At 65.0% G+C, this 57671-nt stretch carries 22 protein-coding genes and 3 pseudogenes (1 of these 25 running past the window's edge); 12 read left to right on the top strand and 13 right to left on the bottom strand.

Annotation, left to right across the window (positions count from 1 at the left end):
- The 3 genes from ON44_RS43535 to ON44_RS43525 all read left to right on the top strand — a co-directional run.
- Positions 1-24016, top strand: partial view of a helix-turn-helix domain-containing protein gene (locus ON44_RS43535; protein WP_157187623.1) — the 3' portion only. 5549 nt of this gene lie to the left of the window's left edge; only the last 24016 of its 29565 coding nucleotides appear in the window; its start codon lies off the left edge, out of view; it ends in the stop codon at positions 24014-24016.
- 238 nt (positions 24017-24254) lie between these two features.
- Positions 24255-25298 carry an L-glyceraldehyde 3-phosphate reductase gene (mgrA, locus tag ON44_RS43530; protein ID WP_040701075.1) on the top strand — a complete coding sequence of 348 codons (1044 nt, stop codon included), beginning with the start codon at positions 24255-24257 and terminating at the stop codon, positions 25296-25298.
- A gap of 147 nt (positions 25299-25445) precedes the next feature.
- Entirely contained in the window at positions 25446-27728 is a 2283-nt protein-coding gene (locus ON44_RS43525; protein ID WP_051183340.1) for a glycosyl hydrolase family 65 domain-containing protein, read from the top strand.
- A 66-nt stretch (positions 27729-27794) separates the two neighbouring features.
- On the opposite strand, the gene ON44_RS43520 is transcribed toward ON44_RS43525, so the two are convergent.
- From ON44_RS43520 to ON44_RS43510, 3 genes are read right to left on the bottom strand one after another with little or no spacing between them, the layout of a single operon-like run.
- Positions 27795-33029, bottom strand: a complete 5235-nt coding sequence (locus tag ON44_RS43520) for a PLL family lectin (protein WP_040701073.1) — start codon at positions 33027-33029, stop codon at positions 27795-27797.
- Between the two features lie 16 nt (positions 33030-33045).
- Positions 33046-35919, bottom strand: a complete 2874-nt coding sequence (locus tag ON44_RS43515; protein ID WP_040701071.1) for a serine/threonine-protein kinase — start codon at positions 35917-35919, stop codon at positions 33046-33048.
- Between the two features lie 29 nt (positions 35920-35948).
- Positions 35949-36770, bottom strand: a complete 822-nt coding sequence (locus tag ON44_RS43510; RefSeq protein WP_040701069.1) for a hypothetical protein — start codon at positions 36768-36770, stop codon at positions 35949-35951.
- A gap of 596 nt (positions 36771-37366) precedes the next feature.
- Between ON44_RS43510 and ON44_RS43505 the strand changes: the two genes are divergently transcribed.
- A complete protein-coding gene (locus ON44_RS43505) occupies positions 37367-38407 on the top strand; it encodes an NAD(P)H-dependent amine dehydrogenase family protein (protein WP_040701067.1) in 1041 nt (346 codons plus the stop codon).
- A gap of 15 nt (positions 38408-38422) precedes the next feature.
- Here the strand turns inward: ON44_RS43505 and ON44_RS43500 are convergent, their stop codons facing one another.
- The 3 genes and pseudogenes from ON44_RS43500 to ON44_RS53275 all read right to left on the bottom strand — a co-directional run.
- On the bottom strand, positions 38423-39244 hold the full coding sequence (locus tag ON44_RS43500; protein WP_040701065.1) for a YceI family protein: 822 nt from the start codon (positions 39242-39244) through the stop codon (positions 38423-38425).
- Positions 39241-40032: an MSCRAMM family protein gene (locus ON44_RS53280; protein WP_373283306.1), complete on the bottom strand. Its 792-nt coding sequence runs from the start codon at positions 40030-40032 to the stop codon at positions 39241-39243. The genes ON44_RS43500 and ON44_RS53280 overlap by 4 nt, the downstream gene beginning before the upstream one ends.
- A 111-nt stretch (positions 40033-40143) precedes the next feature.
- Positions 40144-41502: pseudogene (locus ON44_RS53275) on the bottom strand (MFS transporter); the annotation flags it as partial.
- 130 nt (positions 41503-41632) lie between these two features.
- On the opposite strand from ON44_RS53275, the gene ON44_RS43490 reads away from it, so the two are divergent.
- The 6 genes and pseudogenes from ON44_RS43490 to ON44_RS47585 all read left to right on the top strand — a co-directional run bounded on the left by ON44_RS43490 (position 41633) and on the right by ON44_RS47585 (position 47655).
- Entirely contained in the window at positions 41633-41821 is a 189-nt protein-coding gene (locus ON44_RS43490; RefSeq protein WP_040701063.1) for a hypothetical protein, read from the top strand.
- A gap of 580 nt (positions 41822-42401) precedes the next feature.
- Entirely contained in the window at positions 42402-43331 is a 930-nt protein-coding gene (locus ON44_RS43485; RefSeq protein ID WP_040701061.1) for a hypothetical protein, read from the top strand.
- A gap of 402 nt (positions 43332-43733) precedes the next feature.
- Positions 43734-45137, top strand: coding sequence for a nucleobase:cation symporter-2 family protein (locus tag ON44_RS43480; protein WP_306306543.1), 1404 nt, complete (start codon positions 43734-43736; stop codon positions 45135-45137).
- 256 nt (positions 45138-45393) lie between these two features.
- Positions 45394-45704, top strand: a pseudogene (locus ON44_RS53270) (SRPBCC family protein); the annotation flags it as partial.
- Positions 45705-45819: 115 nt separating this feature from the next.
- The gene (locus tag ON44_RS43470) at positions 45820-46311 is read left to right on the top strand and encodes a tetratricopeptide repeat protein (protein WP_157187622.1); all 492 of its coding nucleotides are present in this window, start codon (positions 45820-45822) and stop codon (positions 46309-46311) included.
- A 717-nt stretch (positions 46312-47028) separates the two neighbouring features.
- Positions 47029-47655, top strand: a complete 627-nt coding sequence (locus tag ON44_RS47585; protein ID WP_157187621.1) for a hypothetical protein — start codon at positions 47029-47031, stop codon at positions 47653-47655.
- Between the two features lie 17 nt (positions 47656-47672).
- Here the strand turns inward: ON44_RS47585 and ON44_RS43460 are convergent, their stop codons facing one another.
- Entirely contained in the window at positions 47673-48287 is a 615-nt protein-coding gene (locus ON44_RS43460) for an alpha/beta hydrolase family protein (RefSeq protein WP_040701053.1), read from the bottom strand.
- 585 nt (positions 48288-48872) lie between these two features.
- Positions 48873-50108 (bottom strand): NAD(P)/FAD-dependent oxidoreductase, encoded by a 1236-nt coding sequence (locus ON44_RS43455; RefSeq protein ID WP_040701096.1) that lies wholly within the window; start codon positions 50106-50108, stop codon positions 48873-48875.
- Between the two features lie 326 nt (positions 50109-50434).
- On the opposite strand from ON44_RS43455, the gene ON44_RS43450 reads away from it, so the two are divergent.
- Positions 50435-50842 (top strand): hypothetical protein, encoded by a 408-nt coding sequence (locus ON44_RS43450; RefSeq protein WP_157187620.1) that lies wholly within the window; start codon positions 50435-50437, stop codon positions 50840-50842.
- A 325-nt stretch (positions 50843-51167) separates the two neighbouring features.
- Here ON44_RS43450 and ON44_RS43445 read toward each other — a convergent pair whose 3' ends face one another.
- The 3 genes and pseudogenes from ON44_RS43445 to mdlC form a co-directional block, all read right to left on the bottom strand.
- Entirely contained in the window at positions 51168-51632 is a 465-nt protein-coding gene (locus ON44_RS43445) for a DinB family protein (RefSeq protein WP_218007773.1), read from the bottom strand.
- A gap of 131 nt (positions 51633-51763) precedes the next feature.
- On the bottom strand, positions 51764-51973 hold the full coding sequence (locus tag ON44_RS43440; RefSeq protein WP_051183337.1) for a hypothetical protein: 210 nt from the start codon (positions 51971-51973) through the stop codon (positions 51764-51766).
- A 742-nt stretch (positions 51974-52715) separates the two neighbouring features.
- Positions 52716-54322, bottom strand: a pseudogene (gene mdlC, locus ON44_RS53635) (benzoylformate decarboxylase).
- A gap of 861 nt (positions 54323-55183) precedes the next feature.
- On the opposite strand from mdlC, the gene ON44_RS43430 reads away from it, so the two are divergent.
- Positions 55184-56692, top strand: coding sequence for a catalase (locus ON44_RS43430; RefSeq protein WP_040701047.1), 1509 nt, complete (start codon positions 55184-55186; stop codon positions 56690-56692).
- Between the two features lie 187 nt (positions 56693-56879).
- Here the strand turns inward: ON44_RS43430 and ON44_RS43425 are convergent, their stop codons facing one another.
- A complete protein-coding gene (locus ON44_RS43425) occupies positions 56880-57227 on the bottom strand; it encodes an NAD(P)-binding domain-containing protein (RefSeq protein ID WP_051183335.1) in 348 nt (115 codons plus the stop codon).
- Between the two features lie 84 nt (positions 57228-57311).
- Entirely contained in the window at positions 57312-57440 is a 129-nt protein-coding gene (locus tag ON44_RS53630) for a hypothetical protein (RefSeq protein WP_281006026.1), read from the bottom strand.
- Positions 57441-57671: the final 231 nt, after the last annotated feature.

The following is a 57671-nucleotide window of genomic DNA, read 5'->3' as shown; positions in this document are numbered from 1 at the left end:
CACCACGCTGCGTCCGGTCGTCTCCGCCCAGGATCCTGGTTCGCCCCCGCCATCGCTGTGGTCGAGCCGCGCTCCACCGCCTCGGCGGGACGAGTTCGCGCTCGCCGGCCATCGGCCGCCCGGCGATGGCTTGTCACCGGAAGGCTCCGTCCCGGCCGAGTCCAGCGATGCGGCTGAATTCACCCATGGCGGTCGGCCCGAACTGTGGCAGATGAGCGAGGCCGAGCAGTCCCTGCAAGGCCTCCCGCAGAGCGTCGAACAGCGCATTCCCGAGGGGATGAACGAGTCTTTCCTGGTGGACCTCGGCGCGGGCGCTGTCGGGGTCTATCGCCCCGGTTCCGGCGAGTATCGCGGCATGGTCGAGGATGATTACGAGGAAGTATTCCTCGTGCCACATTCCGGGCTTGCGGTCCGCGCGGTGGCCACCTCCCGGCTCGATGAACAGATAGCCGACATTGCGTCGAAGTTCGATTCGACGTTGAGAGCAGGCCAGGTTCCGACCACTACCTTGTGGTCCGGCAGCCGTGGTAACGGTTCATTGTGTATGAATGTGCCCGACTTCGACACGAGTCGGCCGTTTGCCGAGTTGGATCGGGTGCAGCGCGATCTCATGATAGTCCGCGGGTACATCCTGGGAGAGTGCGCTGCCGCGGGTGAGAATTATGGAACTGCCGCGGATGGAAACACTCTCGTCGTAGTGCCGGAAGGGTACTGCCTACCCGACGGCCGCCATTCTTTTTCGACGGCGCAGCGTGAGCTTCCGAACGGGACTTTTACGCTCTATCCTCCGAATGTTCCGGAATTTATGACGCACGCGATGGAGCGCGAGGATCCTCGGCTGCATCCAGTGGCGCTCGCCGTCGTCGAAGCATTGCACCCGGCGTGGCTGGAGAACATGTTGGCTATGCTCGGAATCGAGCGGCTCGCGGTCGACGGGGCACTGGATCGTCTCCGGGAACTGAAAGACAACGGTCGCGTCCTCGGGACGGCTCAGCCGTATTCGGCCGAGTCGATGGATAACTTCGAGTTACCGCCCGAGTATCGGCTGAGAAGGCCGTTGGCCATCGATGGGTACCGACGAGCCGAGCGAGTGGTGCCGACTCGCGATGTGTACGAGATGGTGCCGTTGGATACCGATGCTCGCGCAGTTGTGCATATACCCCGCGGATCCAAGAGATCATTCCTCCTCCGCGTTGTGGACGGCAAATTTGTCGGAGCCGACGGAAAGCCTTACACGTCCCGGTTCCTGGAGAGTCTCGATATGCGAGACTTCGAAAGCATCGTGATGGGTCCGGCCGTCGGAGACGATTTTCGTGCAGGTTCGAATCATCTGGTTTTGTACGATGATCACCCCCGCTCGGAGCTCGGGGTACCGGGCTACGCGGTGTGCACGTTCATCGACGGTCTACCGGAGGAAATAGAACCCTTCGCCAATGCCTTTGGGCATTCGGTCGACGGACGGCCCGAGGGGCGGCGCGAGCTGAGCAAGCGGAAGCTGATGCAGGCTGCGGCACAGCTCAGATATGAACTCCGGAGTCGAGGTGTCGATCTTTCGGGCGGCCGCTTCCGGGATATGTATCGAGGAAAGCTGTGGAGCTCGTCGACAGCCGATACGACCGTCGACGACCTGACTGTCGACGAGCTGATCGGCCGGGGCGCTGACGCGGCCGAAGAGTTGCTGCCCGGATACGGTGCGGACGACTTCTGGGTGGCGATCGAAAGAGTCGAGTCGGAATCCGATCGCCTGGTGACGACATTGTCGGTGAATCCGGTACTTTTCGAATCCGGCGAAATAGATGTGGAATGGCTGCGCGCGGAAGGGAAGGTGACCGCCCGAATTACTCGGGTGAATTTGGGGCCGGACTCGGTGCGGGTTGCCGAAGCGCTGCGCGAGCTGGACGAGGTATTGCGTCGATGGTTGGCGAAGTCGGGTGTTCAGCTGGTCGGTGGTGTGGGACCGCTGGCCGAATTGACGGTGGGTGAGTCGAGTTCCACTGGTCGTTCGGTATCCGGTGACGGGGCGGCTGCCTGGGCAGTAGAGCGCCTGCAAGCCTCCGGCTGGCACAAAGCGGGCCAGATCGAGCACGTCGCCGCCGCATTCTCGGAGTTGGCCACAGGTCGGCCGGGAGGCAATGATCTCAGGTTCGAACTGCAGACCTTCGGTGCGCCGGGCAAGCGGGTACTTCTCGGTCGTTCGGTCGAAATCAATATCGAAAGCCCCGAGTCGGCTCGATCGGCCGCGCTGCCGGTGTCTCTGCAGAATCTCCGGGGAACGGCCCACAGCTTCGGTGTCTCCGAGCTGGCGGCGGGACAGTCGGTGTGGTTCATCCACGAAGAATCTGCACCGGATTTCATCGGCAGCCGCCCGGGGGTAAGCGGTCGTGATCGGCGCGACGACATCGACTACAACGGGGCAACTCCGTGGTCACCGCAGCCGGAGAGCCCGTCTCCGGAGCAGATGCAACCGGCCGAGTGGCCGGACCCTGGCGAGGTCAAGCCGTTCGGTCAATGGCTCGAAGCTGCCCGCAATTCCCGGGGCATGTCTCGCAGTGAATTGGCCGCCCGCATGGGTGTGCCCGGTTCGGCCACATATATCGGTTCATTCGAGCGCGGTGTCAAGCCGACCCGCGAAATGATTGTGCGCATCCTCGATGCCTTGGATACCCCGGCCGACGTAGCCGAGGCGGTGCTCCGGGAAACGTTCACAGCGGAAATCGACAACCTGCCCGATCCCGCAGATCCGAAATTCCCTCACCCCAACGCTTGGCTCGTGGCCGCGCGTAAGCGTCGGAAAATGTCGCAAAAGGAATTAGCCGCTCATGTCGGCCTGAGCGTGACCCAATGGGCACCGAGAGAACGTGCCGCGAACCCCCGGACCAGGGCGTATCAGATCACTCGGGAGCAGGCGCAGCGCGCGCTCGAAGCCCTGGCAGCCACGGCGGAGGTCGCCGGCGGGTTCATGCGGCGATTCTATCCGGATGCCACATCGGAGACCGCGCCGCCGAACAGCGGTCGCGGTAATCCTCCCGATCTCATCGGCAGTCGTCCGCGGGACGACGAAACTCCGCTTCCGACCTGGCATGGCGTCGATCCGGTTCCGCCGCACGATGGGGACGGACCGCCCGGTCGGCCGTCCACGATCCCAGCGGACACGCCCGAGCAGCCGGAGCGTCCCTTCCGGATCCTCGACGACCCCGGGATGTCCGGTGACCGCGAAGTCGAGCCCGGGTACTGGGGCCATTATGGGGCGGCGGGTGTTCTGGTCCGGCACGTGAACGAGCTCGGTGCGGAGCTGTTCCTGGTTTGCAGATCGAAAGCCGGTTTCTCCCAGGGGAATTGGCAGCTTCCCGGCGGGGCGCTGTGTTCGCGGGAAACACCGGCCCAGGGCGCGGCCCGCGAGATGAGCGAGGAACTCGGCGCGAGCGCGGAGTACCTGGCTGGCCTGGCCTATGTGGGGACGCATGTCATCCATGGGCCACGCGGGTGGAAATACCACGTCCTCGTCGCCGATGCGCCGCAGCGGCTCGATCCGGTGGTGGACGACAAGGAAATCGCGGAGGCCCGGTGGGTGAGCCGCGACGAGCTGATCGCGATGGCCAACCGCAGCGAGTTGCACTCGGCGCTGGCCAGGAACCTGCCCCGAGCGCTCGGCCTGTTCGAGCCGGGCGCGGACGACCCGGGCGAAGCACCGCCGGTCCCCGACTCGACGTCTGTCGTGCCCGCCGAACCGGTGCGCGCTCGGCGGCAACCGGCCTTGCGCGCCTTGGACCGCGCGATGCTCTACGACTACACACAGCTGTACGAATTCGGGCGAGCGTCTTTCGGTGATCCGTCACGCACGCCCGAGGTAGCACGACGCAATGAGGAGTTCTTCGCCCGATATCCACAGGCACGTGAGCCGGCCGTACACGGCCAGCTGGGGCAGTACCACGCCCTGCTTCGGGAGATCAGTGATCTGGCAGACGAACTCGGCCTGAGTGTCACCGAACTCCGCGCGCAGATGACCGGCGAACTCACCGATCTGGTCGAGGGCAAGCCGCTGGCGCTCCGGATGAGACAAGAGGCCCTGTTCGGCCTGCTCGCCGACGGCCGGTTCAAGACACAGTTCGAGGGCACGGTCGGCGGTGGTCGCCAGACCGATGTGGCGCAGATGGAGAACCGGTGGTTCGGCAACCCCGAAGACATGGATCCGCGGCTGCGGCCGGTCTACGGGCATGTGCTCATCGACGGCGAGCGCCCGGCCGGGCTGTCCGACGCCAGCGTCTCGGCGGGGCTGCCCGACCTCCACATCAGGCTGCACACCGAAAAACTGGCGATGTACGGCCGAATCGATCTGGTGTTGAAAGACGATGTCCGCGAACGGGCCACGTTCTGCGTCGGTGATTCGCTCGTCTACTCCGGCTCGGTGTGGGGGGGTAAACCGACACGAACCGTACCCTCGCCGCTGCTCGACCCGCAGCCGGAATCTTTCGGCGCTACCCCGTTGTCCGCGAACGCCACCGTGGAGGATCAACCCCTACGCGGAACGAATCGCGACTACTCCGGCCAACGCTTTCGGCGGCATCAGTTCGTCGAATGCCATATCCACGGCGGAATCACCCTCGCCGACATCGATCACATCAACCTTCCCGAACCACCCGATCCGGAGTTGCGCGCAGCACTCGAAAACGCAGGCATACCGTGGCGCGTCCTCGACAGCCACGCCATTGCCCGCAGCGGTGACCCCGAAGCGATCGCGAGAGAAAAGCGGCGACTCGAGGAAGACCTCGCCATGGTCGAGGCCAGGGTCGCCGACATCCGCCGAGAGCTCGACGCTACCGAACGACCGGATGCCCCGCGTCGGCTGCGGGAACTGTCCGAACGCGTGCGAGTCGAGCTGCGCAACGCCGATGCGATGCGGACCCGGATCATCGAAATGCTCGCCCCCCTCGACGCCGTTCGCATCGGCAGCAGTCCTGACACCGAACCGGACGGACCGACAAGCTTCATCGGCAACCGTCCCTCGGACCGCCCGTCCGGCCGACCACCAAACGTGTTTTCGCCCGACATGTCTGTGGCGGACGTTCGTACGGCGGTAGCGCAGGCGCTGAGCGATCGTTACGCCGACGGTGGGCCGGCGGAATTTCCGTCGCAGTTGCCGGACGTAGCCGCGATGCTGGTGCACTACGCTCTGCAAGCTTCCGGCGGAGACGGGGCCCGCTTGTCGTCGAGGACGATGCGGACTGCCACCGGATACGCGGTGCGCGGGCGGGTCGAAGGGCTCCGAATTACCGAGCCGAGAGGTGTGCCGGCGGACAGCTGGGGCGATGAGGTGTTCGGCGAATTCGAGTGGACCGATCCGGGAGACGGATCGGATCCGTCGTGGTCGGTTCAGTTGTGGGGTGGTCGCAAGCGCTTCAACCGGCTGGCTGCCGCTTTGCCGGCGCAGTTGGCCGGCTTGGTACCGGGTTTCGCTGTGCATCGGGCGGGTTCGCTGATAGCCGAGGCGGTCGAGGTGGCATCCAGCCGCAAGGGTGTCGGACGCGGCGGGACGCTGGCTGTCGAGGCGCAGGGCAGCGAACTGAGGGTGCGGGTGCGAGAGGGCGTTCTGCCCATAGCGGGGGTGCCCGACAAGTACGTCGGCACCATCACCCGGGACGGACCGGACGGCCCGCAGGGCTTGATCGGCAGCAGGCCGCACGATGACGGAAACACCGTCCGCCACACCGCGCCGTTCGATCCGGCACAACCGGCGAGTATCTGGAACCTGCCATCGACCGAGCAGCTGAGTTTCGTCCATGACTCCGAGGGCCACGCGGGCCACAATTTCCGCGTCGAGTACAACGGCCACGCCATCGGCTTCTGGCACCCGCGCTTGCCCGACAACAGGGACACACGGTTCGAGATGACGAATCGGGTCAATGCCTGGCGCGTCGATCACGAGATGCTGCGCCTGGGTCTCGTGCCCGATGCCAGGGAATGGACCGGCCCGGCGACGCTCGACGGAATCGACGTACCGCGGGAAGGAACGCTGCACGCGTACGTGGCCAACGACGGCCCGGCGTGCGAAAAGCCGCCCGAATCCGGGGAGATGCCCGACCAAACACTACGGATACTGCGCAGCTCGGCCGGGAAGGCGGTCGCTGTCTTCCACTACATCATGGGGTGCTTCGACGGGAACCACCGGAATGCGCTGCGACGGACCGACATTGCGGAAGAGTTCACGTGGGGAGGGGGCGCTGCGAACCGGATCGCGGTCATCGATACCGAGTGGATCATGGATGGTCCCCACATCGAATCCGACTACGTCGTGGCAAACCTCAGCATCGACGGCGAGGTCCACCCTCTGCCCTCCGGCCTGATAGCACATCTTCGAACAATCGATCCGTCCGAGTTCCGGCTCTTCCTCGGGACCCTCGGCTACACCCGGCACGACGCAGCCCGAGCGGCGAACCGGCTCACGGAGATCCGAACCACCGGCCTGATCACTGGCCACAGCAGCGATCTCGACATCCAAGACAGTCGCGAAAACGTAATCAGGCCTGCCCACGGACCCGATGGTCATATCGGCGCCAGACCGGCCGGCCGAGCTGAGACCGCACGGACAGCGTTGCCCGACGGGGCGGACACAGGCCGCGGAATCGATCGCGACACGGCCCAGGAGACACCCGATGTGGAGCGAACCCAGGCGATGCGGGGACGTCCGGGAGTCACGATCGAGCTGATGACCTTCGAGGACGGTGTCCAGGTCCTCCGTGAGACCTACACCTATGCCGAACACGCCATGCAGGAGTGGGCGAAGGCGCTGATCGGCCGGGTCATGGGAGCGCCGATCGCCGAGGTGCGCCTGAGTCCACCCGAATATCATGTCCTCTACCGCGATTACCAGTACGAGGGAGCACGTCGCGACCCCCGTGCGGCCGACATGCTCGGCATCTTCGCGGCCATCACCGGCAAGAAGAGCCCCTTCGCCGCCGCCTTCGTCCGCCACGTCGACGGCCGCAGCGTGTGGCAGGATCATCACCTCGGTCGGCAAGCCATCGTCGACATCGGACAGCAGGTGGATCGCCTCGGGGACGAGCTGGAACAGCTGGCATTTCCCGGGTCGCTCTCGCGGACAGTGCTCGATACGCAGATGTCGGCGATGCGCGCGCTGCGCGAGCTGGCACAGCACGCCGAGCATCCGCTGCGCATGGCCGGGCTCGACGACGAAACAAAGGCCAAGGCCCGGCTGGTCGAAGACTTCGCGCTCGACCACCCTTATCTCGAGCTGGCCGGGTTCGACAGTCCGCACGTTCCGGTGGCGACGGTCGGGGAAGTCCTGGGGAAACTGGATGACCTGCTCGGAAGGTACCGGTACGCCCCCGGTTTCCGAAAGCTCATGACCAACATTCGCAAACTGCGGATCGACTTCCTGTTCGGGTCGCGCGCCGAGGCCGCACCCGAGCAGGACAAGCACGGTACGGATGGCGAGGTTTCCACCGTCCGGACGGAATTGACATTCAGTTTGCAGTACGCGGCCGATCGGGATGAGGCCCGCGCTGATAACGACCGTCGTCTCCAGTACGGAGCACATCCGAGCAGTGGCCAACCGTATGCAGATGACGTCTGCCACGAATTCGCCCACGCGATCGACCAAGCCAGCGGCGGGGAACTCAGCCGGAACCTCACCACCGTGCTGCGCAATGCCCACGCGAAGCTGAAAGAGCGCGGCCTGACGGAGAGTTACGAGGAATGGCGCAATCGCCTGCCGTCGTACGCGTTCACCAACTCGGCCAAGACCACACTCGAAGAACGCGAGGCCATTGCCGTCGGATTCGCCGACGCGGAGATCAACGGCATTGTCATCGGCACCCCCCAATGGGTGATCCACGAGTACGTCACGAAACTTCGACCGCCGGAAGTCGAGTCGGCACACCCCACTACGCACCGGCCGGACGGTCCCGAAGGATTGATCGGCAGCAGGCCGTCGGATGACCCGATCGACGGCGCTGGGCGAGCCGACGAAACCGGTACGGACAGCACGGTCGCCCGCCGGAACGCCGGGCTCGGGGATCATCACGACGGACCGGCCGAGCGACGCACTCCTCCTGGCGCGAGGTTCGCACAGCTCATAGACGACGGTCTCGACGCCGGGGTGGCACGCACCGATTCGTTGCCGGGATCGCCGGGAGTCGAGTGCGAACTGGTGACCTTCAGCAACGGCTACCAAGCCGTCAGGGAGACCTACGATGCCGCAGGCAACGCCACGGTGGAATGGCTGAAATCGTTGATCGGCGGTGCCATGGGCGCACCGGTTGCCGACACATGTCTGCAGCCCGGCGACTACACGGTCCTGTACCGGGAACTCATTCCCGGCCGACCGGCGGACATGGTGCTCCCACAGCCCACGGCCCGAGCCTACGACTTGGGACTGGTCCACGATGACCTGAGCGAGCAAGAACGGGAGCTGGCCGCGGCGCTCGGTCCCCTGGACCGCCGGTATCTGGACGCCGCCCCCGGGGATCTACTCGGGCTGTTCGACGCCGCGACCGACACGAGGCGCAGCACTCGGCACTGGAGTATCGGCCCGGACGGCACTGTGCTGGCAGGGCGGGGCGCAACCACCGCCGAGGATGGCGGGCCCAGCCCATTCGCCGCGAAGTTCGTACAGCGCGTCGATGGCAGGGCGGTGTGGCGAGACCACCACCTCCCACGGCGAGACATCACGGTCATCCGGGAGCAGGTGTCCAACGTCGGGGAACTGGTGGAGGAGCGGCTGGCCGATCTTCCGGAGACGCACCGGAAAATGCTGCACGACACGCACCAGCGGGCGCTGGCGGCGCTGGCTCGGGTCGAGCAGCACGCTGTCCACACCACGGAGGAGACCTCGCATGTCAGCGGGTTGAGCGCGGACGCGCAGGCCAAGGCACGGTTGGTGGAACAGTTCACCCTCAACCATCCGTACTTTGCGATCGCCGGTCTCGAGCACCCCCTCGTGCTCGTCGAAGCCGCCCGGGAAATCCTCCAGACGCTGGACGAACTGCTCACGAAGTACCACTACACGCCCGGGTTCCGCAGGCTCATGACCAACATCCGCGGGCTGCGGATCGACTTCCTCGACGATCCGGACATCAACGCCGAGACCGTTCCCGGCGGCAGCGATCGGACCCAGTGGATGACGTTCAACATGCGCAGGGCCGCCAACCGAGCCCAGGCCATCGAGGACGACAGCGAAGACAGCGCGACCGGTTACCACCCGAGCAGTGGACATCCCTACCACGACGATGTCGTCCACGAATTCGCGCACGCGATCGATCACGCCACCGGAAGGCGCCTCAGTGCGAATATCGAAACCGTGCTGCACGACGCCTGGGAAGCGCTGCGGCGGCACGGCCTGATTGCCGAACCGTATGACGCGTGGCTTCGGCACCTCCCGGAGGCAGCCTTCACCAGCACGACGAAGGAGACGCTCGCCCCGAATGAAACCGTCGCGGTCGGGTTCGTCGACGTGGAGATCAACGGGCCCCTTGTCGGCACCCCGCAATGGGTTGTCCACCACTATGTCACCACCCTGCGGCCGCCGGAGGTTGCGGGGGCGGGCGGAACGGCCGATCGCCTTCGTCCCGCGCACCACGAGCCGGAAAGTCGCGGTACGGACGCCGGTTCCATGGAAGGCCACATCGGCAGCCGGCCGATATCGGATCCGGGTGATCGCTCCGACCAGGACGTCGCCGGGGTTGTCGAGCAGCGCTTTCCCGGTGTCCGGTCGCCGGATGCCGGTGTGCTGGCGAGGCATGTCGACGCGGGGGATCTCACCGATGAGCAGATGACGGGGGCTGCTCTCGCTCCCGAGCAGCTTCTGCTCACCGAGGAGCATGCCGTCGCGCTGTCGGATGCACTGACCGAACGCGATCAGGCAGTCGACCGGATCACCGATCAGGTGTGCGAATTGGAGGACGCGCTCGCGCCATTGGTCGGTGAATCGGGAACGGTAGACATGGTGTCTCTGACCGGTGTCCGCGATGAGCTGAATACATTCTTGGACCAGCAGTTGGCCGCATACGCCGAAACTCCAGAGGGACGGCGGGACCAGATGATCGCGACCCTGCGTGAGATCACCGCGCAGCCACGTCTCGACGATAGAGATATTCGAGTGCTTACCGAGATAGTCCCGGTCAAGCACAGTGGACTCGGCGCGGTGCTTCCCGGGGCGAAAGATCGTTATGCCCAGGCCTTGCACACCGCGGCCCGGGTTCGGCTTGCGGAACTGGATTCGCGTCGGGTGGAGGCCTTCCGAGTCGATGACGCGATACGGCGTTTGCAGCGCGGAATCCGGGGTCAGCTAGACCGCGCGGCAGAGGTGCTCTATGACCGCGATTCGCGCCGGACGGTTCAGGGTTTGCTCGACGACATCGATTCGATGCGGTCCAAAATATCGGCGGCGCGTCGGCATATCAGCGTTGGATGGCACGATATCCCGGGCAACGGGCTGGCACCGTTGCTATCAGAGATCGCTCGAGGTCTGCGTACCAGAGACGATGTAGTTGAAGCAGTAGCCGCCATTGCCGCGCCCCGGCACATCACCGTGATCGTTGATGACGCACTGAGGATGGTCGAACGGTCCGCGGTAAGCGTATTCGCCGAATCCTCGATGCGCGGATTCGTGTTCCGGGATCACGAGGCAAGGAACGTCAGGGCCTTGGCGGCCGCCATAGCCCGCGTGCGCACCATGGTGGGCATTTCTGAGACTCCCCCCGATCTGTACACCCAAGTAGTGGACAAGTCGGCGGAGCACCGATCCGATTTCGGCACCTTCGTGGATCCGGCCGACACGTTATACCTGCACTTCACCCCGAACATTCGCGCCATCGCCACAGCGGGCATGATCCGGTCCGGCGCACACGAGGAGGTCATCAACACCACGGCCGCCCATTCCGTCGGGGTGCATTTCATCAAGCCGGGGAACTGGCAGGGGACGGAAAACTTCAACATGTACGTCGGATATGCCGGACTCCGCCGCACACTCGAAATCGGAAACAGCACCGTACTGCCTGAGCCGCTCGGCGCGATCGTCGTGATCCCACTCGGCGCGATCACGAAGACAACGCCGTTACGCAACGAGGCCAAGACGACCGCACCGGACGAGGCTCATCTGGCCAGCGACGCCACGTTCCGTCCATTGAACGGGAATCCCAGATACGCCTACCCCCTCGACGACGCCTACATCATTCCTTGCTACAGCGACCAGCAGGTCCCTCGGGAGCAGCGTCTGATCATCGACCCCGACACTGGGGAACGAAGCTTGCGACCGGTTGCCGAGCCGATCCGCGACGCCTTTCGCCGCGCCGGATACGACGAGGCTTGGATCGACCGGCACGTCATCGAGCTACCAGAACGCATTGCAGCGGACCCCGGCACTCGCGGCCTCCACGGGGAGTACGACCGTACCCAAAGGCTGATCCGGCAGGCCCAGGACGAGATCAAGCGGCGGATGGCCGAGGACGGGACGTACATGGATCGACTCGTCGTTCCATTGACCACCGAGCATGGGCGGCACTTCGAGACCCTCGATATGCACGGCACGACGCGGCGGGGCTACCACTCGACATCCGATGTTGCCATCGAACGGCTGATTGTCACCGACCGGCACCCGCAGGTCGGTGACGCGGAGAAACCGCAAAGCAAACGCACCCCGTGGACTCGGAGCGGCCAGCCGGACAGAGCACCCGACCAGCAGGAACAGCGCACTCGACCGCGCGGACCGGGCGGTCTCATCGGCAGTCGGCCCTCATCGGAGCCGGAAGACGGCGCCGAACTGACGCTTCCGCCAGGTCGCAGCGATGGTCCGGGTGGCCTGATCGGCAGTCGGCCGCGAGAAGGCTCCTCCGGCGACGGCGTGTCCGCCGGTCCCGACTTCCAGGACTTGGTGCTCGCAGGCATGCAGTCCGGAACAGCGGAACGTTCGCTGGTCGAGGATGCGCCGGGGGTGCGGGTCGAATCGGTGACCTTCGGCAACGGCATGCGCGTGTTCATGGAGACCTACACCGACCCTGTCGCTGCGCTCGAGCAGGTGCTGCAGCGGGAAGTCGCTGCGATCATGGACGCGCCGGTCGGGCGTACCTGCCTGATCCGGGAGGGCGGCACCGTCTGTCGGGAGATCACTCCTGGGCAGCCGGGCGACAGCCTGCAGGCACTGGACCGCGGGATTCTCGGCTCGCGCTCGGCCCGGCGACTCGGCCTCTTCGACGCGGTGACCAGGACGAACCGTGCCGCGCGAGAGTGGAGTGTTGGCCCGGACAACGAGGTGCGAGGTGGTCGCGCCCCGTCCGTGATCGACGCGACGCCGACCGGTGTGTTCGCCGCGATGTTCGTGCGGCAAATCGACGGCCGCGAGGTGTGGCAACACCACGGCATGCCGAGGTCGGAGCTCTCGGCCATCCGGGAGCGGGCGGCGTATCTGCAATCGTGGATTTCGGATCTTCCGATACCCGACGCGTACAAGCCCGCGCTGCGTCACATACACGGCGGGTACATGGACGCGCTGACGGAGATCGAGATGCGCGCCGCGCGCACGCCCGGCGAGATATCGCATCGTGCCGGGCTCGATGTCGAGGCACAGGCCAAGGCGCGGCTGGTCGAGTCGTTCAACCTCGACTACCCGCACATCACGATCCTGGGGTTCGAACATCCGGATGTTCCCGCCCATGTCGTCGAGGAGATCCTCGGTGCGCTGGACGAGATGCTCACCAGGTTCCCGGGCCGGACCAACATCCGGGGACTGTGGATCGATTACCTGGGTAACGAGGACGCAGGCGCCGCATCCTTCGCCCAGCGCGATTCCGCATCCACGTTTCGAACCGTGGGGATCCAGTTCAGCCTGCGCAATGCGAGCAGGCCGGCGTGGACTGTCGAACGCGGTATCGAGATTCGGCAACGCGGTGTCAATCCGGTCGGTGACCGACCGTTCCACCACGACGCCGTCCACGAATTCGTCCACGCGATCGATGCCACGGAGCTCCTGTCGGTGACCCTGCCGCAGGTGCTGGACGAGACCTGGTCCCGGCTCCACGAACTGGGCCTGATCCGAGAACCCAGACAGACCTGGCTCGCGCGTCTGCCCGTCTACGCCTTCGTCGATGAAACCAAGGCGGAACTGCGTCCATACGAGGCCATCGCCGTCGGGTTCGCCGAGGCGGACATCCACGGCGTGCCGATCGGCACCCCGCAGTGGGCGATCCACGAGTACGTCACCACCGGTCTGGCACCCCAGATCACCCCGGCCCTCGACGTCGATCTCCAGGCCGAGGAGAATCAACTCACCTCGGCGTCGGTCCCGCACCCGGAGGAGGCGGGCGACGGCGACTTGACCCGGCCGTCTCGTGCTCCGGATCCCGACGCGGTGCCCTTCGGATCGGAGGCCGTCGTCCCGGTCCTCGGCCCCGGCCACGGACCGCCGGGTTTCCTGCAACAACAGCGGGGCTTGCGGCGGCAGAACGAGGCGGCGGTTGTCCTTGCGCGGGCCGGCTTCCGGGTCGAGCAGCACCCTGTCGAATCCGGCGCGCGTCTGCCCGACTTCCGTATCGAGGGACGGATCTTCGATTGCTACTCACCGGCTACCGGCAGGGTCAGCAATATCTGCTTCGAAATCCGCCGCAAGGTGCATGTGAAACGCCAGGCCGAGCGGGTTGTGGTGAACCTGGCCGACTCGGCCGCGGACCCGGTCGAATTGAGTCTGGCATTGCGTCGGCACCCTATCCCGAACCTACGCGAAGTACTGGCCATCGACCGGCACGGCACTGTGCTGCGGCTGTCGCCGGGACCTCTAGCGGTAGTCGAGGGCCGGCCGGACACGGGCAACCACGGATTCATCGGCAGCCGTCCCCCGGAGCAGCCCGATCCGCCGCGTCGCCTCGAAGGGCCACGACCGGAATCGCATGCCTCACCGGGATTATGGATCAAGGCGCAGCGACAGGAACGGGGGATGCAGCAGAAGGAGGTTGCACGAGCGGCTGGGATGGCCGCAGGCCACCTCTCGGCCATCGAAAACGGCAAGAACATCCCTCGGCTGGCGACTTTCCGGGAAATCGGCGCGGCGTTGAACATCGGCGAGGCGCTTTTGCGTGCCGCGACACGTCGCTTCTATCCGGATACCGATACCGATACCGATCTGGACGCGCACGATTCCGTCGGTAGTTGGGTTGCGGCGCTGCGCAACGGCAAAGAAATGACCAAGACTGATCTCGAGCGTGCGACAGGCGTGGATCTGTCACACATCGCCGATATCGAAAACGGCAAGTACATCCCACGCCTGCCGACACTGCGGCGAATATGCGAGGCACTCGATGTCGAAGCGGAAATGCTGCAGGCCGCGGTCAGTCGCTTCTATCCAGAGACCGACAGCGATACCGATCCGGCTGTGTACGACTCCATCGGAAATTGGCTTGCGGCACTGCGGCACAACAAAGGACTGTCGCAGACTCGGCTGGGCGACGAAGCCGGAATGGCTCAAACCTACGTTGCCGGTATCGAAAAAAACAAGCATGTTCCGCAGTTGAAAACATTCCGGCGCATCTGCCTGGCGCTGGGGGTGGAGGAGAAACTGCTGGAGGCTGCAGTCCGTCGATTCTATCCGGAAACGGACGCCGATACCGCTCCCGCCGCGCACGAGACGCTCGGCGATTGGATCGAGGCAAGGCGCGGCAGCCTCCGGATGACACAGGTGGAATTCGCTCGCCTGGTAGGCCTCTCCGGCCGCTATATCACCGATATCGAGAACGGAAAACAAATCCCGCACTTCCGCAGCTTCCGGCGTATTTGCCGAAAGATCGGAGTTCGTGGTGGCGAGCAGATCGACGCTGTCCGGCGTTTCTACCCCGATATCACTGCCGATATCGATCCCGCTTCGCACAAATCATTGGGGCGTTGGATTGCGGCGCTGCGTTACGACGAAGGGATTTTGGCGACTGAGCTCGCGCGGCGAGCGGGAATGCCGCGTAGCACTATTTCCAGTATCGAGAACAATCGTTATCTTCCTCGATTGCGGAAATTGAGGCAACTGTGTCGGACGCTGGGAATCGGTGGCGATATGTTGCTGGAAATCGTCGATCGTTTCTATGGCGAGCGATACGAGCGATCCGGCTATCGCGAGGAAGAAGAGCTGTTCCAGCGGTATGTGGTAACCCGGGTGGGGTCCCGCGAAGAGCGTGAAATCCAGGATGAGGTACTCGAGAAGTTTGCCTGGGTTCCGAATGCGGTGGCGCGTCGAGAATCCCCCGATATCCGCGACGAGGCGGTTAGTGTCGCCTGGATCGCGACTATCACCGCGATCACGAGCCACATCCCCTCTGCCTCGTTTGCCGCTCATGCCTGGGCCAGTTGCCGGGGCGCGCTTTTCCGCTTCCGTCTCGAGCGTAAATTCCCGAACCTCGATAATCGGACACGGAAGATGGTGAGCACGGTAGGTGCTCAGATCGGCAGAATGGTTGCCGAAGGGGAGGATCTCGACGACGCGGCGATCGCACGAACATTGCGATTGAGCGTGGCCGATGTGGTGCGGGCGCGCGAAATTCTGGAGCGCCCCACGGTGTCGGCGGATGCGCCGATGACCGGCAAGTCCGGCCCCGTGCACCGCGAGATCGCCGACCCGTCCGGTGCGGGGTTCTCCGATGCGGACTTCACGATGACCGTCCGAGCGGCGCTGGTGGATCTGCCCGATCCCGGTATCGCCGAACGGCTGGTAATGGCTCATCTGGTCGAGGGCGTGTCGCTGGCCCACACCGCCAGGCGGCTGGGCCTGCCACACGCGATCGCGGCGGACGTCCTCGCCGACGCCCTTGTCCGGTTGCGTACCGCATTCGCCCCCGAAGTCACCGCAAGTGATCGGGACACCACCGCGAGCGAGCAGAAACTGCCGACACCGACGCCGTGGAGCACCTCGACCACGGAGTCGGATCGGCCGCCGAATCCACCGGTGTCGCGCGACGATTCCGTGCCGGGCGAGGGCACGACCAGGCCGGGCGGATTCATCGGGAGCAGACCACCTGAACCGGGGGAGGCGGCACGTAGGCCGGCATCGGGGGAGACGCCGCGGGCGACGCCGTGGTCGCGGCTCTCGGACAGTGACGCACACGATGGTGTCGGCGGCGACGGAGAAACGGCCGAGATGGTCGTGGCGGAATCATCTGCGGCACCCGCTTCGGCCAGGGTCGTGGAGCATTTGCTCGGGTACTTCACCCGCAGAGATACGGCCTACTGGTGTCAGCTGAAGCCGGACAGCGTCTTCGCCGACTGGGGCTGGTCGAGTGATGAACAGATCCCCGCCCTGGCCCCGGACTTGCCGCTCAGCTGCATCGACATGGTGGTGTACGTCGCTGTCGCCGCCGGTGCGCTCGGCCGCGAGCAGGTCCCCGCGATCTACAACTGGGACGACCCCGACGACTTCTCCCGGCGCTGGGTGCATGAACTGCCCGGCCTCCTGGTCCCGGCAGGACGGCAACTCCTCTCGGACGGTGACACGGGGTCACGCCCACAGCACGGTGACATCGTGATGTGGCTCGGTACGGATCAGCCGGGCGGAGAAGAGCGGTTGATGCATGTCGCGGTGGCGGATGGCAAAGCCGATCGCAGGGCTGACTCCGCCTCCGTGCTTTCGTTCGGCGCCCGTTGCTCTTGGCTGCCGTCACAGCCGCGCCGCGGCGAGACCAGATTGAGCGGGGTCGAAGTCACGACAATCGCGGAGATCAGCAACGTAATCCTGGCGAACTGGTCGCACACGGTACGTGTCGAGTTCGGACCCGGTCCCTGGACGCAGCCATCGGCGATCGGTGGGGAGCTTCGAGTGCCACCGAGCCGGGAATCGCGGGCCTTGCGGCCGTTCAACAAGAAGAATTGGCGCCGTGAGTTCCCTGGCTTGACCGAATGGGTGAAAGGACGGCCCGACGCACAGCGATTGACCGCCGCGTTCGACGAGTGGGAGCGGGCCGAGGGCGCGGCGGGTGCGCCGACGCGACTGGCTGAGATGGTCGATGCCGCCGTGTCGAGCACGCGGATCGAGGAGGCGCTGCGGTCGCCCCGGGCATTGCCGATCGACGGACACCCGCAGGTGGCAGTACAGGTGGACCGAGACGACAATCCGACCGGCCTGAGAGTCGCGAGCATGGGCGGGCACGGCCGTGTCCTGCGCAAGCTGTTCACCGAACACCCGGACGTGCTGGACACGATTCCGCGCCACGGTGGCCGCCTACGGATCGCCTACGACGGCGTGCAGCTGCGGATCGACGGTGAGGTTCGCAGCGAGCATCTCCAGCCCGACGATGCCGATCCGAGCCGGAAGCGGATCCCTGGCCGGCTGCTCGACGAGTACCTGCGCCTATGCAGTGTGGGAGCGCTCGACAAGCCGGGGACAAAGCCCGGGAAATCACCGAAGCGGCCGACCTTCGAGCAGTGGATCAAGGGGCTCCCGCCGAGCGTGTTCAAGGGCCCCGGTGACTCCTCCTACGCAATGACGACCAATGGCCACATTCTGACCGACCGTGCCGTAGAGGAGGGGTGCCGCCCACCGCGGGCGAGTGAGTCCGACGATCCACACGGTGCGTTGGCGGCACTGCGCCGGGTTGTCCTCGAGGCCCCCGACGATGTCGTCCGCCCCGCGCCGATCCCGGAACAACCGGCACCGTTGACGGAACGCTCCAGCGAAGTGTTCGACCTCGGTGTCATGTCGGCGCGTGTCACGGTGGGGAAGGACCCGTCGGGCAGGTGGCGTCTGCTGGTGCCGTCCTACTCCGACTTCTACCCGGGCGATGTGCTCGCACGCTGGTGCGGGCAACTGGATGCCGGCCACCGCCGCCGGTTGCCGAACCTCATCCGGAGGCAGCTGAACGGCCGAGTGGTCGCCGCACCCGCGACCACCACTGTCGGACCCGGCTACATCGGCAGCCGCCCGACGGACTCCTCCGATTCGGCATCGGTGGTGCTGACACCACAGGAGAGATCGGCGCTGCGAGCGGAGCTGGCCGCACTGCTGCCGGTGGATCGGGACGAGGGGCAGCACGTGCCGGAGCGCCGGGGACCGGGCACGGTACTGGAGCGGCTGCTGACCGAGGAGTTCGCCGCCGACCCGCTACGGCCGGGCAGCTACGAGGCGGTGACGGACGCCATCGCCGACACGGTGGCGACCGCATTCGGTGAGCCGCCCACGCCCGCCCGTCGAAACCTGGTGGCGGCCATTCACGGCATACTCGCCGACTGGACCGTATCCGGCGACGCCGGCGCCGTCCGCCGAAACATCGCCGATCTCATGGGACACGGCGCGCAGATAGGCCACCCCGCGCCCGCCGACCCCGGACCAGTTGGTGGGCAATCGGTTCCCGAATCCGATGCCGAATCGCCGAAGCCCGGCCCCACCGGGCCGGAGCATCGCGAGCCGAGCGATTCGACCGCCGAGGCGGCACGGCCTGACGATGCGCCGATCGATTGGCTGCCGTCGGTGCAGGTGCCGCGCACGGTCGTGTCACTGATTCGCGAGCTGTCGAAGAAGGGCATGACGCAAGTGCTCGCGGAGCCGACGCAGGCACGGACCATCATCGCCGAGGTCGGCAGGCGGTTCGCGGAGGCGAATCTCCCGGTGCGCGTCGGTGGTGCCACGCGGCGGCTGGCGGAGTTGTTCCCACCGGATCAGCTTGCGTACCTGCGGTATTCGCTCGAGCGGTCGATCGCGTCGGGATGCCTGCAGTACAAGCTGACCGAAACGGCGTTACAGCAGATGATGAGTCATCCCGAACGGGTGACGGCCGCATTGCAGTCGGGATATTCGGAGGTCGAGCCGGGTTATTCCGCGTCGTGGCTGGACGATGACTACGTCATGCACGGCCGCGACGGCTATCCACGCGACAGCGGCCGGCACGCATTCATGCAAGCAGCGGTCGAGCATCTCGCCGCGGTATGGGATCAGGTGGACGGGCCGGTATGGCAGGAACTCGCGGCCATCAAGGACGAATGTTCCCGCGACCGGGCACCGATCCTGGACGCGATCCCGCCGCACCGGCGAGCCGAGTTCGGCCTACCCGCCCACTCGGTCGACGAATTCGCCATACCCGGCGACAAGACGGTACTCAGCGCCGCGACCAATATGGGCAGCATCCAGATCGTGCTGCGCGGTTATCTCGAGAGTCTCGCCGCGCACGCGGACGTGATCGAGGGCTGGCCATGGGCGAGCATCCAGCACAGCATCCTGGAATTCGCCAGCCGCCTGAGCGTGATGGCCGGAGTCACCTTCACCACGCTGGGCGACTTCACCGAGCCGCGCGACCCGCCGCGGTTCGCCTTCGAATTCGACACCACGAACCAGACGATCACCTCGATCGCGATCACCGGAACGGCGAAACAGGCTCGCGTGGCCGACCGTGGGGGTGTGTGCCCGGGGTTCGTCACGTTCGATCCGGCCGGAGCAGCCGAGGCGTCGATTGATCAGCTCAGGCAGTCATTGGCGGGATTCGACATCGAGGCGTACCGCCAGACGTCGGGCTCCAAGATCGCCATGATGGTCGGTGGGTTCCTGCTACCGCTGCTCGGACGCGATTTCCCGCAACTTCGACTCACCGGACCGTCCCTCACCGACCGCATGTCCGGCCGCTCCGGCGATCCGGACCGAGCCGTGCCGCGGCCGACCGGCCAATCGCCCGGACAGCCCGGAGACGACCAGCGGGAACATCTTCTGACGCAGATCCTCGCCGTCGTGGCCGACCGGGGATACGGTGCGATGTCGCTGGAGCTCGTCCTGGAGCGCGCCCGGCTTACGCGCCGGATGTACTTCCAGATGTATCCCGGTAAGCAGAGCGGTTTCGAAGCCGCCTGCGCGGCGGCGATCGACCGCGTGCGGACCGCTTGTGACGCGGCGATGCCGGACACGCCGGAGCGGCACGGCGGTGTGCGGTCGCGGCTGGAGACCGCCACGCGCGCCTACCTCACCGCCTTGGCCGAGCATCCGGACGCGGCCTGTGTGCTGCATCGAGACCTGCTCGCTCCCGGTCCAGGGGCACGCCCGCTGCACGACCGGCACCGGTCCATGCTCGCCGAGCACTTCGCCAGGGCGCTCGGTTCCATCGACACACACACCGCCCGCGTACTCGCCTCCGCGGTCACCGGCATCGTCACCGATCGGATCCGGGGCGCAGGTGCCGAACGCCGAACGATCGCGAACCTGCCGGACCTCACACCCACGGTCACGGCCTTGTCCCAAGCCCTCCTGCCTCAGGGGACCGAGGTGGTCGAGCCGGGCCAGGTCGTGACGGACAGCACGGGAGACTCCAGGAAATCGCACATCCGGCCGGACGGCCCCCGCCTGCTCACATCCGACGGATCGGCGCAATCGACGGAGCGGCCGGCTCCGGATAGTGGCGAGCCGTTTCCGCCCGACGGGCGAGGAAACGTCGGACCCGACGGATACATCGGCAGCCGACCCGGTGGCGGTGACGAGCCGGCCGATCCGATGCGGGTGCAGGAGCCGGAGCGTGCCGGAGCGGATGGTCACATCGAGCTCATCGGGCCGGTCGATGCGCGCGCCGGGCTGCCCACCTACACGCCGCCCGATGCTGACCTGCGTATGCGGGCCGAGCGGGTGTTGCGTGAGCAGTGGGGGTTCGGGGCGAGCCCGGAGGATCTGGTGTATCGGTGGCGGCGGCGGCCGGCCGCGAACCGCGCGGTTGCCGTCCAGGGACGTGCAGAGCACGCAGCCGAGAACGCGCGGCTCGCGCGGCGTCTGAGCGTGGACGAGCTGCGTGCGCTGGTGCGGGTGTGGCCGGAAATTGTCGGCAAAGCGGGCGGATTCCCGAGAAATGTACGCGACCAGGCCAATCGGTGGGCGTTAGCGAAATCGAAGGCCGCGCTCGACGACACCGCGGCGACGAGCCGGCTAACCGCGCCGGAACGGGCGCTGCGGGAGTATCTGCTGAATGTCGAGGACTTGCTGATCCGGGCGCGCCAGCGGGCCGCGACGGTCGAGACTCCCGGAGTACCGGCACCGACCGTGTTGCTCGAGCAGTTCGACGCAGACCGGCCGGGCGCCGGCTCGATCATGATCTCGTTCGGCACCGGAGATCCCCTGGCGGAGGCGTGGCACGTGGACGGCACCGCCGGCGACCTGCGCCGCCTGGATCAGCGAATGCAGTTGGCGTGCAACCACTATGAGGCGGCCGTACGGGAAAACCCGGATCGCCCCGTCAGGATCGTGGTGTGGTCCGGGACCGATGGTCACCGGTTGGCCGGGGATATGGTGGCGCTGGACGCCGACATGCACACTGCCGCAGCGCCCCAAACGGCGGTTCGGCCGGAACGCCAACTGGTTGTGCACGGTAACGGCGGTCGCACTGCGAAGAAGGCACTCCTACACGAGTCGGCCGCTCATACGGTCGACACGGTGGTGGTCTGTGGCGAGTCGAATCTCGCGACCATGCGTGACGCACTGGCGGAGATCGCATCGTCCACCGACGTGTACTACGGGATCGCATCGCTGTCGAGTAGCCCGGCAAGAGCAATGGATTTGCCAGGCGTGCAATTCGCGTGCAGGTTTCCGACCGGCGACGCGGGATATACCAGTTCCGTCCTGAAGGATATGCGCGACATGGCGCAGCGATACGAGAAGGAGCCGTTCGAGGCGGGCAAACCGATCGATGACGAATTCCTCCTGTATGTCGACGATCGCACCAAGGCGCCCACGGAGTCGCTGGACAATATGAGCCACATTCTGGCCGGCCGCCCGGACCGGGTCGCGCGGCATGATGACGCGCAGGATGCGTGGGTGCGCTTCACCGACTGCATCGAACGCACCGCCGATGAGCAGATCGAGTCCGCCTATATTGATATCCTGCCGCGCGATCCGAACACTGGTGTGCCCACCTTGGTCGAGACCGGTGGCGACGGTTCGCTCGCCCGAAGCGCGATCGAGAAGCGCGGCGGCGGCGGTCTGGGGCCCGATGTCCTACTGCATCGAGGTCTGCCGGACGATTTCACCAGAGCCGGCCGGCTTGCCGTCGAGAACAAACGGTGGTGGAACTCACTGCACAGCGACGAGCAGCGCGCAGTCGTGGCCCGGCACCCTGAAAGTGTGGGCAACGCCCCGGGCATTCCGTCCGAAGTGGCGAACTACGCGAACGACTATTGGCGATATGCCACTTCCTCCGCTATCCACGCGAAAGGCAGCAGGAAAGCCAGCCGGGTGGAGCGCCAGATCTTCAGAAACCTCTACGCCGTCGACGAGGCACTCACACGCTCGGTCACGGTGCACCGCGACATCCCTGCGCCGATCGTCTCAACGGTGGCGTTGGACCCGGAGGCGTTCGGCGGCAACGGATCCGGCACTTTCGTCATCGGCAACTGCCGACTCGACGACGCCGAACACGTGGTCTGGTACGTGGACGGCGTCAACACGCGCCTGCAGTCGGCACCGGCCAGGCTGGCGAGTGCGCGGAATCTGTACGAGGAGCTGGTGCGGGCGAATCGTTCCACCAAGGTCGCGGTGGTGTGCTGGATCGGCTATGAAGCGCCCGCCAAGAACAAGGAAGCGTGGGCTGCCAGGCCCGAGCTCGCCGAGGCCGGTGGGAGGCTGTTCGCGCGTGATGTTCTGGCCTTGCACACGGTGAGCAATGCGAGATTTTCCGTGCTCGGTTACAGCTACGGAACCCCGGTCGTGTCCGACGCGACCGTGGGTGGGCGACTGGATGGCGTGTTCGTCAACCGCGCGATCGCGGGATCGCCGGGGCGCGGCCGCCGCTATGACAGCGCGAGCGATGCCAGTTGCCGGTACACCTGGGTGCTGGCGCAATCCGACGATCCGGTGACCGGTTTGGGCGGCGATTCACCGGGTGCGCGTGGCCGGTTGCTCGGTGACGGGCCGCTGGGGCTCGGGACCGATCCGGCAACCGACATCAATGCGACGCGAGTGCGTGCCGAACGCGGTTTTCCGCACTCGCTGGCTCCCTTCGACGGGCATGGCGAGTACCTGCAGTATTCATTGGTGGGTGCCGCGCAGCCCACGGAATCGTTGCGGTACGCCGCGTGGTGTCTTGTCGGCCGGGGTGCCGAAGTGCCCACGGAACAGCATCGGCCTACTGTCGACAACCCGAGAGCGATGCAACGCATTCGCGCAGCGGTGGTCGATGCCGCGCGCGATCGCCGTGCGCCGCAATTGGACGCGGCACTCGACGAACCCGCTGGGGAAGCAGCGACCGATCCGCTCGGTAGACGGCGAACGCGTCCGGCTGAGCCCGGCACAGCGGCAGCTTCCGATGCGGCGCGTATGGGGACCAGGATCGCAGTACATCTCGGGGAAGGCGGGCTGGCGGATGACGGGCGGGCGTTGCTCGACGCGCTCGCGCTGGGAGTGAACGCGGTCGTCGTGGAGGTGGGCCGGGCCGCCGCCGACGTGGCTGCCCTCGACGCCGTATGCCGGTCGGCGGCATTCGCGGATGCGGTGCTGTCGGTGGCGGTGCCCGCAGGGCCCGCCTGGTCCGACTCGGAGATCCGTGCGCAGGTGGAAGCGATTGCGGGCACGCTGGAGCGGCACGGCGTGCGAGGAGAGCTGCACGCGGTCGACCTGCGAGTATTGGCAACGGCCACGGAGCTGGCACCGGATTGTCGGCGCGTGGCGATGATCAACTCGCTGACGGTGGCCACGAGAGGGATGCATGGCGCCGCCGGGTGGGTGGCTCGCGCGGTGCGGCCGGGTGCCAGTGACATCGATGCCATCATCGACGAGGTGCGCCGCGTGGGGGCTACCGGTCTCGCGGTCCCGTACCCACTGCTGTCCGAGGGGTTTGTGCGGCAAGCCGACGCGGCAGGCATGCGTCTGGTTGTATGGGGCGTAGCCGGTTCCGGCAGGATGCGTGCGGCGATCGCGCTGGGCGTCGGCGAGATATGGACGAGAAGCAGGGAGCATCTCGCGCTCCTGCGCGCCGAGGTCGCCGAAAGCGGGTTCCGGATACCCGAAGCGTTCTCGCGCTCGACGCCACCGCCGGACGAGCCGCCGAGAGCCACGCCGTGGTCCGGGTTCCTGGGCCGATGACGGGTCTGCTGAGTCCTCCCGAGACTTCCTGGCGCTACCCGGAGACACCGGGCGCGCCACCGAGGCGCCGGTCTTCGACGCATGGCAGCGACCTACTGATCAGCCACCGATTCAGCCCATTTGGTGAGCAAAAGGTTGATACATCCACCGAATGTCGCCGTTCAGACTAGGTACTTTTGGCAACCTAGCTCGAAGTTCGAACAGATCGGGACGGCCACGCGTCCCGGGAGGAGTACCGATGACATATGTCGCAGAGCCGGCCCGCTACGACGGCAGGATGCGCTATCGCCGCAGCGGCAGGTCAGGCCTCGATCTGCCGCTGCTCTCGCTCGGCTTCTGGCACAACTTCGGTGACGATCGCCCGTACTCCGTCCAGCGTGAGATCGCTTTGCGCGCTTTCGATCTCGGAATCACGCACTTCGACCTGGCCAATAACTACGGTCCACCGTATGGGTCGGCCGAGATCAACGCCGGGCGCTTGTTGCGTGAGGAGCTCGCCGCCTACCGCGACGAATTGATCATCTCCACCAAGGCCGGGTGGGACATGTGGCCGGGACCGTATGGGCAGGGTGGCGGTTCACGGAAGTACGTGCTGGCCTCGCTCGATCAGTCGCTGAGCCGGCTGGGCCTGGACTACGTCGACATCTTCTACTCGCACCGTTTCGACCCGACAACTCCGCTGGAGGAGACCGCGGCGGCGCTGGATACCGCGGTACGGCAGGGGAAGGCACTGTATGTGGGGATCTCGTCGTACACCGCCGAGAACTCCGCAAGTATCGCGCGGATGCTGCGGGAACTGGGCACGCCGCTGCTCATCCATCAGCCGTCGTACTCGATGCTCAACCGCTGGATCGAGACCGAAGGCCTGCTCGACACCGCCGCCGAGGAAGGGTTCGGGGTCATCGGGTTCACCGCACTCGCGCAGGGTCTGCTCACATCGAAGTATCTCGACGGCGTGCCGGCGGGATCGCGGGCCACGCAGGGAAAGTCGTTCCAGACCGAGTTGCTGACCGCCGAGATGATCGATCGGCTGCGCAAGCTCGGCGCGCTCGCCGCCCGCCGCGGACAGACGCTGGCGCAGTTGGCGCTGGCGTGGGCGCTGCGCGACCCGCGCGTGACTTCGCTGGTGATCGGCGCGTCCTCGACCCAACAGCTCGAGCAGAACGTCGCCACGCTGGACAATCTCGATCTCAGCGCGGACGAGCTGGCCGAGATCGACGCGCTGCTCGACGACGACGGTGCGGTCGACCTGTGGCGAGCAGCACGTGAGGGCACACTCTGAAAAGATCGAAGCGGTTCAGACGATGCCGCGGCGATCACGAGCACATCGGACAGCTGCTGCGCCGCGCCATACCCGAATAACAGGGGCGTGGTGCGGCCGCCGTGTCGCTCCGATCGGCTCGGCGCGGCCGCTGCTACTGTCGGCTCGATGCGACTCGTGTCGAGTATCGGTGCGATGCTATTGACCTGTGCGTTTGTGCCGCTGCCCGGACTGTCCGGGGTAGCGGCCGCGCAGGGCGGGCAGACGGTCCGAGACGACTGGTCGGCGGTCTCCGAGACGTTCGAACCCGAGAACTTCCGCGCTGCCCCGTACCTCGGCAACGGGCGCATCGGCGCGATGATCCCACCGAGCGGCGGCGGATATCAGGACTACGGCGCCTCGGTGCGCACCTCGTTCCCCTTAGTGGAACCGCGCTACACCGGAACGTATCTCGCGGGCTTCTATGCCATGAAGTCCATGTCGTGGAACAACACAGAGGCGATCGCTGCGCTCCCCGCGTGGTCGGGCCTAACCGTCGACGTCGCGGGCCGAACCTACCGGGCCGACGTCGACCCGGCCACGCTCACGCACTACCGGCAGCGCCTGAACTATCGCGATGCCACCGTCACCACCGAAGCCACCTGGACACCCGACGCGGAACACCGGCTGGATCTGACCTACCGGACCTTCGTGTCACGGGCGCAGCAGAACCTCGCGGTCCAGCAGCTCACTGTCGTTCCGCACTTCTCGGGGCCGCTCACGGTCACCGACCTGATCGATGGGGCCGCCGCGCGGCGGGTCACCCCGACGACGGCGGCCTCCGATCCGAACCGGGGGCAGACCACGGTCGGCGTGCGCGCCGACGGCACCGACCACACCGCCTTCCTTGTATCCACGGTCACCACGCCGGATGAGCTGGCTGGCGCCGCGCTACCTGCGAACGGGGCGACGGCTGGAACACGATTCGACGGCACCGTCGTGGCGGGCTGCAGTTACACGGTCACCAAGTACGTGGGAATCGCCTCCGGCGCGGACGGCGCGGACCCGCGCGCGATTGCCACCGACGTCTCCGAATTCAGCGCGGCGCGTGGTTTCGCCGCCGCCCACGCCGAACACGCAGCAGAGTGGGATCGCTTGTGGCAGCCCGCCATCGAGATCCCCGGCCGCGACGACTATCGGGACTGGATCCGGCCCGCACTGTATTCGGTGCTGTCCAGCGTCCGGGCCGGACAGCGGTGGTCCGTGCAGCCCGCGGGGTTGTCCTCCGACGACTATGGCGGCCTGACCTACTGGGACGCCGAGGCTTGGATCTTCCCCACCCTGCTCGCGCTCTATCCCGAATTGGCCCGCACCGTGGTGGATTTCCGCGTCGCGGCGCTACCGCAAGCCGAGGCGAACGCGCGCGCCTACGGGCTGACCGGCGCACTATTTCCCTGGAACGACGGACCGACACAGCGGTGCGCGTCGCCGTGGGTGTGCGGACTGGTCCAGGAACATTTGGGGAACGAGATCGCGCTCGCGCAATGGCAGTACTATTCGGCCACCGGCGACGAGCAATGGCTGCGTGACAGCGGCGCGCCGGTGATCACGGCTATCGCGAACTACCAGGCTGCCCGGGTCGGCCCGAAGCTGCCCGACGGTCGCTACCACTACGCGCCCGCGGCGGGCGCCGACGAATACGTTTCGGTTTCCGTGGACAACGCACTCACCAATACCGGAGTGATGGCGACGATGCGCACCGCGATGTCGGCCGCCCAGCTGGCCGGACTGCCGCTGAACCCGCGGTGGGCCGATATCGCCGCCCATATGGCAATGCCGCCGGACATCGTGCCAGGGGTGCCCGCCGAGTATCTCGGGTACCAAGGGGCGAAGATCAAGCAGGCCGACACGGTGCTGATCAGCTACCCGTACTCCTATGCGGCACCGGGCTATTCGCCCGAGGCGACGCTGGCATACTACTTCGACCGCACCGATCCCGATGGCCCCAATATGAGCAACAGCGTCGGCGCGATCCTCAGCGCGCAGTATGATCCCTGCCGCACTCAGCAGTTCCTGGATCAATCGGTGCAGCCGTATGTCCGACCGCCGTATGGGTTCCAGTCCGAGGCGCGTGGCGAACGGTCGGGTGAGAACACGGTCGGCCAGCCGGCGTGGATCTTCGTCACGGGTGCGGGCGGATTCCTACAAGGTTTGCTGTACGGACCGAGCGGGCTGCGGTGGGCCGAGACGGGTCCCCGGCTGGACCCGATGCTGCCCAGCGGGTTTCCCGAGGGGATCACGGTGCGCGGCCTCGCGGTACGCGATAGCAGGTTGACCTTGCGCATCCGACCGGAAGGCACGACCGTCGACGTCACTTCGGGTGGTCCGGTCACCGTCGATACGCCCGGCGGCCCGGCGACCGTCCGCCCGGAAACACCGCTGACGCTGCCGACCAGGCGCGCCTGTCCCTGACCCGATCACCGGTCAATTCCCTCGTTTTTGGGCCTGTCCGGGTGAGGATGGCGGGCGTGGTGACTCTCAGGACCACCAGGTTCGCATCAGGTCGTCGGCGTCGGTTCGTACCAGCAATTCCATTTGACGCTTCACCCGGTGTAGCAGCAAAGGGGTGCGCGGCGCGGCACGAAATCCCTGCTCTCCTTGGATGATCGGGGTCCACGCTTGCCATTGGGTCGGCTCGGTCCAGCTGCTGGTGAAGACGGTGCCGTCAGCGGCGACGGTGAAGATGTCGAGCCGTCCCGTCTCCGGCACGGCGCAGGCCACGCTCACCTGCGCAGGTAGCTGGGCACCACCTGGGCGGCTGAGCTGTACCCATCGCGGCTGTTGTCCGGGGTCGAGGGTGCAGTCCCATACGTCGCCCTCGGCGGTGGTGGCCAGGACTCGGGTCCGAAAGCCGTCGGTGGTGACGGTGAAGGTACGAAACGACTGCCGGTCGCTGACTTTGGTCCAGGACGGCGTCGGTGGGATGAGTTCGGAACGGATGATCGGTGTCGTCCACAGCGCGCCGTCGGTGGCCAGCGTGAAGACCCGGTCGAAGGTTGTGGCGATGTCGCCGTCCGCGCGAAGTGCGAACTTGTCGACGACGAGTCGGTGCCAGTACCGCGCCGTCTGTCCCAGCGGCAGGTCGAAGGAATGCCGAGAGCGCCAATCGAAATGGACGTAAAGGTGCCCGTCGGCGCCGGGGACGACCAGTTCGACGCCCTCGGTCGATCCCCGTGCGGGACCGGCGAGCAGCTTCCCTGGTGAGGCCAGCGGTACTGCCGCGCCGAATCCGACCTCTTCCGGTGTCCACGGGGCCCACGTCCCGTCCTTGTCGACGACGGAACTGAGGAACAGTTTGCCCTCGTCGAGCACTGCGGCGATCAGATGTCCGGGGAGGCGGGAGACCGCACCCACCGAGCAGGCCGGGGTGAACTCGGGTCCACCATGCTCGCTTGGGATTTCGGTCCAGCGCGGCGCGGCGGTGAGGCAGGGATCGAGGCGGCGATGGCGCAGCGGCTCGTTCGGGGTCGCGTAGAAAAGATCGCTGTGGTCGTAGTAGAACTGCTCGCGTTCGCCTTGGACGCCGAGCACCACGGTGCCCCGAACGTGGCTGTCGGGCACCGGTTCCCACGCCCGCCATCGGTCGGTGTGGATAGCGAATGGCAACGGTCCGGTGTTGCGTACATCTTCGTCGAAATCGGATGAATCCCAGTTCAGCGTGACGTCGCACAGCGTGTGATCACCCATCAGCGCCTGCAGTGAGAAGCTCATGTTCCAATCGGCCTCGTCGTCACCATCACTGAATGCCTGATGCTCGACGTCGATGGTCAGGTCGGGCGCCGCCGCGACCGGTCCGGAGTCGAAGAAGATCCATTCGGTGTCATGGACGCTGTTGTCGTCGACCGGGCCGACCGCGATGATCTGGTTCTCGGTGGCCGTGGTGCACCCGATCCGGACCGTCGCGGTGCCGAGGGTCTTCTCGTCCATGTCCTCGTTCTTGGTGCGGACGAAAACGACCAGGCCGAGCACCTTGTCGGCGTCCCCGGGCTGCACTGGAGCCTCTTCACTGCGACCAGGGTGGTCGAAGTCGTGCAGATTGTGCAACAGCGACTTTCCACGGTACTCGATGACATAGGACCGCTGCCCCCACTCCACCCGGCGGCCGCGTACGAAGTCGTTCTCGAAGCGTGGATACAGGTCGGTCTGCAGCGGGGCGTTGCCGTAGTGGAATTCCTGTTCCTCGTATTTCAGCGCGAGGACCTTGCTGCTGCCATCCGGCATCGGCATGTGATAGTGGCATTCCATGTCGTTGAAGTCGTCGAGGTGGACCCGCGCGCTGCTGACACGCTGTTTGAACGTTTCGTAGTCGCCGAATTCGGTCTTGTTGCCCACCTGGACGATCCAGATGTTCTTGCCGTCGTGGTGCCAGTCGCGGTCGGCGAAGTAGTCGCGCGGCAAGGGGTCGGGCCAGATCCGCATGAGTTCGCGCAGCTTCGTCAGCAGAGCCTCGCGTTTCTCGGCATCCTTCTCCTGCGCGATCGCGCGCACGATATCTCCGATCGGCTTCCTGGCCGCCTCGTCCACCGCTTGGTTGTAGACGTCGACCTCGTCCTCCTGCAGGCTCAGCCAGGTGGGATGCTGATTGGAGAACACGCCGATGTAGGCCTCCGACCGATCCGCGGCCGCGACGCCCGGTTCCTGATGGATGTACTTGCCGAACACCCAGAAACCCTTGGGGCCGTAGTGGAATACATCGAAGTTCTCGAACAGGGCTTCATTGGCGTCGTCGTAAGCCGAGCAGCGCGCCTCGTCGACGCTGTCGAAGCCGACCTTCGGAAAGAACACATGGGATCCGCAGTCGGCGAGATCGTTCTGAATATCGTGGAAGTCGTAGGCGATGATCGCGGCCGGTCCGTGCTGGACAACCATCGGCAGCGCGAAATATCCGGTCCACCAGTCCAATCCGTCTACGCCGTCATGGTCGGTGCGGAACAGTTTACTGCCGGTGAGCTGCGATTCGCTCGATACCGCCGCGGCAACGCCGCCGATGATCGCACCGGGGGGGCCTGCCACCAGCGCGCCGCCCAACGCGCCCGCTGCCGCGGCGAGCACCGGGGACACATCCAGGTTCACCAACCCGGAGGTGCTGAAGACGTTGAGCGTGCCGTTGATGGTGGCCTGATTGACATTGGACTGGATATTCATCTGGCCGGCCCGGAAATTCTGGATGCTCGACAGCATGATGTCCGGATTGCGGTAGGTGAGGATATTGGCACGCGTGCGCGTGGATCCCTCCAGGAATATGGATAAGTCGTCGGCGATATCTTCGGCGTCGTCCATCTGGAGGATCGCTCCGAGTACCGCACCGGCGAGGACGCCGTACACCCCACCGACCAGACCGCCGATCACACCGAAGATCGCTCCACCTTTCACCTTGGGCAGCAGCGTGCCTACCACGTTGGCAAGCTGTTTGAACACCCCGCTCTGCCCCAGATCGAATTTGTCGACACAGGCCAGCGTGCCGCGCGTCACCTGCTTGTTGAGGAAAGCCGATGTGCCCCACCAGAAGACGATGTTGTCATCGGTTCTGCTGTAGCCGGGATGGGTGCGCTCGATATCCGCGTCGACTTTCTCGACGAACGGCAGATATTTCTTCAGCTTCGGCGCATATCCCGCACGGTGGGAATCGAATTTGTCCTTGTCGTCCTCCTGCGAGAACCAGATGCCGTACTTATAGGCCTCATCGAAGGTGATCGACACCCGGGACCGGTCCATGACCGCCGATTTCGGTGGGTTGCAGGCGATTTCGAGGAGAACCTCCGGGATACGATATGTCGAGGTGGCCATCGCGGCGCCGATCTCGGAGTCGTCATCGAACCATAGTCCGCGGGTGCCGAACAGCAGCTCGATGGCATCGGAGAGCGCATTGTCGCGGCCGGTCATCTTCGAGGAGAACTGGCTGCGTCCACCGACCGCGCCCATCGCGCCCTTGTGCATGAATCGCGCCACATCGAAGAGCAGGAGATCTGCTGCCAGTGTTGCCTTTTCGCGCACCTCGGGATCGAGGGCGAAGTCGACCAGGTTCAGCAGCGACCACAGGTGCTCGCGGTAGTATCCGGAGGAATTGAACTCCGTCCAGCCCATCAGGAGCCGATGGTTGAGCCACCTCAACACCCTGGCCCTACCACGTTCCTTGCGCTCCTTTCCGGATCGGGCACCGGAGTCGGGACGGCCGTCGGCGAAGTCGCGCACGTCGAAAGTGTCGGATTCCCATAGCTGTCCAGCCAGATATTCCGAAGACGCGAACATGATGTAGTGGTTCTCCGACCAGTACTCCATCTCGCTCTCGGCCTCATAACCCAGGTCGGTGCGCACCTTTTGGAAGAAGGAGCTCTTCATCGCGCGTGCCGGCTCGTCGAGCCAGAATTTGTAGTGCCGGATACCTTGCCGCAGCACTTCCTGAGCGATCGGGGAGAACGTAATCGCAGCGCTGCCCGGCACGGCCGCGCTCTCGTGCAGGATGATGCGGAGCTTTTCCTTCGCGGTCTGTAGCCTGCTCAGCAACGCCGGGTTGTCGGCGAATGTCTGCTCCGCAGCGCGGTTGTCGAAGAACTGCTCGAAGTCCGGGGGCAGTTCGGGCCGTGTCCGCCAGTGCAGTGCGTCGTCCGAAGCCAGCTTCGCCGGGATGGTGCCGAACAGGTACAGGATCCGGATGAGATGGCACAGGCCCATATCGGAGTTCTCTTTATTGGCATAGACCTCCCGCAGCCCATGCTTGACGACCCGCAGCCAGTACTTCGCCATCTCCGAATGCGGAAACTTCTCGATGTCGTCGAGCTTGAATCCGGAGGTTTCGACTCGGATGCCGAAGCGGTAGTGCGGCACCGGCACACGGCGATCGTCGAGGATGTCCACCGACGGCAGAAACTGCGCCTCGACCCGGTCTGCGGCATCGCTCGTGGTCGTGCTCCGCAGTGCCCGGTTGATCTCCTGGCGATAGATCGCCTTACCGAAGTCGTTGTCGGCGAAGGTGAATTTCTGGGTCACACTGTCGCCGAGCACAATACGGAGCTCTGCCTCGAAGTCGGTGATGAACTTCTCCAGATCGGCCAGCCACTCCGATGCCTCGGTCTTCGCGAATGCCTCCGGGTTTCGGTGGGCGGGGTGATACAGCTCGGGCAGTAGCCATGGCTTTTCCTGCGCGACGAATGCGCGGCTGATCGCCTGCCCCCTGCCGTCGGTCACCCGGTCCTCCCCGTCTTTGGGTTCCTCCCCCTTCAAGGGGTCGAACATCTGGCCGGGTACCCAGTTCGGCAGTTCGGGGACGAATGTCGCTGGCTTGCGGCGGTATTCACCGAGCGGAGACGGCTCACGGGCCGAGGTGAACCGGTCCTCTTCGAAAGTCGCAGCCAGTGTCGCGAGTCGCTCGATGAGCCGATGCGGCTCCCGAAAATTGAGCCAGTCGCCGTTCTTGCCGATCAGTGTTCCAGCGAAGGCATTCCGCCGTACCTGCTCGTCGGCGGTCCACACCGGTTCATGGCTGTCGAGATACACCCTGGCCCGTCGACGTTCCGGATGGCCCGGCACACTCTCGGGCGATCCGGGCGAGATCGGCTCGCTGATCAGGTTCAGCAGCCGCTGCCGATCCGGATCGTTCGTCTCGCGCTCGATGCCCCGGAAGGTCTGGAGATTCAGTCTGCGCAACTGGGTTTCGAAGAACCAGCGGCGTCGCTTCTCCAATTCGGCACGCAGCTGGGTGTTCTCGTCAGCCATGATCGGTCCCCCTACTTCACTTGTCGTCGCCGGGTCGGCCCGTGGCCGACGCCCACGCGGGCAACTCGGCATCGTTCTTCAACATGACCAGGGTCGTCGGCAGGCGCACCTCCCATTCGTCGACGACCACTTCGTCCTCCGGTGTGGCGTTGCGCGCCTTGATTTCCGCGATGATCGTCGTGTACCGCTCACTGAACATGTCGGGGATCTCTTCGCCCATCCACACGTCACCGGTTTCGTGGAAGTGCGCGAGCGCGGCCTCGAAGCCGGGCCGGACCGGAATGACGACCCGCGCGGCACCCGCCTTCAAGAATGTCTCGAACTGCGGGTCGATGTCCTGAATGAGAACCAGCTCGCCCCAGCGCGATTGCCTGCCCCAGAAGTACGGGTAGAACAGGTACATCAGGTGCTCCCATTCGAAGGCACGCTCGAAGAACGCGACAACCGCACCCCACTGTTCGACGTACTGCGGATCCGCTGGGAACTGGTAGGGCCGATTCGGCGCCGGGTAGGCCACCTCGCCGAAGTGCTCGCTGATCAACAGGTGGATGAACGCCTTCTTCAGCTCCTGCCGTTCGGTCGTCGGGTCGTGGCCGAGCGCGCTTGCCAGGCTCATCTGAGTGCGTACCGCATTCTGGTAGCGCCCGAGCTGATCCAGGAATTCGGTGCGCTGACGTTGATATCCCGCAACGACTTTCGCGTGCGTATCCAGCTGCCATTTCTCCAGCGCCTTGTCCGTGCGCCTGCAGTTGATGCCGATCGCGAAGTTGAATTGCAGGATGCGCGGGAACGAGTTCATTGTGACCGGGACCTCGCCGGTCACCTGGGGCAGGGTGAACGACTCGTTGAGGTTGGGGTTGGCGGTCTTGCCGAACCGGATGAACACGCTCTCCCCGATGAAGAACTCGAAATAGGGGTAGTCGGTGTCCGGTAGGGCGATGTGCTGATTCGTGCGCTGCACATAGCCGCCGATTGCGGTGTAGTTTTCCGGCACCCGGATCGTGAACGCGTTGTACTCCTGAGCGAAGTCCGGACTCCCCGTGCCGTAGTGCCCGTCCATCGGTTTGCCCGGCTCACCAGTGCCGGTGCGCGCGACGGTCGTGATGAATTCCTCGGGTGGCGGAGTCACCGCCCCGGTCACGCCGTATCTGGCGGCCCAGTCCTGATAGTTCGCCGCATTCAGCTCGGCGGGCGTGATGGTCGGCTCGATCGGCCGGGCGAGCTGGAAGTTCTCCGGCTGTGCTGCGGTCTTGAGCGTATCGATCAGGAACGCCGCAGGTTCCGGAATGACCACGTCGTAGAGCAGTCGCTTGCCGTAGTTGACCACCCGGGTCTTGTATTTCTTGTCGACCCATTGGTAGATGCCACGGATCGGCCGCAGCCCATTGCTGTTGTCCAGCTGGTGCATCGCCTCCTCGGTGTACACCTTCTTTTCCCGTTGCACTCGTTGCTGTTTCACCGATTGGGTCAGTTTGTTCACGGCTCGGTCGGTGACACTGCGGGCGTAATTGGTCTTGCTGTTCTCGACCAGCCTGCCGTAATTGCTGGTGGAGGTCTGATCCTGTGTGCTCGAGCTTTGCTGGCCCGCCTCCTTTTCGGCCTCGGTGGCGAGTTCGTTGCGGTCGGTCGTCTGGGTATCCCGCTCGGTGCTCTGCGAGGTCTCGATCTCCTCGGAGATGATCAGCTCCGAGGTTTCCTCGCGTTTGGTCGTCTTGCGCAGCAACTCGCCGGGTAGCACGTTCTCGATGTGGGAGATGTCGGAGGCCGCATAGCCGATGAGCTCCTGCCGGACGACCTGCAGGTCGCCGACGCCGACCGGGCGGGTGACCGCATGGCTGAAGTCCGGAATCGGCGGGTCGGCGATGGCCGCGTCGGCTGGTCGCTCCTGGACCGCGAACAGGTTCGCCCCCAGGCGATAGACGCGCGCCGGCTCGGGGATCCGGGTCGGCTCCACCTGATGCGAAACGGTCAACCAGCGACGCTTGACGACATCGAGGACATCCTGCACAGACGCGGTGGCGATGTCGCCGAGTTCGGCCTGAAGATGCTCGTGGACAAGCGGATCCAGCGCGGCCACTGTCGCGGGTGCCAGCCCGAGCACACTGGCGGCGGCGTCCGCTCGCGCTTGGCTCTGCTCTTGTCCGTCGGTCGTCGCGGCCTGCTCCACGTTCGGAGTGGTGTGGACAGCGAGCTGACCCGGGCGTGCGGACATCAGCGTCTCGTATGCCTGCCGGAACGCCGTCTGCTCTGTGGTCAATCCGGCCAGACGTACCGCCACGGCATCCAATTCCGGTGCTACCGCCACTACCTGCGGATCGCCCCCTTTACGGGGAAAGAACACCTCGGGGATCCGCACGGCACGATCCAGCAGTGCGCGGATCCGCTCGGCGGTCAGCGGATCGACCCGACCGGCCGCGAAATCGACCACGAACGCGGCCACCTGGCGCATGGCGGTGATCGCGGGCGCCTCCAGCCGGTCGAACCTGGTGGTGATCTTCACTGCGACCAGCGCGTCGCTCGACACCACCAGTTCGTCCTTGAACGCCTGCGCGGCAACGAGTTCGGCCGCTGTCTGGCCGAATACATCCTTGACCGCCTTGTTGACCTTGTCCGGTGCCGGCGGTGGGGACGCGGGCAGGGCAAGCAGTTTCGCTCGCAACTCCCCATATTTCCCGAGCCGGGCCAACCGGTTGGATCCAAGCTCGTTGGAACCGCTGCCGGTCAACCCGTCGATGAATCGCTCGGCCTCGACACGCACTTCGCTATATGGGCCGTGTTCGACGAGATCGAGCAATCGGTTCTGGAACGCCGATTGCGTTGTCAGATCGATCGAGTTCCGGTCCTCGGAAGAAACGAACGCCTGCTGTATGAAACGAAATAACTCCACCATGATTCCTCCTTCGACGTGGCGTTGGGTGACTATTTCCGCGGGTGATCCAGCGCTTGCTCGACAGCGGCGAGCGCGTCGACCGGGGTCAGGTTCTCGCCGTGGGTGTTCTTGCCGAGTTGCGGCCAGCCCTTGCCTTCTGGGCCGCGCAACTGGATCCAGATGTCGCGGGTCTTCTCCAGCAGTTCGCGCTGTTCGGCCTCGTTCAATGCGGACATGAATTCCTCCTCTATTCCCACGCCGCACGCCGCGGCGAAATCCTGCGGCGACATACCGTTGGCGGCGTTCATGTCGCACGCACCGAACGGTGGGCAGCCCTCGGGCAGGCCGCCGCCGAAGCCTTTGCCGTCGGTGTATTGATGCGCGATCTGACCGGGCAGATTCGGGTTGCGGCCGTAGCCGGCGCCGATCACCCGCAATCCATCGGGCCGGTCGGACCACATGCCGTGGAAGTCGCCGTGGTTGGCGTAACCGATGACCCGTCGTGGATCCCCCAGCCAGTCTGCGATATTCCAGTAGGCGCGGTTGATTCCGTCGGACTGATCGCCGTGGGGATTGCCGCCGGATTCGACGTCGATCATCGTGATCATCCGCGGATGCGGACCACCGGCCCGCTCCACCATTTCCCGGTGGGTGCGCATGGTGTCGTGCCAGTTCGGCCGCCAGTAGAAGTAGACGATGAAACACGCCAACCGACCCGAATCCGCTGCCTGGCAGGCCCATTCGTAGTTGACGGCGAAATTCGGGTCACCGAATGTGCCGTCGTTGGACCGGAAACTCAGGATTGCGTGCGGATAGGAATCGTCCACCGGCGACTGAAAATATGACACGTCAGCAAAAAGGCTGTCGACCATCTGAACTCCCTCGATTTCGAATGTTCGAAACTTCCCCCGAGTCGTCGAGCCACCCGCCTCGGCGCCCTGAGGCGTCGATGAGACGCCTGGCGAAAGGTGGGAGCGGAGACTTCTCGCTGTAAGACGAACCCCCGGCGCCTGTTCGGCGCGATGGACCAATGCTGGAGCCGATCGGCCTGCCGCGGTAGTGCGTGGTCGGATGAGCGAACCGGCTGTTCCATTTGCTGGACCACGACCGATAAGACGAGGAATGGAAATCTCTCAGTCGGAAAGCCGAATTTCATCCGGCTACGAACTCGGCAAGCCCAACGCCTTCGACGTCACCGACCACCGCTGCTTCGCCCGCAGGCTCGGCTTACCGCGCCGAGTCCGCCGCCGGGTCCACTGGAGAAGCCGCTGGTCGCGCAGACCGAAGCGGCCATTCGGGCGTTCGCCTCACTCAAAGGTTCCAAAATGAAAATAGGATTGCCAAAATCATCTAGTATCCTCTCGTCACAGAAGAACTGCATTCTTCAAGATTGAATGAGCTCTCTGGCCGGCACACGTCGAATACGGCCGCCTGTGGGCTGCGGCCGACGCCAGCGTTGGAGGAACCTATGACCACACTGCGAGTCATCCAATGGACCACGGGAAAGGTTGGCAAGCTCAGCCTGCGCGGGATTCTCGACGACCCCCGGCTGGAACTGGTCGGGGTCTACTCCTATTCGCCCGACAAAGCAGGTGTCGACGCCGGTTTCCTGTGCGGTCGCCCCGACACCGGAGTCCTCGCGACAACCGATATCGATGCACTGACCGCCCTGGATGCCGACGTGGTGATCTACACCCCTTTCATGGCCGACCTCGATCACGCGGTGCGATTGCTCGAAAGCGGCCTCGATGTGATCAGCACCAACCTGTTCCTCAATCTCGGTGGCATACAAGGGGAAACGCAGGACAAACTGGCCGCCGCCTGCGAGCGCGGCAACAGCTCACTGTTCATCACCGGCATCAATCCGGGCTGGATCAACACGATGGTCACGGCGATGACCGCGGTGTGCAGAAACGTCGAAACGGTCTCGATCTTCGAGTCGGCCGACGTATCGGTGTACGAGTCCGCCGAAACCTGGCAGGCGCTCGGCTTCTCATTTCCCGAAGCGACGCCTGAGAAGATCGAGATGTCGAAACTGTGGCTGAGCACCTTCCGGGACTCGAACCAGCGCATGGCCACCGCGTTGGGGTACCAGCTCGACGACATCGAGTTCTTCATCGAACACGCCACCGCATCGACAGAGGTCGACCTCGGTTGGTTGCGCATCGAGAAAGACACCATCGCCGCCATCCGCGCCGGCTGGAACGGCAAGATCGCAGGCAAGACCGTCGTCCAGTCCAATGTCGCGTGGTACCTCACCAAACAGCTCAATGAGGACTGGCAATTCGACGACGACCACTACCACGTCATCATTAAGGGCGAACCCGAAGTACAAACCCGCATTCGGTTCGTTCCCCCCGACAACTGGGGCAACCACGAGTGGGACACGATGACCGCGATGCCCGCGGTGAACGCGGTATTCGACGTCGCTGCCGCGCCGATCGGAATCTCGACCCTCAAAGACGTCGGCTTGGTCTGCGCACCGGCGGGGATCTGGCTGAACAACTGACGTCAAGCGCTCGGCCTACATCGCCGGAAGTTGTTCCCCTTGCACCACCTCGATGTCCAGGTCGATCTTGACCGTGGTACCGATGGCGGCTACGCCCGCGCGGACTACCGCGTTGTAATCGATCGCGAAATCATTGCGGTGCAATAGTGTTTCGGCATGAAATGCGGCACGCACGCCGCCCCACGGGTCGGCTCCGAAACCACCGTAGGTCACATCGAGATCGACCGGGCGTCGCTGTCCGTGCAGGGTCAGCTCGCCTGACATTACCCAGGTGTCGGTGCCGCTACGACGTAGCGCGTTGCTGGTGAAGGTGATCACCGGATAGCTGTCGACATCGAGGAACTCGGGCGAACGCAGGTGGTTGTCGCGCATCGGGATGCCGGTATCGATGCTCGCTGCCTTGATCTCGGTGTGCCCCGATGACTGCTCGAATGGTTCGGCGATATCGATCCGCCCGCTCACCTCGGCGAAGCGGGCCTTGATGCTCGCGATGCCCAGGTGGCGTGCGGTGGCGATCACTGTCGAGTGCATCGGGTCGATCATCCATGGTCCGGGCGGTGGCAGCTCGACCACTCCTGCCGCCGGTGCCAGGTTGACCTCACCGAGCAAACATCTTCCCTCCGAAGATATTTGGGCGACGCGTGCCACCGGCTGGAATCCCGGTGCAGTGAGCACCGCAGTGTGTACCCCGGGGGGTAGCGCCTCGGTGGCCGCTGCTCCGGTGTCATCGGCGACCGCGCGGGCGATCTGGCGCCCGCTCATGTCTGTCACGGTCAGCACCGCGTTCGGCACCGGCCACCCCTCGGCGGTTCGAATACGGGCGGTCAACCCGGTCATGACCGGTCGCCGAGGTCGTAGCCGAGCCGAACGTCGTGGCGGACTTCTCCGCCGGAAACGGTGACTTGGCTGGTCACCGGTGGGTAGCCGCGCGCGATGACCGTGTACTGCCCTTCGAGCAGATCTGGCACCACGTAGTGGCCGTGCTCGTCGGTTCGTGCCGTGGCAGTCAGGTTCCCAGCCGCGTCGAGTACCGTGATCTGGACATCCGGTACCACTCGGCCGCCGTCGGCCGACGCCGCGCCGTCCAGTACGGCCATCGGGGAAAGCTCGATGTCTTGGCGGAACAGACCACTCTCCGGCACGGTCAGGGTTGTTGCGTGGGGGCGCATGTGCTCGGCGGCGGCTACCAGGGTGTAGGTGCCCGAACCCAGGCCGTGATACACGTAGGTGCCGTCGTCTGCCGCGATGGCCGCCCCGACGACCTCGCCGCGCAGGTCGGTCAGTGTGATGGTGGCACCGGGCAGCGGCTCGCCGTGGCCGACCGTGCGGACCACACCCGATAGCTCGCCGCCGCCCGTCAGTGTGAGGTCCAGTGGCTGTGGTCGCTGGCCGATGGCGACATTGACGGCTGTGGGCAGGTGTCCTGTCGCCGAGACGATCAATACGTAGTTCCCGGCGTCGGGTGCACTGATCGTATAGCCGCCGTCGGCGCCTCCGGTTGCTCGCGCGACCTGATGGCCACGATGGTCGATCAGTGTCAGTGCCGCATCGGGCACCGGGCGGCCGTCTTCGCGGTGGATGCGGCCACCGAGCGACCCGCCGTCGAAGTCGGCCCCGGTCAACACGGCGGCTGGAGGCGTGGTCTGCGACAAGGCGCCGACCGCGTGCGGACCGTAACCGTTCTGCTGGATCGACGTGTGCCTGGCGACCGACGTGGCCGGGACTGGCTCGGACTCGGGCTCGGATACGGTCTGGACTGTCGCCTTGCGCATGGGAATGCAGGCAGACAGAGCGAGTGCTGCCAGGGCCGCCGCCATTGCGATGAGGAACGTAGTGTGGAACCCGTCGCGCGAGGGCAACAGATGCGGCCCGAACTGCATGGTCATATGCGCGAGCACCACACTCATCACCGCCGCTGAGGTCGAGGTTCCGATCGAGCGCATCAGCGAGTTGAGGCCGTTGGCCGCAGCGGTCTCGGTGATCGGCACCGCGCCCATGATCAGTGCGGGCATGGCCGCATACGCCAGGCCCACGCCGGCGGCCACGATCACCGATGCGAGCATGATCTCCCAGACACTGTTCATCAGAACCACCGCGCACAGGTAGCCGACGGCGATCACCGCCGAGCCGAGCGCGAGGGTGACCTTTGGACCCCGGCTAGCCGACAGCCGCGCCGACACCGGCGAGAGCAGCATCATCACGAAACCTGTTGGTGCCAATACCAATCCGGCGCTGACCATTGATAACCCGAGGCCATACCCGGTCCGCTCCGGTGCCATCAGCAATTGAGGGAAGGTCAGCGACATGCCGTAGAGCGAGAACCCTACGGCGATGGAGGTCACGTTGGTGAGCAGCACTCGCGGCCGCGCCGAGACGCGTAGGTCCACCAGCGGCGAGCGCTGCCGCAGTTCGTAAGCGCCCCAGCAGAGGAGCACCACCACCGACACCGCGAAGAGGATCAGGACCCGAGTGCTGGCCCAGCCCCAGTCCGCGCCCTTGGTGATCGCGATGAGCAGTGCGAGCAATGTGACCGAAAGGCCGACCGCGCCGCCCAGGTCGAACCGCGCGGGCGTGCGCACCGGCGATTCCGGAACGAACGCGAAAACCGCTGCGGCACACAGAACGCCGAGCCCAGCCGAGGTCCAGAACAACACGTGCCAGTCCGCGTTCTGCGCGATCAGCGCCGCGGCCGGGAGACCGATCGCGCCGCCGACGCCGAGGGTGGCGCTCATGATCGCCATCGCGGAACCCACTCGCTCGGCGGGCAATTCGTCGCGCATGATGCTGATCCCCAGCGGAATGGCGCCGACCGCGACGCCCTGCAGCGAGCGACCGATGATCTCTGGCACCAGCGCGGAGAAGGACCCACAGACCACCGAACCTGCAACCAGCAGAAGCAGATTGGCGAACAGAATCCGGCGCTTGCCGAACATGTCGCCGAGGCGGCCGCTGATCGGGGTCGACACCGCACCGGCCAGCAGGCTGGCCGTCACGACCCAGGAGGCATCGGACGCCGAGGTGCTCAGCAGAGCGGGTAGCGACGGGATGATCGGAATGACCAGGGTCTGCATGAGCGAGACCACGATACCGACCATGCCGAGTGTGGAGATAAGTAATGCCGGTGTGGGATGGCGCAGGTCACCGGAATCCGTGCCAGTCAAAGGCGCCGTGGTGGTGGCAGCAGTCACACGTGTACGATACATGTCGTATGTATCATGCACAAACTTGAGTCTTCGACCGCATCGACGCCACCACCGCCATGAGGCGCGGCCCGTCGCGCATCGACCGATCGATCCCTACGGTCACCAGATCGAGCTGCTGGCAACGATTCCCGGCGTCAGGCCGACCATCGTTGAGGTGGTTCTTGCCGAGATCGGTGCGGGCATCACGCAGTTCCCCAGCGCGGGCATCTGATGTCAGGGTGGGGATCTGTCCGGGAAACCACGAATCCGCCGGCAAGCACACCTTGGTTGCGTCGAGAATGACGCAAACGCGTGCCTGGCACCGGGGTGCTGTGGTCGGGGTGGTGTCGGAGTTCGGATTGGGTTGTGTTTGAGTGGGATTGGAGGATTCCCGAGGAGTCTGGTGTGGACTCGGTTCGTGTGTGCCCGGTGAGGGGCGGTCTGCCCTACGGCTGTATCTCGGACGGGGGATAGCCGGTAGATCGGTGGCCGCGCTCGTCGTCATCACTTGGCGTAGCCACGTCCTGCGCGTCGGGGAGGATGTTCGAGGGTAAGTTCCGTACGGAATGTGTTGGGGGAGAAGCGGTTGTGACAGGGGGTGCGGAGCAGTGGGCGGTGCTAACCGGTGGCCGGGCTGTGGCGCGAAACTCGGTGGCTGGGCATTCTGCTGGCCCATCACGGTGGCCGCGTGGTATGAACCCCGCCGCTCTGGCACATCGCCCTGTAATCAGACCTGGCTGACCCGGTGGAACACGAAACCAACAGCCACACAACCGATTCCGATGCGACTAGGAAGAAGCCGCCGTCTCGTCATGACCGAATCCGTTACCGCCGCTTTCGCCGCCCGCCGTGATGTGGTCGGGCGGCTGCGCGAGCAGGCTGTCGCTGCCTTCTACGACCCGCCCGCTGAACACTCTGCGGCCGAGGCCACCGCGCGGGTGTGGAGCCTCGCCGGTGAGCTCACCGGCGGAGACCTCCTCGCCCAGTGCCAGATCTACCGTGCCGCGCTGGTGTGGGGGATACGGCAGGTGCCCGCCGATATCGGCGAGATTCTCTCCGGTGCGCCCGCCGCGCCGTTGTGCGACACGGTCGCTGCGCTCGTCATCGCCGAGGCTTGCGTCGTCACCGAACCGTCCGCCGAGCAGTGGATCCTGGCCCGCGAGCAGGCCCATGTTCTCGCCGTGGACCCCGATGCCGCGGCCGGATTCGCCGGTGATGCATTGTTGTTCGGCGCGCTGGCACGCGCGCGCCGACGCGTACTGGCCGAGGGAGCCTTCCCGCGCCACTGCGCACTCGTGTTGTGGCTTGCCGCGGCGATCTACCGCAGTCGCGATGCGCGCTGGACGGCGACGGAGCTGGGGTCGGGCAACGGATGGGTCCTGACCGACCACAACGACCGCGTCGAGGGCCCCGGCACGCGGACCTACCACTTCGATCTGACCGGCGCGCAGGAATACGTGCTCACCGAGCGGCACGCCACCTGCAGGCGGGTGCTGGCGTCGCGGATCGCGGCGGGGCAGAACCTCGAGCCGGTCACCGGCGCGTACCTGCGATATCTGATCGCAGTCGACACCGACACCCACACCGGGATCTTTTTCGTGCCAGGGGAATTCACCGAAGTCGAGTACAAGGCCTGTGCCTTCGAAGCCCTCGGTACCAATCTGGAGCCGACGCTGCATGTGCACTCCGACTGCCAGGTGTTCTACGCCGCGGACGTGGTGTGGCAGCAGCTGGACCCGTAAGATCCACACAACCCGATACCGAAACGGGGAGCGAGAACTCAGTGAAATCACCAATACACCAGACGAGTTCGGCTTCGGCGGTGTGAAGATCACGCTGCCCCTGGTAGCGCGACACGCAGCGTCGGCGACCGCCATCCACGGCATCGTCGGTGCCGGGCCGCGGCCCGGTGAGACCCCTGCTGCGATAGGGCACGGGTCTACCGGCGAGACACGCAGGAACGGATCTTCGTCGCTGACGCGTTCGAAACACTGTCTCCGCATCAAGACGGCGGCAACTAGCCGAACCAACAATGCGGCGTAGCGATGAGGGAGCGAAGACTGGACATACCTACCGTAGCCACACCCGAGTGATGCCTGTCACATTTCCGATATAGCGGAACGTCATTTCCGCGATCGGAGAGGATGAGGATGGGGATGTTGACTTGGCGTCGCGGCCGGGCGGACAGTGGACGACCGGAGGATGCAAGACACTCGCCGGGACAGTTGGCCGCTTACGGAGCCCAGCACATTCTGACGATGTACGGGGGTGTGATCGCCCCACCGCTCATCGTCGGCGGCGCGGCCGGGCTATCCGCCGTCGACATCGGATTACTGGTGACGGCGGCCCTATTCGTATCGGGCCTCGCCACGCTGCTGCAAACCCTCGGAATCGGACCGTTCGGCAGCCGATTGCCCATCGTGCAGGGGGTTTCCTTTGCAGGCGTATCGACCATGGTGGCGATTGCCACCACGGGCGGGTTACGTCCGGTATTCGGCTCCATCATCGTCGCGGGGGTTATCGGTCTTGTGCTGTCATCGTTCTTCGCGCAACTGGTGCGATTGTTCCCCGCGGTGGTGACGGGCACGATCATCACCGTGATCGGCCTTTCACTGATGCCGGTCGCCTTCAACTGGGCAATGGGCAACAACTCCACCGCACCCGACTACGGTTCCCTGGCCAACATCGGATTCGCCGGGCTGACACTGCTGATCATCCTGGTGATCAGTCGCCTGTTCCAGGGCGCGCTGTCGCGACTGTCGATTCTCATCGGGCTGGTGCTCGGTACCGTCATCGCGGCGTGCGCGGGTAAGGCCGATTTCTCCGACGTGGGTGACGCCCGCTTGGTCGCGCCCCCGCAGCTGCTGCACTTCGGGTCGCCGACCTTCGAAGTCGGGGCCATCGTCGCGATGACAATCGTGATACTGGTGACCCTGATCGAAACCACGGCCGACATCCTCACGATCGGTGAAATCGTCGGGACCGACGTCGATGCCAGGCGCGTGGCGGACGGGTTGCGAGCCGACATGCTGTCGACGACGGTTGCGCCGGTCTTCGGATCCTTCACCTGCAGCGCGTTCGCACAAAACGTCGGCCTGGTCGCACTGACCGGAATCAAAAGCAGGTTCGTAGTGGCAACCGGCGGCCTGATTCTCCTGCTGCTCGGCCTGCTCCCGGTGGTCGGCGCGATAGTCGCCGGAATTCCGTACCCGGTACTCGGCGGCGCCGGACTCGTGCTCTTCGGATCGGTTGCGGCGAGCGGGATTCGCACCCTGTCCCGGGTGGACTACCAGGACAACCTGAACATGATCATCGTCGCGGTCGGCATCGGCTTCGGCCTCATACCCGTTGCGGCACCGGAATTCTGGGACGCCCTCCCCGAAAAAATCGCAGTGGTCCTGAACTCCGGAATCAGCGCCGCCGCAGTCGCCGCCGTCCTGCTCAACTTGGCCTTCAACGAATGGAAATTCGGCAAACGACCGGGTTCCTCCGTCCTCGCCGCAGCCGTCGACGAGCGCGACCGGCTCGACAACGACGTCAAACCATAAGCACGCCGATCCTCATACGGTGGCGCGATGGGCTGTTGACTCGACATTCGGCGTTGCGTGATCGAACTGGCGATCAGACCGAAAAATGGGCCCAGGCAAGGGAGTTCGAACTCCCTAGCCTGGGCGCCGCTCGTGCACCACCAAAAACCACTTGGCGCCAAGTAGTTCGGTGCCGGTGGCTCGGTCCGGCCCTCGGTGCCGCCGTGCTTTCCGGGCAAGACTGATCGCCCTGTCACACAACAGGTTTCACTCGAATGGTGTGGAGATCATCGATATGCTGCCCGCCGCCGCGCCCACCCGGTGCACAGTCCGCCACAGCTGGATGGGCCGCATTCCGGCCACCATCGACGAGCAGCGCGATCTGTACGAACAGATCTACAGTCAGGTCCACGCCGCCGTTCGCGACGAGGATTTTGCCATGCTCCCGCAGTGCGGTGAGGGCGTTCGCCAAGCCAGCACGACCATATGGTCGTCGGTCGCAACGAGATCGGCGTCCAGAACATGATCCGGGTATTTGCCGACGTGCTCGGAATATCGCTTCGCGGACTGCCGCGCGGTCCGGGGTGATCGGATGGGGAGCCGCCGGCCTTGCGGCGCCGCGGGACGGCGCACCAATCGTGAGCACCGTCGGCTACGAACAGATGCATAAGTACGTAGCAGCTATTCGTCGCGAGGGAGATCGATGCACAGGTCGGCGCTCTGGTTCTGGGGTGGCAGGATTGGGGCGGGGGTGGCCGTGTATTGCACGATCTTCGCGGTCGGATCGTGGTTTGCCGACAACGGTCACTGGTGGGCCTATGCGGTCGCCGCGGTCGGGGGTGTCGTCGCGTGGCGGTTCGGTCACCGGCTGGGTGTGCGAACAGTGGCTGAGGAGCGCGCGCCGACGGCGAATCCAGATGTTGCCCAGTGCCGGTGGGAGGTCGGTCGATGTATCGACGCGTTCGGTGCGGAGGATGTGCGCACACTCGGGGCCCAGTTGGTACTCGCCGATGCGTGCTGGGCGTCGGGGGAGCAGGACGAAGCGCTCTACTGGTACATGGCAACCCACGCCAGCTGCCTGCGTGCTTTCGGTTCGGATCATCCGATGTCGATCAAGGCAGAGCACCACTTGCGCGACGCGCACCGCCGATCGAGATCCGGCCTCGACGACAATGATTCGGTGGAGCCGTCGTAGCCTTGACCTGTTCGTGGGCGTCGAAATGGTTGAGTCGCCACTGTTGTGCACGGATGTCGATGGTGTCGGTTTCGATCCGGCGGAGGAGCTCATCGCGTGTGTTCGGACGACGTGATGCGGTGGTGTGCTGGATCTTTCGAGCCTGGCGTTGATCTCGCCAGACAGGAGTTCGATGGCCCTGCCTGCGGGCCGCGATGCCGATCGCCCCAAGGCCGCACGGCTACTAAAAGCCGGGAATGTCCGATCTGATCGCTGTGCGGCCGTATCTTGGTTCAACCACGAGGCGTGCTCCGGCTGGTGGATCAATTGCGCGTCGAGGTGTTGCCCGAGCACTGGGCTGAACCGGTCGCAGCGTCATAGAAAGACGTTCTGCGTGTCGGTGCGTGGCATGGGAACGCCCGGTAGTAGAGCCCAGTTGGAGGACGGCGGCCTGCTCGGCCGCTGGCCGGGCGGCCGGATGCAGCGCCAGCCTACGCGGCCCCTGGGCCGGGGATTTCGGGTTGCGGTGCCGATGCAGCGTGGCCCGTGACTTGCCGGGAACTGGCTCAGCATCGGGCCGTGCGCGGCGCGGTTCGACGGCCGAGGGCCACGAACTCATTGTCGACGGGGGCAGCCTGGAGATCACCGAAAGTTCCTCTCGAATCCCCGATCCGGGCGGGTATCTTTCGCCGTGCAAAGCAAATCTGCTGCCCTGTCGCTGATTCGGGGGCGATGTGTATGAGCGGCGGGTCGATTTTCTGTGCAAGCCCCCTCGACAGATCTTTTGCCGTTGCGCCGTATCGTGATAATTTTTCCGCTATAGTCAACGAGACTAAAATCTCGCTACCCATCAAGGGAGATTCCGTGTCCAGGGCTGTGAAGAGTGCCGCCGAACGGGTTTGCGGGGGAATTCTCGGGATGGTTGCGTGCCTGTTCGCAGCGGGCACCGCATACGCCGATGATGCGCCCGGCCCGGTACTGATCGGTGACACAGAGTATTTCGCTTTGGGCGATTGGAACTGCTCGATCAGCGCGAATGGCGCGGTGGGGTGCGACCTCGCAGTCCCGGCTCCGTCGATGAATGTGCTGTATGCCGGAATGCAGGTGTCATTGCCGAATGTGTCTGCCATCATCATTGATTCGGCTATGTGGCCCGCGCATCCGGAATGGAACGCCAACGGCAGTCACACGCTGCCGGGCGGAAATCCATCATTGCCGCTCCTCGCACGTGCGAACTACCACGATCCGCAGTATTCGGTCACGTATGCCGGAGCGAACTGCCAAATCACCTTTCAAGGTGCGGCAGTGTGTACCTCGATGGGGCACGGGTTCAGTCAATGGGGACCAGTGCCGCATGGCTACTGATCCCCAAGAATCACTGGCTACCGGTACCAGACACCGGAATCCCAGGCACCGTAGTCCCAGACGTTGAAATCGTAGCGAGAATGGGCACCCGCGAAGAGGTAACCCCACCAACCAGCTGAGGTATCGCAGATCTGGTCGTCGTGGTTGCACACGGTCAACACCGGGAAGCCGCCGAACCAATCATCGACACCGGCCAGCGGATAACCGATGATCCCGCTCCCGGGTGTCGATGACAATCCGGCCCAACCGGGCCCGGCGGCTCGCTTGGGATCGGACAGGAGAATGGCATTGGCATTGCCGACATCCTGGTGTGCGGTGACCCAGGCGTGGACGATACCCGCGCCCTCGCTGTGCCCGATCAACCTGATGTGGTCGCCCGGGCATTGGTTGCGATGCACCCAGAACAGCCGGTCGAGTTCGTTCAACCCCGACATCGGGTCGGCGGAGTTGTAACCGACAGGCTGATCCACAAATGGGATGAACACCGACGAGGTGTTGTCCCCGAGACCGCCGATACCGATGGCCCAGTCGCCAGTACAGTAATCGGCGTGCGCCTTCGGGATTGTCGCGTAGTTGATGGAAAGGAGGATGGCCAACAGTAATGCGGCGAAGAGCGCCGTTGCTCTGCGCATGGTAGTACTTCTTCATTCTTAGTGCCTCCGGGTCCGGCCCGGCTTGTACGACTTGTACCCAAAAATTGCTGGCGTTCTTGTTTTCTGGCGAAACAGTTACATCCGTCATGGATTCCTTAGCCGTACCGCAATGTCGGAGGCCATCATTCGGAAAGGGACACCGCTTGCCCCGCCTTGTCCCGAGCGAGGTCCGCCTCAGATTTCGCGAAACCCTCTGGACCGGGGGAGGACTCGCATAACCGGAGATTCGCACACACTCCCGGCCGCGCCTCCGACGCCGCTGGCATCGACCAGGACAGAAAATCGGACTGCATCCCGCAGACCTACGCGGAATGGCAGCAGTGGTACCGGCCCCCGGCTGCAGCCCGGACTCGGCTACGCAGCCATTGGCAACATGCGAATTCACCCGTGGCGCAACGTTCCTAACCCCCTTGGCGCGGCCCGCGTGGAAGGCGGGAATCTTCGCGCTCGAGGAATTCACCATGTCGATCGTTCAAACCACCGCGAAGGCGATGTGCGGCATGGATCAAGACGAGAACGGGAGACGTTGCCTCTTCTGTCGGATCATGTATCCATCAGTGCGATTCATAGTCGATGGGCGGACTCGGGACCGTGCTCGGGCGCGGCCTGCAGTTCGGGCGCGGCGGCGGCCAGCAATGCGTCGCGGTCGCGGCTCAACGGAGGATAGATACGCCGGGTATTGATGGCGCGCTTGGTGTCTTTGGCCTCCTCACCGCACGCGACCACGTGGCGGTCCCAGCCCTCGGTATACACCGCGCCTGCCGGTCCCAGATCGAGAACCGTTACATACCAAGGGATCCGCAACGGCTTCACGGGCTTGCCCAGAAGATCGCCGATGACGTTGTATCCGGCCCACCGGCCCATCGGGCGGCTGTGCTGGCAGGACATCACCGACATATGTTCGTCGTCCATTCTTGCGGCGGCGACGTCACCGGCGGCGAATACCCCGGGCACACCGCAGACCCGCAGATAGTCGTCGACGGGGAGTCGACCCAGCCGGTCACGGTCGACCCCGAAGTCTGCGGTCAGCGGGTTGGCTCGCATGCCGGCACACCAGACGACGGTGGCGGCGGTCAGCACTTCACCTGAGGAGAGCGTCACGCCGCGCTCGTCGATGGCGACGACCCCGACGCCCAACTTGGTCTCGATCCCGATGTCGGCCAGCGCCGCCTCGATGACCGGTCGCGCCGATGCGCCCATGTCCGAGCCGACCATCGGGTTGCGGTCGATCAGGATGACTCGCGGTGCGACGGCACGCGCGGCAAAGGCGTCGGCGAGCATTGCGGGCAGCTCGGTCGCCTCTTCGATCCCGGTCAAACCTGCCCCGACGACGACTACTGTCGTGGCCGCCGGGTCAGCGGGGCCCTCGGCAAGCCGGCGCAGGTGGGCTTGCAGTCTGGTCGCTGCGTCATGGGTGTCGATGTCGAAACCGAACTCCCGCAGGCCAGGAATATCGGGCTTGACCACCTGGCTGCCCAACGCGAGCACCAGCCGGTCGTAGCCGTGAGCGCCCGCGGTGGAATCGACGACCCGCGCCACAGCATCGATCGCCGTCACTTCGCCGATGATGTGCTTGATTCCGACCGGATCGAGAAGAATGCTCAACGGGATGCGGGATGTGCTCAGATCGGTCTCGTAGTCGCGCACGCGGATGTCGTGGTACGGCGTCGAACTGACCATCGTGATATCGACGGTTCCGACCGCCACACCGAGCTCGTCAAGCCGCCGGGCCGCTGCCAGCGCCGCCCACAGACCCGCAAACCCGGACCCTAGAACCACGACACGCGAAGGATCGGTCACCGCAGCGCGCTGCACATCGTCATTCTAGTTAGGAGATCCATGGGGGTTCGGGCTTCGGCCCGCGTCCGAGCGCGATTGGTCTGCGGACATACCGGCGCCGGCTACCGACACGGCCAACGACTCGACCGTCGCGACGAATCGTTGGAGCGCGGCCGTCGAGCCGCCCGGTCGCTACGCCCGGCTGGCCCGCGATGCGCCATTCGAGCGGTTTTCCCACCGCAGCGGGCAAAGGGTTGGACCATGGATGCCGGCGGTGCTATGCGCACCGTGTCTCTTCCCGTTGTGTTCCGTGATCCATGTCCGCCACACAGGAGGAATGAAGCTCCATGATGAATACTCTGAACTCTCGGCGTTCTGCCCGTATCGCGGCTGTCTTCGTCGCGATGGCCGCGGCCCCGGTGGTTGCTGCCGCTCCCGCGTTCGCCGACGCGACTCTCGATATCACCAGTGCCGGATCGAACCTGGTCCAGGTCGACTACAGCTGCGACGACTCCGCCGGGGTGGCGAGCATTCAGGCGATGATGGGCGACCCCAACGCCGACCGTCCCGCGGCCCAGGGCACCCAGAACTCTGTCGACTGCAACGGTTCCCCACAGAGCGCCACGGTTCCCCTGACGGTGGACCCCACCCAGCCACCGCTGATTTCGGGTTCCGAGGCGCAGGTGCGGGTGGCGCTCGTCGACCGCAACGGCACCGTGGTCTCCGGACAGGCAAAGAAGTTCACCGTGCAGTAGTGCGCACCCGATTCCGCACTGGTGCAATTGTTTTCACCCTTCATACCGACGAAGCCCGACGGTCGGCCAGGCAGACATTTCCCATCCTTGGCCGATCGCCGGTGCCATCGGCGAGGCTCCGACGTGCCTTGCACAGCGACGGCGAGGTCGGCACATTTCAGCCCTCGTCCCAGGAACGCGGAAACCGCAGCCCGTCAACGAGTTTGCGCCTCACCTCCTCGTAGGCACTATCGAAGAACAACGTCATCGCCATCCGTCGTGACGGCGAAGTCGTGGTGTTCGAGGGTTGCTTTTCCGCCTGGGCGATATGGCATGGATCACCCGGCTAGCGCTGTTCTGGGGCATCGGCGCTCGGCGCGTCGGGGCGTTCGATCTGCTCGCGGAGGATGTCGCCGTGGCCGGCGTGACGTGCAAAGTCCTCGATCGCGAGCAGGTAGATGAATCGGAGGCTGACGTCGCCGGCGCGGGGGTGTGTCCTGATGTCGTCGAGGTCGAATTCGGCGGCGATCACACGGGAACGGTCGCTGGCGCGCTCGAATTCGGCGATCACGTCGGCGAGGGTCTCGTTGTCGTCGACGATGAAGCTGGGGTCGCCCGGCGTCGTGCCGCCGTCGCATTCGCTCTTGGTCAGGCCCGCCAGGACGTGCTGGAACCAGATCCGTTCGGCGACCGCGGCGTGCTTGAGCAGTCCGATCGGGGTGGTCATCGACGCAACGAGGCGGCGGCGGGCGTCTTGTTCGGACAGGCCGCGCACTGTGTTCACCAGTTCGGCCCGGTTGCGGTCGAGCATGCTCTCGAGCAAGCGCCGTTCAGCACCGGTGGTGATTGGTGGTATCGACCATGTCATTGTCGGCTCGATTCTGGTGGGTAGGGTTGGATCTGCGTGTCGTACTTGTGGTTTCGGTTTTTCGGCGCATCCCTTCAGCATGGGCTGATGACCTGCTGCCGTGGAGGTGGTAGGCGGGTCACGGTCGGATTCGAGAATGCTGCGGTGCGGAGTCGCTGGATTTCGTCGTGCTGGGCGGCGATTCTGGCGAGCGCCCGGATCCGGAAGTCGGTGAGTTCGTCGATCGTGCCGCCGGCCTGGAAGAGCCGTTCGCCGAGTGCGCGGTTGTCGGCCTCGAGTCGCAAGATCTGCGCGCCGCCGGGTCCGGGATCTCGCCGGCCTGTTGCATCGCGCGCAGGCGTTGCTCGAATTCTATCCCGAGGTGGGCGTAGGGCCGGTTCGACGAGACTGTCGCGTTGTTCGAGGGGCCAGCGTCGCCGTCCGACTTCTTCGATGCCAGAGTGACCGAACTGGTCTGGGCGCGTTGGTCTTTCAGCACACTTCTTCGGCTTCGGAACAGAGCCGCCATGGACGGCGCGAGCGTTGCCGCAGCACACTCGTACAATGTCGGGGCTCGGGATTGGGCACGCCGATACGCCGAGTTCCTCGAGGCGGCGGTTGAGGCGTTCGATCAGATACCCGGCAGAGCGTCCGTCGATACCATTGCAAATGCCTCGACGGAAGCGCCTACCTGATCGGTGCGGTGGCTCGTCGTTGTGGCGGGGCCAGCGCCGCTCATCGCCGTCGCGGGGGCGATCGTTGGTGTCGGTGCCGAACATCGATGCCTCGCCGGGTTTTCAAGGCCGCGTTCGACGCAGGCGGATACGGCAGGGGCGACGCTGCTGTTGGCGTTCATCAAGTACGGGATCGCGACGTCCCCGAAGCGGTTTCGTTTTCTTGCCCGTGATTCGCTCCGCGACCGCCCCGGATACGGAGAATTCCTTCGATCACAGCCATCCGCTGGACTGACACAAGTCCGCGGTCGGCAGGCGGCCCTCGCCCTTGGGTCGGTGGCCCAGGGGCGAGATTCCCCTGGGCCACCCGACTTCAGAGCATGGCCTTCTCCGGCTGGGTGGTCACCACGATGACCGAGGTGGTGCCGGATTCCAGCGCGAGCCTGAACTCCTTTTCGAGGTCTCCGGTGGATGTGACATCGACGGCGTGGCAGCCCAAACCCCGTGCGACGGAGGCGATGTCCAGGCCCGGTAGGTCGAGCCCGGGCACGCCCGGCGTCTCCTCCAACTCGGCGAAGGATTTGAGGATCGAGTACTCGTGATTGCGCATCACGACGTACACGATCGGCAAGTTTTGCTGTACCGCGGTCCACAGGCCCTGGACCGAGTATTGGAACGACCCGTCCCCGATCAGACCGATCACCGGACGGGTGACACCGCGGTCCCGGTCGCCGAGCGCGACACCGACGGCAGCCGGTGCGGCCCAGCCGATACCGCCGCTGGCAGTGGCGAAGAACGAGTCGGGCTCGACGGTGGGCAGCCACTCGGCATGTTGGGCCATGGTCGAGGTGGACTCGTTGACGAAGACGGCGTGCTCCGGGCGGACCTCGCTGAGCGCTGAGTAGACCTCCGCCGGTGTCAGCGGGCTGCTCGGGTTTTCAGGCAGTCTCCGGGTCCGCCGCATGGGGTTCGGCTGCGCACGGCCGCTGCCATCGCCCACCAGCCCGGTGAGGAGTTCGATCGACAGCCGGGCATCGCCGAGGAGGCTGTCACCGACCCGGGCCGCTGCGGCCGTCGCCGGGTCGTCCGTGATCTGCAACAGTTCGGTCCCAGCGGGGAGGATGTCGCCGGGCACGTAGGGGTAGTAGCGGAAGACCTCGGCCCCGATGACCACGACGAGATCGTGTCCGGCGAGCCGCTCGCCCACGGCCTTGACCGACATGCCGACCGAACCCTGGTACAGGGGATGGTCCTCGGGGAACGAGGCGCGGTCCGGAAGTGGAGGACTGTAGACCGCGGCCTTCAATTTCTCCGCAAGCGCGATGCCGGCTTGCCATCCGCGGGCGCGGTCCACGTCCGGCCCCAGGATCAGGGCCGGCCGCTGACTCACGGTGATGCGCTCGGCGAAGCGCCGCAGGCGCTCGGGGTCGGGGGCGTAGGTCCTGCTGACATCGCGCAGCACGGCCGGCCCGTCCAGAGGATGGTTCCAGTCGTCGAGCGGGATGGACAGGAACACCGGTCCCGCAGGCGGCTGCACGGCCATCGCGTAGGCACGCATGAACGCCTCGGGCACGGCCTCGGCGTGTGCGGGTTCGTAGGACCACTTCACCCACGGCTTGGGTAGATTCGTCGCTTCGAGGTTGGTCAGGGATCGCCGATCAGCAGTTCGCGGTGTTGCTGACCGGCCGTGACGATAAGCGGAGTGTGCCCGCGGTATGCCGCGACCAGGTTGCCGATGCTGTTGCCGAGCCCAGCGGAAGAGTGCAGGTTGACCAGCGCCGGACGCCGGGTGGTCTGGGCGAAGGCGTCCGCCATGGCGATAACGGATGCTTCTTGCAGACCCAGCACATAGGTGAAGTCATCCGGGAAGTTCTTGAGGAAGGTCTCCTCGGTGGATCCCGGATTACCGAAGATGGTCGTCAGGCCCAGCGACCTCAACAAATCGTAAGTCATGCTGTGGACGGTGGATTTCGCGGTCATGGTGGTCGGTCAGCTCCATTCGCCAGCAGGCGCCAGCAAACCGGGCAAGCTGTCATCGTGTGTGCATCGAATATTCGGCCGATGGCTTTTTCTCCAGCCTTATGCCACACAATCCAGTACGGGCTGCCGGCGGCGGGTGTAAGCGCAATGACGAAAAGCGATGCTACTCCGAATCAAGATCTTGTGCTGACGGATCGAAGACGGATTCTCAGCCCGACGTTGCGATACCCGCTCGGCCGGAATCGGACGGTGTTTCGCTGACGACAGCGCGAACTCGAACCGGTTCCCGTTGAAGAACTTTGGCGACAGTGAACCCGTCCGGAACGAACCAGCAAATTTGGTGCGAATATTCGATTATCCAAGAAGCGCTGGCGCTGGTCCTCGGTAACCTACCGAGGACCAGCAGTGAATTGCTCGACCTCGACCTCGAACTCCGGTCGCCTGCCCCACCCAGGGCCGTGGTGTTGGTGCCGGCGGGGCGCCGGGTGGGTTGAAAGGTTCCCTCCGGCGTGATCGAATTGGAGTACGACGGGATGGTTGGTCGTGGCGGATGCTGGACTGCTTCGCGGTGTCGATCTGCAGGCTGCCACGGGGCATACGTGCTCACGACTTTCGAGAAGCACCTGTCGTGTTTGCCTGTATTTCGGTCTCGACACGAGCACTCGAGTTGTGCTCGTCGCCTGCACACGGCCGGGTTGCCCGCGGTGCCGTGTATGACACCGACCGACGACCTGGCTGACCAACCGCCTGCGGCGAGGTGGAGCCAGATTCAGCACCCGATTATGCGGCCCACGACGCCACGCCTGCCGACGACGACGGTCCGATGGGGCCGCGGCTCTATATCTGTGGAAGAGGAGAAAGATGTCCGAGCCGAACTACACAACCGATGCCGCCGGAATTCCGGCACCGAGCGATGACCATTCCTTGACAGTTGGCCCGGATGGCCCGATCCTGCTGAACGATGCGTATCTGATCGAAAAGATGGCGGCGTTCAATCGTGAGCGCCTGCCGGAACGGCAACCGCATGCCAAAGGCGGCGGGGCGTTCGGCACGTTCGAAGTGACCCACGACGTCAGTGCCTACACCAAGGCCGCTGTGTTCCAGCCCGGCAAGCAGACGGAAGTGCTGGCGCGGTTTTCCGCTGTCGCCGGCGAACAGGGATATCCCGACACCGTGCGGGATCTGCGTGGCTTCGCTGTGCGGTTCTACACCGAGCAGGGCAATTTCGATTTGGTCGGCAATAACACACCTGTCTTTTTCGTGCGGGATCCGATGAAGTTCCAGGACTTCATCCGGTCACAGAAGCGCCGCGCCGATAACAATCTGCGCGACAACGATATGCAATGGGATTTCTGGACCCTGTCGCCGGAATCGGCGCATCAGGTGACCTGGCTGATGGGAGATCGCGGCATTCCGGCCACCTTCCGGCACATGAACGGGTACTCCAGCCACACTTACATGTGGATCAACGCTGCAGGCGAACGGTTCTGGGTCAAGTACCACTTCAAGACCGATCAGGGCATCAAGTTCTTCACCCAGCACGAAGCCGATCATATGATCTCGATCGACATGGACTACCACCAGCGCGATCTGTGGAAAGCGATCGAAGGCGGTGAGTATCCGAGCTGGACCCTGAAGATGCAGATCATGCCGTTCGACGACGCGAAAACCTACCGCTACAACCCCTTCGATCTCACCAAGGTATGGCCACACCGCGATTATCCGCTGATCGAGGTCGGCAAGATGACCTTGAACCGCAACCCGGCCAACTACTTCACCGACATCGAAGAAGCGGCGTTCGAGCCCAGCAACGCAGTACCCGGCACGGGCCCCAGCCCCGACAAGATGCTGCTCGGGCGCTGGTTCTCCTATGCCGACGCGCACCGACACCGGATAGGTATCAACTACAAAGAACTACCGGTCAATTCGCCACACGGGGCGGAGGTCCGATCGTGGGCGAAAGACGGCGCCATGCGCCACCACAACCCAGGCGATCCGGTGTATGTGCCCAACTCGAAGGGCGGACCGCACACCGATCCCGCTGTGGCGGGATCGCCCGCGGGTTGGTATGCCGACGGCGAGATGGTGCGAACCGCCTACACGTTGCGCGCGGACGACGACGACTGGGGGCAGGCTCGCACCATGGTCCGTACGGTTCTCGACGACGCCGCCAGGACACGACTGGTCGACAACATCATCGCGCACCTGCTCGACGGAGTGAGCCCACCCGTGCTCACCAGGACGTTCGCATACCTGCACAACATCGACAAGGAGCTCGGTGACCGAGTCGAACAAGGAGTACGGGCCAAGCAGGCGCAACACGAACCGACCGCTGCAAAGCGAGCGAAAGTCGGCCACACGAGTAGATGATCGCCGTGGACGTTTTCGCGAAATGGGCGAGGCCATGCAGGTTCTGCTCGCTCCGGCCCACCGAGTCCTAGACGGGACGGACGCGGCTTGTGGATACCTGAAGCGCACAACCCGTTGAGACATGAGATCGCCCGCTGATGCAGGTCCGACGGCTGGATGCAGTTCCGTTCAGGTCGGGCCCACGGCGTCAGAGGGTGAATGGTCCTTTGTCGAGGGTTGTTTGCATGCCTTGCGGGGTGAAGATTCCTAGCAGGCCGGGGAATAGCACTCCGCCGGGATCGATGGGCGCGGATTGGGCCAGTGTGCCGACTCGGATCGGCACGAAACCGGTTTGGGTAATGATGTCGGCGGTGATCGCGGCGGTGTCATCGTCGTCTGCCGCGTATCCGATCGCATTCGTTCCTGGTTCCCTGCGGCCCCGCAGCCATAGCGTCTCAGCGAGTTGGTGTGAGAAAGCCCGTGCCACCGATGATTTCGGGAACAGTTCCGCGGTCACGGTTCCAGAAGTCTTGCCGCCGAGGTCCTTGATGGTCATGACACCGCCGTCGTGCCACAGGAATGGGTTCGAGGGATCGTTGTGATGACCGCGCCGGGCAGCTCCGCGCAGCGGCTTGTCGGGTTATTGATAGTAGTGCAGCAGCGGCAGCATCGAATGCGGGCGCTGCCGGTCCGGCAGGGCACGCATGGCCGTCTCGAACCGGAGCAGCCATTCGTGGTAGCCGGGGATCCGCTGGATCGGGGCATCCACGGGCGGGGGCGTCGGTGCCAGCCATCGCCGTCATTCCGGTCATTCCCGCTGCGGAGCAGGTCCGGATGACGCCGCGAGTTGGGCGTCGACTTCTTCGACACCGCGCCCGGTAAGGTTCGGCGCGCGTCGGAATGGATCCTCGGCAAGGCACTCGGCGACGAACCTGCCCGCCATGACCCGAGACCGTGGCATGGAGCTCGCCGGTCCTCAAATGTTCAGTGCCACAACAGG

It is taken from the genome of Nocardia vinacea NBRC 16497 (assembly GCF_000308835.1).
Lineage (GTDB): Bacteria > Actinomycetota > Actinomycetes > Mycobacteriales > Mycobacteriaceae > Nocardia > Nocardia vinacea.
This window is presented reverse-complemented; position numbering and strand designations above follow the sequence as displayed.

Bases quoted from the DNA above. Each gene is read 5' to 3' on its own strand.
- ON44_RS43470 (WP_157187622.1), top strand. From the start codon at position 45,820: ATGCACAGGTCGGCGCTCTGGTTCTGGGGTGGCAGGATTGGGGCGGGG.
- ON44_RS43510 (WP_040701069.1), bottom strand. From the start codon at position 36,770: ATGGTCGACAGCCTTTTTGCTGACGTGTCATATTTTCAGTCGCCGGTG.
- ON44_RS43520 (WP_040701073.1), bottom strand. From the start codon at position 33,029: ATGGCTGACGAGAACACCCAGCTGCGTGCCGAATTGGAGAAGCGACGC.
- ON44_RS43430 (WP_040701047.1), top strand. From the start codon at position 55,184: ATGTCCGAGCCGAACTACACAACCGATGCCGCCGGAATTCCGGCACCG.
- ON44_RS43525 (WP_051183340.1), top strand. From the start codon at position 25,446: ATGCGACTCGTGTCGAGTATCGGTGCGATGCTATTGACCTGTGCGTTT.
- ON44_RS43500 (WP_040701065.1), bottom strand. From the start codon at position 39,244: ATGACCGGGTTGACCGCCCGTATTCGAACCGCCGAGGGGTGGCCGGTG.
- ON44_RS43485 (WP_040701061.1), top strand. From the start codon at position 42,402: ATGACCGAATCCGTTACCGCCGCTTTCGCCGCCCGCCGTGATGTGGTC.
- ON44_RS43515 (WP_040701071.1), bottom strand. From the start codon at position 35,919: ATGGTGGAGTTATTTCGTTTCATACAGCAGGCGTTCGTTTCTTCCGAG.
- ON44_RS43505 (WP_040701067.1), top strand. From the start codon at position 37,367: ATGACCACACTGCGAGTCATCCAATGGACCACGGGAAAGGTTGGCAAG.
- ON44_RS43480 (WP_306306543.1), top strand. From the start codon at position 43,734: ATGAGGATGGGGATGTTGACTTGGCGTCGCGGCCGGGCGGACAGTGGA.
- ON44_RS43450 (WP_157187620.1), top strand. From the start codon at position 50,435: ATGATGAATACTCTGAACTCTCGGCGTTCTGCCCGTATCGCGGCTGTC.
- mgrA (WP_040701075.1), top strand. From the start codon at position 24,255: ATGACATATGTCGCAGAGCCGGCCCGCTACGACGGCAGGATGCGCTAT.
- ON44_RS47585 (WP_157187621.1), top strand. From the start codon at position 47,029: ATGAGCGGCGGGTCGATTTTCTGTGCAAGCCCCCTCGACAGATCTTTT.
- ON44_RS43445 (WP_218007773.1), bottom strand. From the start codon at position 51,632: ATGCTCGACCGCAACCGGGCCGAACTGGTGAACACAGTGCGCGGCCTG.
- ON44_RS43460 (WP_040701053.1), bottom strand. From the start codon at position 48,287: ATGCGCAGAGCAACGGCGCTCTTCGCCGCATTACTGTTGGCCATCCTC.
- ON44_RS43425 (WP_051183335.1), bottom strand. From the start codon at position 57,227: ATGACCATCAAGGACCTCGGCGGCAAGACTTCTGGAACCGTGACCGCG.